At 37.9% G+C, this 57,671-nt stretch carries 53 protein-coding genes (2 of these 53 cut by a window edge); 30 read left to right on the top strand and 23 right to left on the bottom strand.

Features of this window, described 5'->3' with window-relative positions:
• The 13 genes from ppsA to dnaB form a co-directional block, all read left to right on the top strand.
• Positions 1–1,532 carry the 3' portion of a phosphoenolpyruvate synthase gene (gene ppsA, locus BLV99_RS06840; RefSeq protein WP_092689031.1) on the top strand. 847 nt of this gene lie to the left of the window's left edge, so only the last 1,532 of its 2,379 coding nucleotides appear in the window; the start codon falls outside the window, past its left edge; its stop codon occupies positions 1,530–1,532.
• Positions 1,533–1,611: 79 nt separating this feature from the next.
• Complete coding sequence (locus tag BLV99_RS06835) at positions 1,612–2,382, top strand: RDD family protein (protein ID WP_086165861.1); 771 nt, start codon at positions 1,612–1,614, stop codon at positions 2,380–2,382.
• 314 nt (positions 2,383–2,696) lie between these two features.
• The gene (cyoA, locus tag BLV99_RS06830) at positions 2,697–3,758 is read left to right on the top strand and encodes a ubiquinol oxidase subunit II (protein ID WP_092689028.1); all 1,062 of its coding nucleotides are present in this window, start codon (positions 2,697–2,699) and stop codon (positions 3,756–3,758) included.
• Between the two features lie 3 nt (positions 3,759–3,761).
• A complete protein-coding gene (cyoB, locus tag BLV99_RS06825; protein ID WP_086165859.1) occupies positions 3,762–5,750 on the top strand; it encodes a cytochrome o ubiquinol oxidase subunit I in 1,989 nt (662 codons plus the stop codon).
• A gap of 4 nt (positions 5,751–5,754) precedes the next feature.
• Positions 5,755–6,372: a cytochrome o ubiquinol oxidase subunit III gene (gene cyoC / locus BLV99_RS06820; RefSeq protein ID WP_004648832.1), complete on the top strand. Its 618-nt coding sequence runs from the start codon at positions 5,755–5,757 to the stop codon at positions 6,370–6,372.
• The gene (gene cyoD / locus BLV99_RS06815; RefSeq protein WP_004648831.1) at positions 6,372–6,698 is read left to right on the top strand and encodes a cytochrome o ubiquinol oxidase subunit IV; all 327 of its coding nucleotides are present in this window, start codon (positions 6,372–6,374) and stop codon (positions 6,696–6,698) included. The genes cyoC and cyoD overlap by 1 nt, the downstream gene beginning before the upstream one ends.
• Positions 6,699–6,708: 10 nt before the next feature.
• Entirely contained in the window at positions 6,709–7,587 is an 879-nt protein-coding gene (cyoE, locus tag BLV99_RS06810; protein ID WP_092689024.1) for a heme o synthase, read from the top strand.
• A 112-nt stretch (positions 7,588–7,699) separates the two neighbouring features.
• On the top strand, positions 7,700–9,811 hold the full coding sequence (locus tag BLV99_RS06805) for a PA5441 family protein (RefSeq protein ID WP_092689021.1): 2,112 nt from the start codon (positions 7,700–7,702) through the stop codon (positions 9,809–9,811).
• A gap of 7 nt (positions 9,812–9,818) precedes the next feature.
• Positions 9,819–10,571, top strand: coding sequence for a DUF3142 domain-containing protein (locus tag BLV99_RS06800; protein WP_092689018.1), 753 nt, complete (start codon positions 9,819–9,821; stop codon positions 10,569–10,571).
• 144 nt (positions 10,572–10,715) lie between these two features.
• Entirely contained in the window at positions 10,716–11,102 is a 387-nt protein-coding gene (gene rpsF / locus BLV99_RS06795; protein ID WP_004648827.1) for a 30S ribosomal protein S6, read from the top strand.
• Positions 11,103–11,113: 11 nt separating this feature from the next.
• Positions 11,114–11,341: a 30S ribosomal protein S18 gene (rpsR, locus tag BLV99_RS06790; RefSeq protein WP_004676982.1), complete on the top strand. Its 228-nt coding sequence runs from the start codon at positions 11,114–11,116 to the stop codon at positions 11,339–11,341.
• A 9-nt stretch (positions 11,342–11,350) separates the two neighbouring features.
• A complete protein-coding gene (rplI, locus tag BLV99_RS06785; protein ID WP_004648824.1) occupies positions 11,351–11,797 on the top strand; it encodes a 50S ribosomal protein L9 in 447 nt (148 codons plus the stop codon).
• A gap of 252 nt (positions 11,798–12,049) precedes the next feature.
• A complete protein-coding gene (gene dnaB, locus BLV99_RS06780; protein WP_086165854.1) occupies positions 12,050–13,495 on the top strand; it encodes a replicative DNA helicase in 1,446 nt (481 codons plus the stop codon).
• 86 nt (positions 13,496–13,581) lie between these two features.
• Here dnaB and BLV99_RS06775 read toward each other — a convergent pair whose 3' ends face one another.
• A complete protein-coding gene (locus BLV99_RS06775; RefSeq protein WP_092689013.1) occupies positions 13,582–13,998 on the bottom strand; it encodes a DUF4259 domain-containing protein in 417 nt (138 codons plus the stop codon).
• Positions 13,999–14,426: 428 nt separating this feature from the next.
• On the opposite strand from BLV99_RS06775, the gene alr reads away from it, so the two are divergent.
• On the top strand, positions 14,427–15,494 hold the full coding sequence (gene alr / locus BLV99_RS06770; protein ID WP_092689010.1) for an alanine racemase: 1,068 nt from the start codon (positions 14,427–14,429) through the stop codon (positions 15,492–15,494).
• Positions 15,495–15,589: 95 nt separating this feature from the next.
• On the opposite strand, the gene BLV99_RS06765 is transcribed toward alr, so the two are convergent.
• The 4 genes from BLV99_RS06765 to BLV99_RS06750 are packed head-to-tail and all read right to left on the bottom strand — an operon-like array spanning position 15,590 to position 19,310.
• Positions 15,590–16,324: a proteasome-type protease gene (locus tag BLV99_RS06765; RefSeq protein WP_086184448.1), complete on the bottom strand. Its 735-nt coding sequence runs from the start codon at positions 16,322–16,324 to the stop codon at positions 15,590–15,592.
• A gap of 26 nt (positions 16,325–16,350) precedes the next feature.
• The gene (locus tag BLV99_RS06760; RefSeq protein WP_092689006.1) at positions 16,351–17,130 is read right to left on the bottom strand and encodes a transglutaminase family protein; all 780 of its coding nucleotides are present in this window, start codon (positions 17,128–17,130) and stop codon (positions 16,351–16,353) included.
• The gene (locus BLV99_RS06755) at positions 17,127–17,729 is read right to left on the bottom strand and encodes an alpha-E domain-containing protein (protein ID WP_092689003.1); all 603 of its coding nucleotides are present in this window, start codon (positions 17,727–17,729) and stop codon (positions 17,127–17,129) included. The genes BLV99_RS06760 and BLV99_RS06755 overlap by 4 nt, the downstream gene beginning before the upstream one ends.
• A gap of 24 nt (positions 17,730–17,753) precedes the next feature.
• Positions 17,754–19,310, bottom strand: a complete 1,557-nt coding sequence (locus BLV99_RS06750) for a circularly permuted type 2 ATP-grasp protein (protein WP_092689000.1) — start codon at positions 19,308–19,310, stop codon at positions 17,754–17,756.
• A gap of 196 nt (positions 19,311–19,506) precedes the next feature.
• Between BLV99_RS06750 and BLV99_RS06745 the strand changes: the two genes are divergently transcribed.
• Positions 19,507–20,505 carry a helix-turn-helix transcriptional regulator gene (locus BLV99_RS06745; protein WP_086184452.1) on the top strand — a complete coding sequence of 333 codons (999 nt, stop codon included), beginning with the start codon at positions 19,507–19,509 and terminating at the stop codon, positions 20,503–20,505.
• 489 nt (positions 20,506–20,994) lie between these two features.
• Here BLV99_RS06745 and BLV99_RS06740 read toward each other — a convergent pair whose 3' ends face one another.
• From BLV99_RS06740 to BLV99_RS06725, 4 genes are read right to left on the bottom strand one after another with little or no spacing between them, the layout of a single operon-like run.
• The gene (locus BLV99_RS06740; RefSeq protein ID WP_092688997.1) at positions 20,995–22,038 is read right to left on the bottom strand and encodes an alpha/beta hydrolase; all 1,044 of its coding nucleotides are present in this window, start codon (positions 22,036–22,038) and stop codon (positions 20,995–20,997) included.
• Positions 22,039–23,166 carry a YdcF family protein gene (locus BLV99_RS06735; protein ID WP_092688994.1) on the bottom strand — a complete coding sequence of 376 codons (1,128 nt, stop codon included), beginning with the start codon at positions 23,164–23,166 and terminating at the stop codon, positions 22,039–22,041. It lies immediately after the preceding gene.
• A gap of 6 nt (positions 23,167–23,172) precedes the next feature.
• Positions 23,173–24,207: a UDP-N-acetylmuramate dehydrogenase gene (gene murB, locus BLV99_RS06730; RefSeq protein WP_092688991.1), complete on the bottom strand. Its 1,035-nt coding sequence runs from the start codon at positions 24,205–24,207 to the stop codon at positions 23,173–23,175.
• Positions 24,208–24,220: 13 nt separating this feature from the next.
• Positions 24,221–24,745 carry a low molecular weight protein-tyrosine-phosphatase gene (locus tag BLV99_RS06725; RefSeq protein ID WP_092688988.1) on the bottom strand — a complete coding sequence of 175 codons (525 nt, stop codon included), beginning with the start codon at positions 24,743–24,745 and terminating at the stop codon, positions 24,221–24,223.
• Positions 24,746–25,126: 381 nt separating this feature from the next.
• On the opposite strand from BLV99_RS06725, the gene BLV99_RS06720 reads away from it, so the two are divergent.
• Complete coding sequence (locus tag BLV99_RS06720; protein WP_092688984.1) at positions 25,127–26,287, top strand: iron-containing alcohol dehydrogenase; 1,161 nt, start codon at positions 25,127–25,129, stop codon at positions 26,285–26,287.
• Between the two features lie 122 nt (positions 26,288–26,409).
• A complete protein-coding gene (locus BLV99_RS06715; protein WP_092688981.1) occupies positions 26,410–26,847 on the top strand; it encodes an acyl-CoA thioesterase in 438 nt (145 codons plus the stop codon).
• Between the two features lie 2 nt (positions 26,848–26,849).
• On the opposite strand, the gene dnaX is transcribed toward BLV99_RS06715, so the two are convergent.
• From dnaX to BLV99_RS06690, 5 genes are all read right to left on the bottom strand, one after another.
• Positions 26,850–28,952 carry a DNA polymerase III subunit gamma/tau gene (gene dnaX / locus BLV99_RS06710; RefSeq protein ID WP_092688978.1) on the bottom strand — a complete coding sequence of 701 codons (2,103 nt, stop codon included), beginning with the start codon at positions 28,950–28,952 and terminating at the stop codon, positions 26,850–26,852.
• A 134-nt stretch (positions 28,953–29,086) separates the two neighbouring features.
• On the bottom strand, positions 29,087–29,548 hold the full coding sequence (locus BLV99_RS06705; RefSeq protein ID WP_092688975.1) for a copper resistance protein NlpE N-terminal domain-containing protein: 462 nt from the start codon (positions 29,546–29,548) through the stop codon (positions 29,087–29,089).
• A gap of 120 nt (positions 29,549–29,668) precedes the next feature.
• On the bottom strand, positions 29,669–30,919 hold the full coding sequence (locus tag BLV99_RS06700; RefSeq protein ID WP_092688972.1) for a serine hydrolase domain-containing protein: 1,251 nt from the start codon (positions 30,917–30,919) through the stop codon (positions 29,669–29,671).
• 98 nt (positions 30,920–31,017) lie between these two features.
• Positions 31,018–31,872, bottom strand: a complete 855-nt coding sequence (locus BLV99_RS06695; protein WP_086184462.1) for a MaoC family dehydratase — start codon at positions 31,870–31,872, stop codon at positions 31,018–31,020.
• A 164-nt stretch (positions 31,873–32,036) separates the two neighbouring features.
• On the bottom strand, positions 32,037–33,428 hold the full coding sequence (locus BLV99_RS06690) for a 3-oxoacyl-ACP reductase (protein WP_086184463.1): 1,392 nt from the start codon (positions 33,426–33,428) through the stop codon (positions 32,037–32,039).
• A 241-nt stretch (positions 33,429–33,669) separates the two neighbouring features.
• Here BLV99_RS06690 and BLV99_RS06685 point away from each other — a divergent pair, with 241 nt between their 5' ends.
• Positions 33,670–35,187: an acetyl-CoA C-acetyltransferase gene (locus tag BLV99_RS06685; protein ID WP_092688969.1), complete on the top strand. Its 1,518-nt coding sequence runs from the start codon at positions 33,670–33,672 to the stop codon at positions 35,185–35,187.
• 154 nt (positions 35,188–35,341) lie between these two features.
• Here the strand turns inward: BLV99_RS06685 and aceI are convergent, their stop codons facing one another.
• Positions 35,342–35,770, bottom strand: coding sequence for a chlorhexidine efflux PACE transporter AceI (gene aceI, locus BLV99_RS06680; protein WP_092688966.1), 429 nt, complete (start codon positions 35,768–35,770; stop codon positions 35,342–35,344).
• 104 nt (positions 35,771–35,874) lie between these two features.
• Here aceI and aceR point away from each other — a divergent pair, with 104 nt between their 5' ends.
• The 4 genes from aceR to BLV99_RS06660 all read left to right on the top strand — a co-directional run bounded on the left by aceR (position 35,875) and on the right by BLV99_RS06660 (position 39,942).
• Positions 35,875–36,765: an HTH-type transcriptional regulator AceR gene (aceR, locus tag BLV99_RS06675; protein ID WP_092688963.1), complete on the top strand. Its 891-nt coding sequence runs from the start codon at positions 35,875–35,877 to the stop codon at positions 36,763–36,765.
• 87 nt (positions 36,766–36,852) lie between these two features.
• Positions 36,853–37,842, top strand: coding sequence for a transaldolase (gene tal / locus BLV99_RS06670; RefSeq protein WP_092688960.1), 990 nt, complete (start codon positions 36,853–36,855; stop codon positions 37,840–37,842).
• A gap of 77 nt (positions 37,843–37,919) precedes the next feature.
• On the top strand, positions 37,920–38,570 hold the full coding sequence (leuE, locus tag BLV99_RS06665; protein ID WP_092689166.1) for a leucine efflux protein LeuE: 651 nt from the start codon (positions 37,920–37,922) through the stop codon (positions 38,568–38,570).
• 187 nt (positions 38,571–38,757) lie between these two features.
• Positions 38,758–39,942, top strand: a complete 1,185-nt coding sequence (locus BLV99_RS06660; protein WP_092688957.1) for a benzoate/H(+) symporter BenE family transporter — start codon at positions 38,758–38,760, stop codon at positions 39,940–39,942.
• A 171-nt stretch (positions 39,943–40,113) separates the two neighbouring features.
• On the opposite strand, the gene BLV99_RS06655 is transcribed toward BLV99_RS06660, so the two are convergent.
• From BLV99_RS06655 to BLV99_RS06645, 3 genes are all read right to left on the bottom strand, one after another.
• On the bottom strand, positions 40,114–40,668 hold the full coding sequence (locus BLV99_RS06655) for a TetR/AcrR family transcriptional regulator (protein ID WP_086184470.1): 555 nt from the start codon (positions 40,666–40,668) through the stop codon (positions 40,114–40,116).
• Positions 40,669–40,676: 8 nt separating this feature from the next.
• Positions 40,677–41,009 (bottom strand): SMR family transporter, encoded by a 333-nt coding sequence (locus BLV99_RS06650; RefSeq protein ID WP_413772562.1) that lies wholly within the window; start codon positions 41,007–41,009, stop codon positions 40,677–40,679.
• Positions 41,010–41,100: 91 nt separating this feature from the next.
• The gene (locus BLV99_RS06645) at positions 41,101–42,111 is read right to left on the bottom strand and encodes an alpha/beta hydrolase (protein ID WP_425283530.1); all 1,011 of its coding nucleotides are present in this window, start codon (positions 42,109–42,111) and stop codon (positions 41,101–41,103) included.
• Between the two features lie 268 nt (positions 42,112–42,379).
• Here BLV99_RS06645 and BLV99_RS06640 point away from each other — a divergent pair, with 268 nt between their 5' ends.
• The gene (locus BLV99_RS06640) at positions 42,380–42,820 is read left to right on the top strand and encodes a universal stress protein (protein WP_086184473.1); all 441 of its coding nucleotides are present in this window, start codon (positions 42,380–42,382) and stop codon (positions 42,818–42,820) included.
• A 135-nt stretch (positions 42,821–42,955) separates the two neighbouring features.
• The gene (locus tag BLV99_RS06635) at positions 42,956–43,399 is read left to right on the top strand and encodes a universal stress protein (protein ID WP_086165831.1); all 444 of its coding nucleotides are present in this window, start codon (positions 42,956–42,958) and stop codon (positions 43,397–43,399) included.
• Positions 43,400–43,518: 119 nt separating this feature from the next.
• Here BLV99_RS06635 and BLV99_RS06630 read toward each other — a convergent pair whose 3' ends face one another.
• Positions 43,519–45,213 (bottom strand): DUF4394 domain-containing protein, encoded by a 1,695-nt coding sequence (locus tag BLV99_RS06630; RefSeq protein WP_092688950.1) that lies wholly within the window; start codon positions 45,211–45,213, stop codon positions 43,519–43,521.
• 782 nt (positions 45,214–45,995) lie between these two features.
• Between BLV99_RS06630 and BLV99_RS06625 the strand changes: the two genes are divergently transcribed.
• On the top strand, positions 45,996–47,144 hold the full coding sequence (locus tag BLV99_RS06625) for an acetyltransferase domain-containing protein (protein ID WP_092689163.1): 1,149 nt from the start codon (positions 45,996–45,998) through the stop codon (positions 47,142–47,144).
• An 89-nt stretch (positions 47,145–47,233) separates the two neighbouring features.
• On the opposite strand, the gene pepN is transcribed toward BLV99_RS06625, so the two are convergent.
• Complete coding sequence (pepN, locus tag BLV99_RS06620) at positions 47,234–49,843, bottom strand: aminopeptidase N (RefSeq protein ID WP_092688947.1); 2,610 nt, start codon at positions 49,841–49,843, stop codon at positions 47,234–47,236.
• Between the two features lie 407 nt (positions 49,844–50,250).
• On the opposite strand from pepN, the gene BLV99_RS06615 reads away from it, so the two are divergent.
• The 3 genes from BLV99_RS06615 to thiM all read left to right on the top strand — a co-directional run bounded on the left by BLV99_RS06615 (position 50,251) and on the right by thiM (position 52,796).
• Entirely contained in the window at positions 50,251–50,514 is a 264-nt protein-coding gene (locus BLV99_RS06615) for a hypothetical protein (RefSeq protein ID WP_004648786.1), read from the top strand.
• Positions 50,515–50,744: 230 nt separating this feature from the next.
• Positions 50,745–51,914 (top strand): hypothetical protein, encoded by a 1,170-nt coding sequence (locus BLV99_RS06610; RefSeq protein ID WP_086184478.1) that lies wholly within the window; start codon positions 50,745–50,747, stop codon positions 51,912–51,914.
• 60 nt (positions 51,915–51,974) lie between these two features.
• Entirely contained in the window at positions 51,975–52,796 is an 822-nt protein-coding gene (gene thiM, locus BLV99_RS06605) for a hydroxyethylthiazole kinase (protein ID WP_092688944.1), read from the top strand.
• 59 nt (positions 52,797–52,855) lie between these two features.
• On the opposite strand, the gene BLV99_RS06600 is transcribed toward thiM, so the two are convergent.
• Both BLV99_RS06600 and BLV99_RS06595 read right to left on the bottom strand, forming a co-directional pair.
• On the bottom strand, positions 52,856–53,587 hold the full coding sequence (locus BLV99_RS06600; protein WP_092688941.1) for a hypothetical protein: 732 nt from the start codon (positions 53,585–53,587) through the stop codon (positions 52,856–52,858).
• A 255-nt stretch (positions 53,588–53,842) separates the two neighbouring features.
• Positions 53,843–55,369 carry a TerC family protein gene (locus BLV99_RS06595; RefSeq protein ID WP_092688938.1) on the bottom strand — a complete coding sequence of 509 codons (1,527 nt, stop codon included), beginning with the start codon at positions 55,367–55,369 and terminating at the stop codon, positions 53,843–53,845.
• Between the two features lie 504 nt (positions 55,370–55,873).
• Here BLV99_RS06595 and BLV99_RS06590 point away from each other — a divergent pair.
• On the top strand, positions 55,874–56,191 hold the full coding sequence (locus BLV99_RS06590) for a hypothetical protein (RefSeq protein ID WP_092688935.1): 318 nt from the start codon (positions 55,874–55,876) through the stop codon (positions 56,189–56,191).
• Between the two features lie 183 nt (positions 56,192–56,374).
• The gene (locus BLV99_RS06585) at positions 56,375–56,839 is read left to right on the top strand and encodes a MarR family winged helix-turn-helix transcriptional regulator (protein WP_004648781.1); all 465 of its coding nucleotides are present in this window, start codon (positions 56,375–56,377) and stop codon (positions 56,837–56,839) included.
• Positions 56,840–57,237: 398 nt separating this feature from the next.
• Here the strand turns inward: BLV99_RS06585 and BLV99_RS06580 are convergent, their stop codons facing one another.
• On the bottom strand, positions 57,238–57,671 hold the final stretch of the coding sequence (locus BLV99_RS06580) for a malate synthase G (protein ID WP_086184483.1). The gene runs 1,729 nt beyond the window's last position; the window shows 434 of its 2,163 coding nt (coding positions 1,730–2,163); the start codon falls outside the window, past its right edge; it ends in the stop codon at positions 57,238–57,240.

Below are 57,671 nucleotides of genomic sequence, written 5' to 3'. Positions count from 1 at the left end.
ATCGTCAACAATTCGCACTGAATGATCATGAGCTTCAAGAACTTGCTAAACAAGCATTGATCATTGAAAACCATTACGGTTCACCAATGGACATCGAATGGGCGAAAGATGGCGACGATGATCAAATTTATATCGTTCAAGCACGTCCAGAAACAGTAAAAAGCCGTGAAAATGTCGGCACAATGGAACGCTACCTGCTTAAACAAAAAGGTACTGTCGTTTGTGAAGGTCGTTCAATTGGTCAACGTATCGGTTCTGGTAAAGTCCGCATCGTAACGTCAATTAAAGAAATGGACAAAGTACAACCGGGTGACGTTCTTGTCTCTGACATGACTGACCCAGATTGGGAACCAGTCATGAAACGTGCTGCTGCCATCGTGACGAATCGTGGTGGTCGTACATGTCATGCTGCAATTATTGCACGTGAACTTGGTGTTCCAGCAATCGTTGGTTGTGGCAATGCAACTGAAGTATTGACTGACGGTCAAGAAGTGACTGTTTCTTGTGCTGAAGGTGATACAGGCTTCATTTATGAAGGCTCTTTAGATTTCGAAATTCAACGTAACTCGATTGAATCTATGCCTAAACTTCCGTTCAAAATCATGATGAACGTAGGTAACCCTGACCGTGCATTCGATTTCGCAACTATTCCAAATGAAGGTATTGGTCTTGCACGTTTAGAATTCATCATCAACCGTATGATTGGTGTGCATCCAAAAGCGTTATTGAACATTGATAGCCTTCCACGTGAAACACGTGCTGCGGTCATGGCGCGTACAGCAGGTTACTCTTCTCCAATCGAATTCTATGTCGAAAAATTGGTTGAAGGTATTTCAACTCTTGCTGCTGCTTTCGCTGACAAGCCTGTGATTGTTCGTATGTCTGACTTCAAGTCAAACGAATATGCGAACCTCATTGGCGGTAAGTTATACGAGCCAGAAGAAGAAAATCCAATGTTGGGCTTCCGTGGTGCAAGCCGTTATGTGTCTGACAATTTCCGTGACTGCTTCGAACTTGAATGCCGCGCATTGAAGAAAGCGCGTGACGAAATGGGTTTAACCAATATTCAAATCATGATTCCTTTTGTACGTACAGTTGCAGAAGCAAAACGTGTTATTGAACTATTGGCGCTTAATGGTCTTAAACGTGGTGAAAATGGCCTTAAAGTCATCATGATGTGCGAATTACCAACCAATGCATTGTTAGCTGAACAATTCCTTGAGCACTTCGATGGTTTCTCTATCGGTTCAAACGACTTGACTCAATTAACACTTGGTTTAGACCGCGACTCTGGTATCGTTTCTCACCTGTTTGATGAGCGTGATCCTGCTGTTAAAGCATTACTCTCTATGGCAATTCATGCATGCCGTAAAGCAGGCAAATACGTTGGTATTTGTGGTCAAGGCCCTTCTGATCATCCTGACCTTGCTCGATGGTTGATGGAACAAGGCATCGAATCTGTTTCATTAAATCCAGACTCAGTTTTAGACACTTGGTTCTTCTTAGCAGAAGAAAAGACTAAACAAGTTTAATAAAACGTGTTAAAAAAAGACCCACTAGTGGGTCTTTTTTTATCCATCTTTTAAGATTTAGTTTTGAGAATTCAATTTTATGCAAATTTACTTGGCACGTGATAATCAACAAGCGGGTCCATACACCTTAGAGCAACTCAATCAAATGCTCGCGAGTCAGCAAGTCATGCTCACTGACTTAGCTTGGCACCAAGGTATGCCAGAATGGAAAGCTTTAGGTGAATTAACCAAGGGTAAACTTGTATATGAACCTGTAGGTTATACTGCCCCAACCCCCTTCCTCGAAAAAACACCTTTACAAAATTCAACTATGGGTAAAGTACAATCGGGGAAAAAACCAACTCAAAACAGCGAACTTGCTTCCATTACTACCCGTATTTTAGCAAAAATTATCGACTTATTATTGTGGTTGCCGGCAGCAGCGATTCCTTCATTTTTTCTAAAACCGGATCAATTTAATCAATTGTCTGATATTCAACAAAAGATGCAATCTGCTGACACATCAACTCAAGCTGTACAATTACAACAGGAATTATTTACCCTTATTCCTATAGAAGCTTGGCAAGCCATGTTTGTATACATCATCATTATGCTAGGTATTCAAGCCTTCATGTTGGCAAAATCTGGGCAAAGTATTGGTAAAAAACTCACCAAAATTAAAATTGTCGATGCCGAAAATGGGGAAAAAGTCAGTCTGATGCGTGTCTTCACTTTGCGTAGTTTTATCTTCATTATTTTAAATATGCTCTTTATGCCGTTGATCACAATTATTGACCATGTTTTCGCATTGAGCGAAAAACGTCAAACTTTACATGACAAATTAGCTAAAACCAAAGTGATCAAACAATAAACATCAAAAACAGGGATGATTTTATCTCCCTGTTTTTCCCCAGAATATTGATATTAAAATAATAATTTTCATCTTAAAACTTTAATTCCGAGTAAAAAAATCAGTTTTTATAACAGTCATTTAAAGCCACTTTACATATAGCTTAGTTCAACAATATGAGGCATAATGCCCTACAACGTAGCGGTGTCTCATGATTGGGAAGGATTTTCTATGCTTAGAATTTCTAAGTGAAAATAAATATTTCCAATCATGCGACACTTTAATCGCTATCCCATATTAAATTAGGGAATGGGACTCTTCACCGAGGTTGTAAAATGAGACAAACGATTTTAGCTGTATTGTCTTTATCTGCGATGGCTGCACTCTTAACTGGGTGTGGCGGTGATATGGTACTTCTAAACTCAAAAGGTCCAGTTGCTGAAGGTCAAAGTAACCTGATGATGACTGCGATCTACTTAATGCTTTTGGTGGTAATTCCATCAGTTATTATGGCATTGTGGTTTGGTTGGAAATATCGCGCGTCGAATAAAGATGCAGACTATAAACCTACTTGGGCACACTCTACCGCTATTGAAATTATAGTTTGGGGTGTTCCAGTCATTATTATTGGTATTCTAGCTTGGTTAACTTGGTGGGGTTCACACAAGTATGACCCTTACCGCCCGCTCGAATCAGATAAAGCTCCGTTAACTGTTCAAGTTATTGCTGAACAATTCAAATGGATCTTTATTTATCCAGAACAAGATATTGCAACTGTTAACGAAATGCGCTTTCCAGAGAAAACCCCGTTAAGCTTACGTATTACGTCTAACTTCACAATGAACTCGTTCTTTATTCCTGCATTGTCTGGTCAGATTTATGCAATGGCGGGTATGCAAACTCACTTGCACATGTTAGCAGACACGACTGGCGTATTCCGTGGTTTCTCTTCTAACTATTCAGGTTATGGCTTCTCGCAAATGCGCTTTAAAGCTCATTCTGTAACAGATGCACAGTTTGCCAATTGGGTAGCAGCAGTTAAAGCAGGTAATGGTACTTCAGTTAATCCTGAAGCAATTCAAAAAGGTATTTTAGACCAAACTGAATTTGCAACCTTACGTGATGGTAACCGTGGTAAGCACCAAATCGAAGCATTAGTGGCAAAAGCAACGACTCCAGAAGAAAAGGCTGCTGCTGAAGCAATGAAGCCTTATCCGACTAAGCCACACCCAGTGACTTACTATTCTTCAGTTGAGCCTAAATTGTTCGAATCCGTGATTAACAGATACATGAGCAACTACCATGGTGCTGATCACTCAGCAACTGTAGGTCATGAAGCTGCTGCTTCTGAAGCTCATGCAAATGTTGAGCATGCGACTGCTTCTGTAGAGGAATAAGACATGAGCTTTTTAGGTAAGTTAGGACCAGATGCAATTCCATACGATCCAATCGTATTGGCAACTGTTGCAATGATGATCCTAGGTGGCCTTGCTGCTGTTGCAGGGATCACCTACTTTAAAAAATGGAATTACTTGTGGACTGAATGGTTCACTTCTGTAGACCATAAAAAAATTGGTATCATGTATATCTTGGTATCTGTAGTCATGTTACTTCGTGGCTTCGCAGATGCAATCATGATGCGTCTTCAACAGTTCCTCGCACGAGGTGGTGGTGAAGGCTATTTACACCCTGAACATTACGATCAGATTTTTACTGCCCATGGCGTAATTATGATCTTCTTCGTTGCAATGGGTCTTGTTGTCGGCTTAATGAACATCTCTGTACCTTTACAGATTGGTGCTCGTGACGTTGCCTTCCCATTATTGAACTCTTTAAGCTTCTGGTTATTTGCCGGCGCTGCGGGTCTCATGATGGCTTCTCTTGCACTTGGTGAATTTGCTGCGACTGGTTGGATGGCTTATCCTCCTCTTTCAGGCATCGAATATTCTCCTGGCGTAGGTGTCGACTACTACATTTGGGCACTTCAGGTTTCAGGCTTAGGTACTCTTTTAACGGGTGTTAACTTCTTTGTTACCATCATTAAAATGCGTGCACCTGGCATGACACTTATGGATATGCCGATCTTTACTTGGACTGCACTTTGTACGTCTGTATTGATCATCGCATCTTTCCCAGTGTTAACTGCAACGATTGCAATGTTAACCCTTGACCGTTACTTCGACTTCCACTTCTTTACAAATGACTTGGGTGGTAGCCCAATGTTGTATGTAAACTTGATTTGGACTTGGGGTCACCCAGAAGTATACATCTTAGTATTACCAGCATTTGGTATTTACTCTGAAGTTGTATCCACTTTCTCTCGTAAAGCATTGTTTGGTTATAAATCAATGGTTTATGCGACTATTGCGATCACAGTACTTGCGTTCGTAGTATGGGTTCACCACTTCTTTACAATGGGTGCTGGTGCCAACGTTAACGCGTTCTTCGGTATCATGACCATGGTTATTGCGATTCCGACTGGTGTGAAAATCTTCTCTTGGTTATTCACCATGTATAAGGGTCGTATTACCTTTACAACACCAATGCTATGGACACTAGGCTTCCTTGTGACTTTTGGTATTGGTGGTTTAACAGGTGTATTAATGGCAGTTCCACCAGCGGACTTCTTAGTACATAACTCGTTATTCTTAATTGCTCACTTCCATAACGTAATTATTGGTGGTGTAGTATTTGCAATGTTCGCAGGTATCATTTTCTACTGGCCAAAAATGTTTGGTTGGAAACTAAATGAAGCTTGGGGTAAAGCAGCTTTCTGGTTCTGGTTCTTCGGCTTCTACTTTGCATTCATGCCACTTTATATCCTTGGTTTCATGGGTATGACACGTCGTCTGAATACATATGACAACCCAGAATGGGATCCATACATCGCTATCGCTTTGTTTGGTGCTATCCTTATCGCGATTGGTATTGCATGTTTCTTAATGCAAATCATTGTTGGTTTCTTACAACGCAACGACAATCTCGATTTGACTGGCGATCCATGGGATGCTCGCACATTAGAGTGGGCTACTTCTTCACCTGCTCCGTTCTATAACTTTGCTCATGTGCCACAAGCTGACGGTATCGACCGCTTCTGGACTGACAAAGAAAACGGTGTTGCATACGCGCGTCCTACGTCGTATGAAGATGTACACATGCCAACTAATCGTGCTGCTGGTTTTGTTATTGCAATGTTCATTACTGTTATGGGCTTTGCTTTAATCTGGCATATCTGGTGGTTAGCTGCTGTTGGATTCATTGGTGCTATCGTTTCGTTTATCGTAAGTTCATTCACGAAAGAAGTGGATTACTATGTGCCTGCTGCTGAAGTAGAACGCATTGAAAACGAACGCTATGCGATTCTTGAAAAACACTTGAAGAAGGACTAAGACAATGGCTGAAGTACTTCATCACGACAACCATGGACATGATGATCATCACCACGATGATACCGACATCACCGTCTTTGGTTTCTGGACTTACTTGATGAGTGACTTGATCCTATTCGGGACACTCTTCATTGCGTTCGCTGTATTAAGCAGTCACATTCCAATGGGTACTCCAAGTGCAAAAGAGCTTTTTGGTGAGTCTTTAGGTTTCGTTTTAACTGAAACTTTCGCTCTCCTCATCTCTTCTGTAACATTCGGTTTTGCCGTACTTGCTGCATACAAAAAAAATGTTAGCCAAGTTTTAACTTGGTTAATCATTACATGGTTATTTGGTGCTGCCTTCATTGGTATGGAACTTTATGAGTTCAATCACTTAGTTCATGCTGGTCATGGCCCAAGCACAAGTGCGTTCTTATCTTCGTTCTTTACGCTAGTAGGTACGCATGGTATTCACGTAACTTCGGGTTTGGTATGGATGATCATTTTGATGATTCAAATCAAGAAAAATGGTTTGACTCTTCCAAACACTCGTCGTCTTGCTTGCCTAAGCTTGTTCTGGCACTTCCTTGACATCGTTTGGATCTGTGTATTCAGCGTCGTTTATTTGATGGGAGTTCTCTAATGAGTCACGATCACAACTCTGCTGGTGCATCGCACGGTAACGTGAAGCAATATACTATTGGTTTCATTTTGTCAGTTGCTCTTACTCTTATTCCTTTTGGAATGGTTATGAGCGGTGGCTTTGGACGTGGTATTTTGGTTACTGTAATTGCTATTACTGCAGTTGCTCAGGTTCTTGTACAGCTCATGTTCTTCTTGCACATGAACTCGTCTTCTGAACAACGTTGGAACGTGATTGCATTTATCTACACAGTACTGTGTATTGCGGTATTGCTGATTGGTTCTGTATGGATCATGAACTACCTTCACTACAACATGATGATCTAAACTGATTGTCATGCTGAAAAAGTATATATTCCTGACTAAACCAGGAATTCTCTTTGGTAACTTTGTTACCACTTTGGGCGGCTATTTCTTAGCCGCTCAAGGTTCTGTAGATTTCCTTTTATTGCTTATTACCCTCCTTGGTACAACTTTAGTTGTTGCCTCTGGTTGTGTGGTCAATAACGTTATTGACCAAGACATCGACCAAAAAATGCAGCGCACACTAAACCGTGCGATGGTTAAAAAAACAATCTCTCCTTCTGTTGCGTTAGCTTATGCTTTTGTATTGGGTGCGATTGGTTTTAGCATTTTATGGTTCTGGGTAAATGCGTACGCTTTTTTATTTGCAGTGATTGGTTTTGTAGTTTATGTGGTTTTTTATAGCCTCTGGACAAAACGCACAACAATTCACCAAACCGTTATTGGAAGTATTTCTGGTGCAAGCCCACCAGTGATTGGATATACCGCTGTTAGCCATGAATTTGACTTAGCTGCCTTAATTCTTTTTATTGGTTATGCACTTTGGCAAATGCCACATTCGTGGGCAATTGCAGTATATCGTTTTGATGACTACAAAAATGCAGGTGTTCCGATTCTTCCTGTAGCACGTTCTATTTTACGTACTAAAATTGAATCACTGATTTATGTTGTTTTATTTACCATCTCGATGAATGCTTTATATGTATATGGTTATACAAATTGGCTTTATCTTGTCATTCTAAATGCGTTATGTATTTACTGGTTTTATATTGGTGTACTTGGATTTAAAGCTGAAAATGACCAACTATGGGCAAAACGTTTTTTCCTATTTTCGGTTATTCTCATTACAATTGTGAGTTTATGCTTTAGTTTCACTTCGCAAGTACCCGCAACAAAAATCGTGTTTTTTTAAAAAAGATAGAGTTCTACTCTATCTTTTTTTTATTTTTTACTTCTAGAATTATTTCACTACAACAATCAAGTTGCTAATATTACAACCAAAATTATAAAGTTACTTTTTCCATATGAATTCTAAACTTAATATATTACGCCACACTATTTTTACTTCGTTATTTCCAGTATGTATTTTTTATTCAAACTTTGGCTATGCTGGTGCTGACACTTCCTGTGAACCCAGCACCGTCCTTCAAAACAACGAATATACTGCTTGTAATAATTTACCTACCCTTACGCCTGCCAACGACAACCAAAGCAATCTATTATTATTACTCAGTGATTTAAATTTAGTCAGCATTTCAACCACAACTGAAAAAAGCTCGCTTTGGGATACCAGCTATAGTGATGTTCCTTTTGAAACCAAACAACTCACCTCATCTGCCAAAAATACATCACTAAATGCGCGTAAATTTGTAGCAACAGATCTAGATCCATATCAAGAACATTGTAATTCCATGACCAAAGGTGGTTCTGATTTTATTCAACAGGTGAAAAATGATCAAACCGTACCTACAACCGAAAAAGAAATCTTAATTCGTGAACGCAACAAAATTTCTGAATGTGAAAAACAAATTAGTTTAATTAATGTTAATCCAAACTGGGCAGTGACCACTCGTCAATATGCATCCTATTTAAATGCAACAATTGCTTTTTATAATACCAACTTTTCCATAGCAACTAAAATTTACTCACTGCTAACCAATGTAAACAATTCTTGGTTAAAAGAAACAGCTCAGTACATGCTTATTCGCAGCAATCTAAATGCTGCTTTTCAAAGTGGCGTTGGGGAATATGGCGATCTTCAACGAGAGAAACTCAATCAAACCCTACTTAAAGCATTCTTTAACAGTATCACTCAATATCTAACGCTATACCCAAACGGGGAATATGCCGCCAGTGCACGTGGCCTACTACGACGTGGTTACTGGTTAAGTGGTCGACATGATTTATTGGTCAATGAACTTGCATGGCAAATTAACAACCCCAAATCGAAATTTTATAATCTTGAAATGGATAATATCGCTTATGAAATAGATCGTCATGTTTTTCAAAATACTAACTTTAAAGTTGAAAATTTAAAGAACCCTCTCTTTCTGGCCATTTATGACTTAATGCAAATGCGCAAGCCAGAAACAGCAGATGATCAAGTCATCACATGGACACAACTCAACAATCAAAAAGAAGTATTCAAAAACCAACCTGAACTGTTTCAGTATTTACAGGCCAATCATTTATTCTTTATTCAAAATAAACCGCAAGAAGCCTTAAATTTACTTCCTAAAGATAACCCCAGCTCTATAAACAACTATCTGCAACTCAGTCAAGTTTTTCTAAAAGGAAGAATTATTGAAAAATTAGAAAAGCCTCAATCTACACAACACTATTGGGAATCCTTCCTCGCAAAAGCAAAAACAGCTGATCAACGTGGGTTATTTGAATTAACACTATATCCTTATTATTTAAAACAACAAAATGTAGATGCTTTTATCGGTTCAAATGCCAAAATTAAACAAGCCTCTTTACAAAAAAGCTTTATTTCTGAATCTGCCAATGAAGATAGTCTGATGAAAATCATTCAGACCACAACAAGTACAGAGCATAAAAATTTAGCCTTATATACAGCCCTAAATAAATCTTTAGTCCATCAAAATTACCATTTATTTAATCAGGCTTATGCAGCCCTATCAAACAATGTTAGCCAGTTTAATCATACAGAAAACACTGCTGAAAAATTTCGTAGTCAGCCACCTTTAGCCAATTTCATTTGGAAAGGAACAACCATCACCCCGCAAATTAAATGTTCTGATTTAAAAACCTTGACTCAAAAACTGGCAGACACCCCTCAAGACTTAAATTTACGACTATGTTTGGGTGAATATTTTAGAAGTGAAAATGGTTATATGCTCAGCTCATTCACTTATAGCGAAAAGCAAAACCCAACTTTTCAAGGTTCGATATTCACTCGTGGACAAGTCTATAAAGATATAATTAAAACTCAGCCCAATGGTGAATTAAAAGCCTACGCACTTTATCGTGCGATCCAATGTTATGCACCCTCAGGTTTAAATGATTGCCAAGATCAAGAGGTTGAAAAATCCGTAAGAAAACAATGGTTCGATCAAATTAAACGTGATTATCCTAATACAACTTGGGCAAAATCATTAAAATTCTATTGGTAAATGTCAGATGCTACAGCGGATTCATTCGATTATTGTTATTTTACTTTGTGGCTTGAGTTTTATCACATGCCAACCGAGTCAATCTGCTTCATCTAAAACTATAGTTGATGCCAATCAATACGCTAGTTTTTGGATTTGGGGCGATATTTCTACTGCTGCTTATTTAAAGCAAGCCAAAGAACTTTATATTTTACAAGGCGAAATCCGTTTAGATCAATCGACACAAAATTCAATCTTGACGCCTCAAGGTATCTCGATTTTAAAAATACCGCACCAAAAAGTTTGGCTGGTCTATCGAAACCATCATTTAAACTGGCAAAAACCTGAATTAGAAAAAATTTTAAAGCGCATCAAACAATGGGAAAATGTCGGAAATCAAATTCAAGGCATTCAAATTGATTTCGATGCAAAGACAAAAAATTTAAAGCAATATGCCCTATTTCTTCAAACATTAAGAAAGCAATTGCCGAAACAATATCAAATCAGCATTACGGGATTACTTGACTGGACCAATGTTCAAGATGCGCAAGTTTTAAATTTGCTACGACAAAATATTAATGAACTGGTCATCCAAACGTATCAAGGCACAAGCACAATTCCAAATTATCAAAGCTACTTAAAACGAATTTCGGCCATGCATTTACCTTATAAAGTGGGGTTGGTACAAAATGGGCAATGGATTAACCCTGCCTTTATACAGCAAGATCCTCAATTTAAAGGCTATGTGGTTTTTCTATTACGCTCGAAGCCACGTATATAAATTCAGTATTTCAGAAAGCTGCTCTTGTAATTTCAGCTTAAAACCACTAAAATTCACGCTTCGCAAATTTTGCGACACAACCTCGGTTGTGACTCCTTGCCTCCGAATTTATTTAGAGGCTGTATAAACCGTAAGGAGCTGACAATGCGTCACTACGAAATCGTACTTTTGGTACATCCAGACCAAAGCGATCAAGTTGTGGGTATGGTAGAACGTTACCTAACTCACATCAAAGAAGCTGAAGGTCAAATTCACCGTTTAGAAGATTGGGGCCGCCGTCAATTGGCTTACCCGATTAACAAAATTCATAAAGCTCACTACATTTTAATGAATGTTGAATGTGGTCAAACTACGCTTAATGAATTAGAAGAATTGTTCCGTTATAACGATGCAATCCTTCGTAATGTTATTATTCGTCGTGAACATGCAATCACTGAAGAGTCATTGCTTGCTAAAAGTGCTGAAGAAAAACGTGCGCGTAAAGCACAACGTGAAGAAGCACAACAATCTCAAGATTCTGCTGAAGCATAAGGAGAACATAAATGGCACGTTTTTACCGTCGTCGCAAGTTCTGCCGCTTTACAGCTGAGAAAGTTGCTTACATCGACTACAAAGATATCGATACTTTAAAACAGTACATCACTGAAAACGGCAAAATTGTTCCTAGCCGTATTACAGGTACTAAAGCTCGTTACCAACGTCAATTAGCGCTTGCTATTAAACAAGCTCGTTACTTGGCTTTGATCCCTTACACTGACAATCATAAGTGAGGTTGAGCTGTGGATATTATCTTACTACAACGCATTAAAAACCTTGGTAAATTAGGCGATAAAGTTTCAGTTAAAGCTGGTTACGGCCGCAACTACCTTATCCCTCAAGGTCAAGCAGTAGCAGCGACTGAGTCGAATACTGCTGCTTTTGAAGCTCGTCGTGCTGAACTTGAGAAAGCTGAAGCTGATGTTTTAGCTGCTGCTCAAGCACGTGCTGACCAATTAGACGAAGTTAACATCGTAATCACTGCGAAAGCTGGTGACGAAGGTAAACTATTCGGTTCTATCGGTACTCGTGACATCGCTGACGCGTTGACAAATGCTGGTCTTGAAGTTGACCGTGCAGAAGTTCGTTTACCGAACGGTGCACTTCGTCACACTGGCGAATTCAACATCGCAATCCAATTGCATCATGATGTTGTTGCTGAAGTTCTCGTTACTATCGTATCTGAGTAATTTTCTGCAAGAAAAAGAGCATGCTTTTGCATGCTCTTTTTTTATTTCTGAAAATAGTCAAAATAGCTTATGTCGCTTTAACAACAAGTAGTTAGCACAACTTATTTTGACTGCTTTTAGATGAATGAAATTTTCGATTCGCATTTTTTTTAAGAGTGCGTATGATCTATTTATACGAAAATATTTGAAATTTTATTCTTCGTGCCATCTTTCTAAATTACTCATTTATTGCATTTAAAATTAGGGTTTTATATGTCACAGGCGAATGCCAATGCTACGCTTAACGCATCAAAAGTAGATAATAAAAGTAATGAGCCTAGCCAATTAAAAGAGTTTCGTACTCCACCGCACAACTTAGCGATTGAGCAAGCCGTACTTGCAGCACTAATGACGGTGGCTGAATCTTTTGAACAAGTTGGCGATGTACTCAGTGAAAATGATTTTTATGCGACACGACATAAATATATTTTTCGTGCGATTGAAAAACTAACTCAAGAAAACTCACCTTACGATGCCGTTTTGGTCAATGATTGGCTCATCAAACAAAACCTATTGGATGCTGTAGGTGGTGAAGAATATTTGATGCAGTTGATGGCAGATTCCCCTTCTAGTTTTTACAACTTAGAAACCTATGCCAATAAAATTAAAGAATTTTCAACTTTGCGTAGCATGATTAAAGTCAGCTCTGAAATTTTACAAAATGCCTATGACACCAAAGGTCGTAGTGTGAGTGAAATTTTAGATTTAGCAGAAACGAATATTTTCTCGATTGCTGAACAACATAATAACAATGCTAAAGCTCAAGGGCCAAAACCAATCAATGCCGTCGTTGCCGATGTTTTTGACAAATTAAATGAACTTTCACAAATGGAAGGCAGCATCACAGGTTTAACTTCAGGCTTTATGGAGCTTGATAACAAAACATCTGGCATGCAATCAGGTGATTTGATTATTGTTGCTGCACGTCCTTCTATGGGTAAAACCACGTTCGCAATGAACTTAGTAGAAAGTGTTTTATTTAACTGTGACTTACCCGCGCTGGTTTTCTCCATGGAGATGCCCGCAGATTCAATCGCCATGCGTTTAATTTCAGCTTACGGCAAGGTTCATCAAGGACACTTACGTTCTGGTAAATTAGATGGTGATGAATGGTCAAAAGTGACTGGCACCATTTTGCAATTGCAGGAAAAACACCTATATATTGATGATTCTTCAGCCCTACCACCGACAGAATTACGAGCGCGAGCGCGTCGTATTGCCAAAATGCATGGTGGTAAAATTGGCTGTATTATGGTCGACTACTTACAATTAATGAAAGTTCCAGGTATGGGGGATAACCGTGTCGGTGAGATCTCAGAAATTTCACGAAGCTTAAAAGCTCTGGCTAAAGAAATGATGTGCCCTGTCATTGCATTATCTCAGCTCAACCGTTCACTGGAAAACAGACCCAATAAACGTCCTGTGATGTCCGATCTTCGTGAATCAGGTGCAATTGAACAGGATGCCGACTTAATTATGTTTATTTACCGTGATGAGGTTTATAACAAAGAATCCAAAGAAGCAGGCACAGCGGAAATTATTATTGGTAAACAACGTAACGGCCCAATTGGTACTGTTCGCTTGGCTTTTGAAGGTCAATATACGCGCTTTAGCAACCTGTCACCTGAATTTTATTCTCAATATAATGATGAAGAATAATTTCTACATGCTCCAAAAATAAGAAAACGGACATTTATTTGTCCGTTTTTTTATTACCCGCTTAAATTAAATATAAATAAAAATATCTAAAGTTTAGCTCTTAAAAGTTCTTTTAATTCATCGATATTTGCTTTCCACTGGCTATATTCCTCTGAATCTTGCCAAAGTTCATCTAGTTCTGAATCTTCAGTAGTCAATAAACTCAATGCTTGAAGTGCTTTGGGAATCAGAAGATCATGAGGTTTAATCGTCAGTTTTGTTAACCACGCATCAACTTTTTCAGTATAAGCATCATCTTGTGTCCCCTTTCCCAAAGCTTGAGCAAGCACCTCTGCTGCTGCATGGGCCTCACAAGCAATATCCGCATCAATGTATTCTTCCGCAGATTCAATAATTTGATTAAAAGCTTTTTCAACGATTGAAAAATCCGAACTTTCCTCTAATTCATCAGCCCAATCGTTTGCAGTATCATTACCAAATGGTTCATGTGACCAAGCACCCATAATTATGTCCTTTTTTTATCAATAGAGAATTTTGTTATCGCTCTTTTTTAAAGTTTACTTAAATTTTTCTTTAAAACCAATTTAAAACAAAGGTTTATTGATATTTTCTATCCAAAAAATAACGAGTCAGTAAAATTCAATTGCTAAACTAAATTTACGACTCGTTAGACTAAAATAAAATGCTGAAAAATTATTAAGCCCCAAAAAGTTATATGCAAAGTCTGGGTTTGATCTAAATTAACTTTCAATAAAATTATTTAAACTTATGTCCATTTTCAACTGAGAGGACTACAATAATTCAGTATTTTCATGATAAATATTTTATCAATCCCACTGAAATTCTTCATTTAAATCTCTCAAAAATTCATTTAACGTCTGGGTTTTGCCCTCTCGTAATGTAATATTTGTAACCCCAAGGAGTAACGAGGGTGCGCCAAGCAACAGTTTATATTGACAGAGAAGCACTGCAATATAATTTAAACCGTGTTAAACAACTTGCACCAACTGCTCAAATTGTAAGCATGGTTAAAGCCAATGCTTATGGACATGGAGTCAAAGACTGTTTGGCAGCCTTAGGTGGAACGGATGCTTTTGGTGTCGCCTGTCTTGAAGAGGCACTTGAGATTCGAGAACTCGGCTATCAACAACCCATTACACTCATTGAAGGTGTTTTCTCTGAAGATGAAATGCAGGTTGTGATTGACAATAATCTTGAGTGTATCGTACATCATCATCAACAATTGGATTGGCTACGGGCACATAAAGATGCCTATATTGCTAAAAACTTAAAAGTTTGGGTCAAACTAAATAGTGGTATGAACCGCTTAGGTTTTAAAGTAGCTGAAATTATTGAAGTCATTAATGCACTCAAAGCAGAAGGTTTTACCTGTGTTCTTGCCATGCATTTTGCCAATGCAGATGCTGAAAATCACCCTTTAAATGAACAACAAAAAAATCAATTCTTACACGTCAAAGAAGCTTGTGCTCCAATAATGGCTTCGTGCTGTAACTCAGCCGCAATTTTCAAATGGCCTGAATTGAATTTTGACTTTGTTCGCCCCGGTATTATGCTGTATGGTGCCTCTCCATTTGCAGATCAAACGGCTAATGATTTAGATCTTAAACCCGTCATGACCTTCACCGCGGCAGTTATTGCATTAAATACCATCCAAGCAGGTGAATCTGTAGGTTATGGTTCGCACTTTGTTGCAACTGAAGAAATGCAGCTTGCGATTGTTTCAATTGGCTATGGTGATGGCTATCCACGTGCCTTTCCAAAACAAAACTATGTTTCCATTCAGGGCAAAACCACACCTGTGGTTGGTCGTGTCGCTATGGACATGATTGCCATTGATGTCACTGGCTTAAATACACCTTTAGGGACTGAAGTCGAACTTTGGGGTAAAAACCGCTTGGTTGATAATGTTGCAGAAGCTAATGGCACCATTGGCTATGAACTCTTATGCCGCTTAAGTGCTCGCCCAATCAGAAAGTAAAAAATTGAAGTTAAAAAACCCAAGTTAAACTTGGGTTTTTTATTAAGCTCAGTCGCTAAGCTAATCTCTATATTCTCACCATAAATAGCACAATATTATTCTAAATAATCATTGGTCGGGATTGGCAATTCTTGCACACCACGACGTAAAGTATCTGACCATTGTTTACTCAGCTGCCTAAAATATGGATCTTCTTCATAGATACGTTTGCCATTTGGAATATGCAATGAATCTTTTTTATAAACAATGGTATCTAATGGCATTCCAACTGAGACATTGGAACGTAAAGTAGAATCAAAAGAAATTAAACAACACCGTACTGCCTCATCTAAAGGCATTTCATAAACCAAGGCTCGATCTAATATAGGCTTACCATATTTACTTTCTCCGATTTGAAAGTACGGTGTATCTTCTGTTGCATTAATAAAGTTACCCTGAGAATAAACATTATAGAGTTGCATATCCGCACCTTTAATTTGCCCACCAAGCAATAGGCTACACGAATAATTATTGTGCTCATCAGGGTCTACCGTGATATCTGCAATCACTTTTCTCAATGTTTGACCGACCAACTCTGCAATCTCAAACATCGTATTCACACTATATAAATTCGGTTCTTGCTTAAGTTCTAAATGATTATTTAGATGACTAATGACTGCTTGAGTTGTCGCTAAATTACCAGATGTTTGTATGCTTATAAATCGCTCGCCTTCTACACCAAAAGTATAGAGCTTACGAAATACCGAAATATGATCTACACCCGCATTGGTACGCGTATCACTAACAAAAACTAATCCATCTTTCAAACGTAGCGCACAACAATACGTCATTAACAGCTCCTATGACCTTCAAATTTTCAGCAAGCGAGTACTTGAACAATAGAATTCATAGACTCAATACCACCACGCTCTCTTATACCTCGAACAGGTGCAACATCCCAATAATCACGACCTATAGCCACATAAATATGTGAATTTAGTGCAAATAATTGGTTACTTGTATCAAAACAATACCACGTATTTTCAAAAAAAACTTCTGCCCAAGCATGACTTGCAAGGTGAGAAGTATTTGGTACAAATAAATACCCTGATACATAACGTGCAGGTAAACCCAAATACTTACACATGGCGATAAAGACATGGCTATGATCTTGACACACACCTTGCCGATGTTGGAAGGCATCAATAGCAGATGTTTGTACTGAAGTCTGATCAGGCACGTAAGGAATATGCTGTAACACCGCAGCAGACAAATTAATTAAATGTTCTCGTGTTAAATACGGAACATGACGCTTGGCGAAATCTTTCATTTCAGCATTACACAAAGTATTTGCTGTCGGCTGTAAAAATAAATTTGGATTGATGGCTGTATCAATCCCAAATTGGGTATGAGGATTCATCTCGATGATCCCCTGCGCCATAATCGTCATTTGCTGATAGGGTTGTCGCTGTGAACTGGTAATCCAAATATTATTAAAGGCATCCGCTTTAACTTCTTTCTGACCTGGCACACTCACATCCCAATAATGAACCTGCTGATGTACATTGCTCATCGGGGTCATTTTAATATATTGAATGCTGTTACATGCCTGATCGCTATAGGTATAGTGAGTTTGGTGGTTAATCATCAACTTCATACATCCACCTCAAATAAATGTTGAATATGATCACTAAATTGATAAAAACTCATACTATCTGGGGTTAATTTGAGTTGCTGCCATGCATGATCCAGTCCATTCCAACCAATCTGATGTAAAAAACTGACAATCTGATCAATATTTTCGAGTGTGCTCACCTGCTCTTGTTTCAAACGAATTTGTCGGTCTAACTGTTCTATATTTTGACCCAAAGTGAAAAACAGGAAAATATCTTCAGGCTCTGCTTCTAAAACCTCATGACATTCTCCAGCAACATCACATATATATACTGCATTTTCATTGGCATTTTTAATGAGCTGATTCAGTTCAGCATAGGCTTTTGCGGAAAGTACCCCACGTAAATCTTGTACATTATCTTTTGCATATTGAAATTGTTGGTGAAAAGATGAAGGTTGCTCTGTATCCAATAATAAAGTATTCAATGAGCTCGCATCAAAAGCTGGCAAGCAAAAAGCATGTGCATATCCCAATGCATCTTGGTTATCATGAAATGGAAATTGACCACATAAATATTGAATACGGGTTAAATATCGACCTAACCAAAAAATATGTTGAGCATTGCTATTTAATAAAATCATGATTTCACCCCCATGGTTAAGTGTTTATGAATGAAGATTATCAACAACCCATGTGTCTTTAACTCCACCACCTTGTGAAGAATTCACAACTAAAGAACCGGCTTGCATCGCCACACGTGTTAAGCCACCCGGAACGATTTCAGTACGATATGGCGAACTTAAAACAAATGGGCGTAAATCAATATGACGCTCTGCCACACCATAGTCGGTCATTGTTGGACAAACAGATAACTCTAAAGTCGGCTGCGCAATATACAAATGCGGCGCAGCAATAATTTTGTCTCGAAATAGTTCAATTTGATTTTTCGAGGATTGTGGACCAATCAACATACCATAGCCCCCGGAACCTTGAGCTTCCTTCACCACCAACTCGGCTAAGTTAGATAACACATAATCTAAATCTTGAGCTTCGCGGCATTGATACGTTGGTACATTTTTTAAAATTGCGTCTTCACCCAAGTAAAAATGAATCATTTTATCCACATATGGATAGATAGATTTATCATCAGCCACACCAGTACCGGGTGCATTTGCAATCACGACATTGTGATTTAAATAAGCCGACATTAAGCCAGCAACACCTAATGAGCTATTAGGCAGAAAGCATAAAGGATCTAAATATTCATCATCAACTCGACGATAAATTACATCAACCTGCTGCCTTCCACGAATCGTTTTGACATAAACCTTATCGTTCTCTACAAAAAGGTCACGCGATGTCACTAAAGGCACATCCATTTCCCTTGCCAAGAAAGAATGTTCATAATATGCGCTGTTATAACGTCCGGGCGTAAGTACCACGATAAAAGGTCGGTCTACATAGGCATTTTCAGCCAAAATTTCTTTGAGTAATTGTGGGTATTGCTCAATGCCTAAAATATTATTTTGCTGACATAATTCCGGCATGAGCTTCTGACTGATTTTGCGACTTTCCAACATATAAGAAACGCCCGAGGGTGTTCTTAAATTGTCTTCTAAAACATAGAACTCACCATGTCGGTCACGAATAATATCAATACCGCTAATTTGACTATAAATTTTACCTTTCAAGTCGTGTGCATACATATGCGGTTGATAGGCTTCATGCGTCAGTACCTGTAATTCAGGTACAATATTGGCTTTTAAAATATCTTGTTGATGGTAAATATCATGTAAAAATAAATTTAGTGCACGAACCCGTTGTGCACAGCCAAGTGCGACTTTATTCCATTGCTTTTTCTCAATCACCCGTGGGATTAAATCATACGGAATAGTCCGTTCAATCCCCTCAGATTCACCATATACGGTAAAAGTAATCCCCTCATATAAAAAATGATCTTTAGCGGTTTGATTTAATGATTTTAATTCCTCAATGCTATGTTGTGATAACCACTGCTCTATTTTGTTACAGGTTTCACCCGACATGCTGTGATCATCAAGCAATTCGTTGAAAAAATGTGACTTAAGTTGTTGAAATAAAGTATTTTCTTTTGATGATGTTGTAAATTGAGTTGCTCCAGCCACATTAACATTTAATCCGATATCATTAGGAAAACGTTCTAGCGTCGAAATCGAATTTGTATCTTTATCTTCTTTAAGCATACAAACCTCATCATTGTTATCTATTGTAAGTAAAATTAAGCAACAAGCATGCCAATTAGCTATAAACACTTTTTCCTCTTTATTCATCCAATATAGATTGTTCTAATTGGAAAAGCTTGGAAAAATATTCAGTTTTTTTATTGTGTTCGGCAAGCAATGCAGATATAAACAAGCTACTCGATTTTTAATTTCAGTTATGTCTTCACAAGAAAAAGAAACATCCAACAGTCTGTACCGTCAATGGCAAATTTTATCTCGCCTTTCTACTGGGAAGTGGATGGGTACTCGAGAATTACAAGAAATTTTGCAACGTGAAGGTATTGATATCAGCCTACGCACCATTCAGCGTGATTTAAATCAAATCTCGCTACGTTTTCCTATTGAAAGTAGTAAAACGGTTCCTCAAGGCTGGCGTTGGCGTTCAGATGCACCTATTCAAAGTTTACCGCATATGACCAGCTCTCAAGCGGTGACGTTCATGATGGTAGAAGAACATTTAAAACACTTACTGCCACCAAGTCTAATTGAAGAGATGAATCCATGGTTTGATTTGGCACGTCGTAGCTTATCCACCCAAAACAATGTCCGCCAATGGATTAATCGTGTTCGTATTGTTCCAGCGAATCAGCCGCTTATTCCGCCTTTAGTTGATAAATTCGCTCAACAAGCCATTTATGAAGGCTTATTGCAAGACAAACAATTAGAGTGTGTTTATCAAGGACGTAGTCATTTAAGTGAAGAAAAAACCTATACTTTAAATCCTTTAGCACTGGTACAAAAAGGTGCGATTATTTATTTAATTTGTACTCGCCATGATAAAACCGATATTCAAACTTTTGCCTTGCACCGTTTTAAATCAGCCATTGTTTTAAACTCACGCGCAATGCATCCAATTCACTTTGACATTGATGCTTATATTGACTCTGGTGCATTAGGTTTTAGAGTAGATTATAACAAGGCAACCGAAAATATTGCTTTAGAATTAACCATGTCCGAAGAAGATGCGCACTATTTTGATGAAAGCCAACTCAGCAAAGACCAAACCATACAAAAACTGGAAAATGGTTTAGCACAAATTACCGCTACAGTACCCTTTACTTCACAACTGGTTTGGTGGTTAAGAAGCTTTGGCAACAAAATTCAACATATTGAACCGATTGACCTTTCTAATGCAGTACGTCAACTTACAGATTAAACCAAGTCATTGAAATAAAAAGAGTCCCAATAGCTGGGACTCCAAAAGCATTATCGTTGTATGTTTGTTTTATTGTCGTTACATTGTCGGAAAAAGCCATCAAACTTTATTTTTGCACCCCGATATAAAGTTTGATGATTGTTGGTTTTAGTTGTGCAGTTAAGCTTTAGCAAGCCAGATCTCCACTGTTATACCGAATTGATTTCATTGTCATATTAACGACCTCTTGTGACTAAACTAAAACCAATGTAATACAGCATAAAACTTTTGAGAAATCATAAGATCAGCAAATTAAAGCTGAATTTTTATTAAGCATTTATTGTGAACTTTTATCAAATCGCGGGTATAAATCAAAACGTATGTAAAACTCAAATAAGTAAAACCTTATTTCTTATTTAAAATTTTTCTGATCTAAAAGCCCATATTTTTAATCAAAAAAAGAGGCCATATTGATCTGACCTCTTTTTATATCAAGACTACGATAAAGTTTTAATAATAACCATCTGAACTTTGTGCATGTAAAAAGGCAGGAATTAAGCCAGTCAATGCTGCACGAATATCGGCACGTTCATTAATCAATTGATGAGAACCCTCTTCCAACATCAATAAGGTTTGAAGTCGAAACTTACGCCGAATAAACTCAATATTGTAACGCCAGTCAACCGTCTCATCTAACGCACCTTGCGCCAACCATACAGGAATACGACAGGCTGGACGTGCTTCCATCTCTTGCATCCATTTAGACATCGCTAAAATCCAATCCATGCCCATCATCCGTGGCTGTAAAGGATCTTTTAACCGTACAAAGCGTAGAAACTCAGGATTGTGGTTATTGCGTCTAAAATGACGTGGCACTTGACGTTTAATGCGTCGAATAATGCCCAAGCCAACTGAATTATGCCACCAAGCAGATTTCGCAGGTCGAATCAATGGAGAAAGCAATAAAACGCGTTCTACATAAGGATTTTCACGGCGCTGTGCAAAATCTAATAAATGATGCAGCCAAATTGCCCCACCTGTACTTTGTCCAATACCCAACCACGGTTTAGGCAATTGACTGGCATTTTTCACATATTGATATACCGCATGTAGAACATGTTGGTAATGATCAAAGTTTTTAATATTCGCAGGTGAACCGTCACTTAAACCATGACCGGGTAAATCATAGGTGATTACACTAAAACCCTGTTCCAGCAATTCAGCAATAATCGGCTGATAAATACCACTATGTTCTAAATAACCATGTAGTAGAAATACCGTCCCACGTATTTGATCAAAAGGCAGATTTTCTAAATGCGGTTGAAAGACTTGTACATGCAATTTAAATAAAGGCATTTGCACATAGCCTTGCCACTGCTCACAGGCTAATAAATTTAAACCATACAACTTACGATAAGCTTGAATTTCAACCGAAGGGTGATAAGGCCGATTTAGATTTAATGCTTCGAGTAATTGTGGTGTGGTTTCTCGACTCGGAACAGGTAAATCTAACTGTTTTAAAATCGTTGGATTTAAAAATGGGATATCTGACATTTAAGGCACCTCCCGACAATCACTTGAACCAAACCAAACATCACGAATCGTGGCTAACATTTCATAATTCGCACGGCGACTATGATCATAATTCTGCTGACTTGGACGCCAGTTAGTCAACTGTGTTGGCATCGGTGCTTCAACAGGTACGGTTTCAATACCATTTAATGCAAATAAACGACGTGTACGCGGCATATGATAACGATCTGTGATTAAAATCACCCTCGGTGCTCCACCTTTTTTTTGTAATAATAACGAGCTAAAACGCGAGTTTTCACAAGTATTCATGCTTCGATCTTCCAGTAATTTTGCATCCACATCATATTTCTTTAACCATCGCTGCATATAAGGTGCTTCTACACCACTTAAAACAATCGGTAATTGATATTGTTTTTCTATCGCTAAAGTCTTTTCTAAGCGTAGCCGCGTGTAATCATTGACCACAATATCTTGACCATTCTTATCTAAAGTCAGTCCTCCACCCAATACCACAATGGCATAAGGTTTTGAACTTTGCAGTTGAGGCTGTGCATTCTGTTCATGAATTAATGCAATATCTTGATAAATCGTTTCATCTACAGGTTCTTGAGCAACCACTTGCTCTGCAATTTTATGCATGCGAAGAAATTCTACATATTTTTCCATTAACGCTTTATTTTCAGTACTGTTCAAATCCAATAAATCTTTAACCACTTGTGTGGGATCTGCTTGTTCTACTTCCTCGTCCACTGTTTTTGCAAGTAACGGAATACGTGGTTTTTCCTGTTCATCCTTTTCTTGCTGTTGTGCTTCCTCAATCATTTGTTGCAAGGCTTTATACCGCGCTTGAATCACAGTCAAATCTTGAGAATTGTGGCTTTGTATCGCTTCTTCCATCAACTTTAAATAGGCTTGACGTGCAATCCACAGTTTAGAACCGGGTTCTAAATTTTCATGTTCACTTAATGCTGCCATTTGTTGGCTTTTTGCTGCAACTTGATTGACTTCGACAGGAACAAAATGGTTAAGCCCCTTCACAACCCACTGCGAATAAAATGGCGAATAAATCAAAACCATAAAACAGCCGAACAGTACAAATAACACAGAAGCTATTTGTACCAGTCGAACCATCCAATGTGCTTTCGCCATAGTTTCTTATTCCAAATGTGAACGAATTAAACCTGACTCATTAAACAATACAGGTTCAGGCTCTAATAAAATGTTAAATTTTTGATAAACATCGTGTTGTACTGCATGATAAGTTGCTTGTACATCTACCAACGTAGCCTTGTCATAATTGACCAAAACCAAGGCTTGTTTATGAAACATACCCACCATCCCGAGCTGTTTACCTTTCCAACCCGATTGATCAATCAACCATCCTGCCGCTATTTTAACCCCACCTTTCGCTTGAGGGTAATGAGGCAAATTTGAAAATGTTAGCGCTAAATGGTCATAAAGCTGTTCTGTAATAATCGGATTTTTAAAGAAACTTCCGACGTTAGGATATTCTTTGGGATCGGGTAACTTGCTTTGACGGATTTCAATCACTTGCTTTTGCAGATTCTCCGCAGTTTGTTCATCACCCACCGCTTGCTTCAAATCACCATAATTCAGCATTAAATCCGCATGCTTAAGCAATTTAAAAATCACATGCGTAATCACAAAACGGTTTGGATCATCTTTGAAAATACTATGTCGATATGAAAAATCACAATCTTTTGCAAAAATGGTGCTGAACTTTTCCAATTGACGATCATAAACTTGAACGGATTCAATAAACTCACCGACTTCAACGCCATAAGCACCAATATTTTGCACTGGAGATGCACCGACTAAACCGGGAATTAAAGCTAAATTTTGTAAGCCGTATAAATGCTGAGAAGTCGTCCATAACACAAAGTCATGCCATATTTGTCCTGCACCCACTCGAATGGTTTTACTGTGCTCATCTTCAGTAAGATATTCAATGCCCTGAATATCCATATGAATCACCAGTGCATGAATCTGTTCAGGCAATAACATATTGCTACCGCCAGACAAAATCAAAACATTTAACGCATGTTGTTTGGCATAATTGAGTGCTTCAACTAATACTTCATTACTTTGAACTTTGATGTAATGCGATGCTGTTACATCAAGACTTAAGGTATTAAAAGGCTTAAGCTGAATTTGATTTTGGATATTCATTGTTCTTAAACCTTTATTTTACATCTGTCTGTTGTTTGAACTGTTGTTTAAAAATAGTGACCCAAGCCAAACTACTCGATTCACACTGATCTAATACACGTTCAAAACCATCTTCCCCGCCATAGTAGGGATCTGGTAAGGCTTGTTTGAGATAAGTTTGATCATATTCACTCATCAATGCAATTTTTGCCCGAATCTGACTGACACCATATTCTGTCTGAACTTGCGTTAAAAGCGCTTCAATATTGAATAAATTTTCATGATCCATCGCCAAGATTAGATCAAAATCAATAAAATCTTGAGCTTTGAGTTGACGAGCCCGTAATGTAGACAAGTCATAGCCACGTTTTAAAGCATGTTGTTGACTACGCCCATCGGGTGCTTTGTTTGGATGATAATTACTGGTTCCAGCAGAATCAATGACAATATTGAGTTGTTGTTTATCACAAAAATGTCTAAGTACAACTTCTGCCGTTGGAGAACGGCAAATATTTCCTAAACAGACACATAACACCTTATATGGCGTTTGGGATGACATAAACAACCTCGATAACAGCTTTATTTTCAGGTGTCTTATGTTAAGTTATTTATAGGATGAATCCTAGGGTCTATTGGCATTTCAAAGTGGTTGCGACAACGCGTGTTTTTAGACAATACAAGGCAGGATGATGCAGCTTAGTTATTCTAAGTGAATCATTCGTAATGCAGTTGAGGCAAAAACTCGCTTGTCCTGAAAGGTTGTGGCTAAAATGATCTCAGTCTTCGTAATGAAACTTGAAAATAGTCTCGCTATGGTCTACGTTTCATAGCTTGCCTGCTCCATTTTAGCCAACAACGCAATCCATTTTTCAAATATCAATAGACCCTATAGAACGCTAAAACAATAATCTTGAATTTGATATAAAAAAGGATGCAATAGATGAGCCATTTTCAATTCCAGACCGTCTCGAATATTATTTCAGGGCTCGGCTCGATCTATCAGTTAAAACCATTATTACAACAGCAGCCCTATAAAAAGCTGTTGTTGGTCACTGATGCAGGCATGATTCAACAACAATTGCATTTACCCATTATTAAAATTTTAGAAACCATTCAACTTGATTATGTTATTTATTCGAGTGTTCAAGCAGACCCACCCGAACATATCGTCTTAAATGCAGTTCAATTCGCAAAAAATGAAAAAGTCGATATTGTCTTAGGTTTTGGCGGAGGCAGCTCATTAGATGTAGCAAAAATAATTGCCATACTTGCTCATCCACAACAGCAGCAAACATTGCCAGACTTATATGGTATTAATAATGCCAAACCACCTCGACTGCCATTATTCCTAGTGCCCACTACAGCTGGTACAGGGTCTGAAGTCACGCCCATTTCTATTGTCACCACCGGTGAAACCACAAAAATGGGAATTGTCTCTCCTGTTTTATTTGCTGATGTAGCAATATTAGATGCCACATTTACTCAAAACTTGCCTGCGCATATTACAGCAGCAACAGGAATTGACGCGATGGTACATGCCATTGAAGCCTATACCTCTAAAATCAAAAAGAATCCTTATGCCGATATGCTTGCAAAACAAGCATTAAGGTTACTCAACCATAATTTGAGTCTAGTCTTGGCAGATGGTCAGAATTTAGCAGCACGTCAAAATATGTTGGTCGGTTCCATGCTTGCAGGTCAAGCCTTTGCCAATGCACCTGTTGCCGCAGTACATGCACTGGCTTATCCACTCGGGGGACATTTCCATATTTCGCATGGTCATAGCAATGCTTTAGTCTTAACCGAAGTTTTAAAATTTAATGCACCCCATGCAAAACAATACTATGCTGAACTAATGTGCTGGTTAGACCCCAAAAGTACGGGCTGTACTGACGGTTTATGTGACTTATTTATTGACCATATGCAAAATCATTTAGATAAAAGTGGTTTGGTTTTAAAATTAAAAAATTTGAATGTTGCTGAAAATATGCTTGAACAACTTGCCAATGATGCCATGTTGCAAACGCGACTTTTACAAAACAACCCGCGGGAACTAATCCAACAAGATGCCTTACAAATTTATCAAGCAATTTACGCATAATCTATAACTTTCAGCTGATGGTCATTTAACACGCTATAAATGACCGTGCTTTTCCCCTCTTGCATTCCTTTATTTTTAACAGTACAACTGAATGTTCATTGCCTATTAAAAATAAAATGATAATGAAGCAAATCCCCAAACAACGCGCTGATTTTTTATACTTTCTACCGATACAAACACGGTGGTCAGATAATGATATCTACGGTCATGTCAATAATGTCACCTATTACAGCTACTTTGACACTGCCACCAATGCTTTACTGATTGAAAAAGCCAACTTTGATATTCGACATTCACCCATCATTGGATTGGTGGTTGATTCCACTTGTCGCTTTTTTCAAGAACTTTCTTATCCTGAAATTATTGAAGTCGGTGTGGTCATTTCCAGACTGGGAAACTCATCCGTGCAATACGATTTAGCTATTTTCAAACAATTCCATGATGTTGCGTCTGCGCAAGGTCATTTTGTCCATGTTTTTGTGGATCGACAAACACGAAAAAGCACCTCCACTCCAATTGAAATGCGAGATGCTTTATTGCAATACAGTATGAACAGATAAACCTATTTCAATTGAATATTCTGTAGTTCACCCTCAAAATTTTGCAAAATATCCTTCACCGCAGATTCCGCATGCAGTAATTCTGAAGCCCGTGCATAGGCTTTTTCTTTACGCTCATTTTGCAGACTATAGGGGGTTGTGGCTTCAACTTCTGCATATTTCACCTGAAAATGCGTGTTGGGCCATTCATTTTTTAAGGCTTGCTCTAAAGTGTGTTGTAACTGATTTAACAACTGCTCATATTTTGGTGCAATCTGAAATAGCGACTCACCATCAATTTGCCCCGTCATCACACCCTGTTGTGCCAGCTCTTGTACCGCAGGCGTTAATGTACTATTTCTAAACCAGTATTCCCACTTATCTACAGTCCACTCACCGTCAAGTTGTTGCGGTGTGAGCCTTAAAATATCTTGCGGCATCAAGTTTTCATTTTGCTTCGATACAGCTTCAATCACTGCTGTTGGCTGTTTAAGTTTTGCTTGCTCTAACGCATGAACAGGCTCATCAATCACCTCAACTTTAGAGTTTATACTAGGTTGTAGCGCTTCAATTGGCATCTGTTGTTGGCGAAAGGATAAATCTGCTTCTAAAACTACAGCAGCATCATTTTCTGCGCCCTGTTCTGTGATTATTGTTTCCACATCAGTATTTAAAGGGGCAATTTCATCAAAGAGGAAATCATCACTATTCGGTTCATCATTTGCTGCAATGCTAATATCATCATTCGATTCGTCTAAATCAAATAAGGCATCTTCCGAAGCAGGATCAAAGATCATTTGATCTGAATTTTCGGTTAAAGTTGCTTCTGTAATATTTTTTTCCACAGCATCCAGTGGCTCATCTAAGAAATCATCTGAAGATGGTTCTATATTTGGCTGAGTGACTATAGTTGGAATTTCTAAAACACTTTCTGCTGTGGGATATTCATCAACAATCTGTTGTTGCACATTCTGTACGACGGCTGGCACTGGTTGTTGTTGCTGAAGCTGTTGTGTTGCAGACACTACAACTTCATTGGGTTGTAATGGACGAAACGCCAATAAGCGCAACACGCACATTTCAAAACCTTGCTCTTGTGTGACCGCCAATTGTAAATCTGCACGACCTTTACATGACACTTGATAATACAATTGTAAATCTTGTGCCGAAATGAGCTGCGATAATTGCATGATTTTTTTATTAATTTCAGCACTATATTTCAAGCTTAAATCGGGTAAATATTGCAAGAGTGCCAATTCATGCAAAGTTGAAATTAACTGATCTAAAACCAATGATACATCTAAAGCCTGCTGTCTAAATTGCATCAACAATTCACTGACACGTTGCTTTTGATTTTGATGAATGGCTAAAATCAAATCATAAATAATGGTGCGGTCAATCAAACCCAACATGTCTTTGACATCTTGATGCTGAATCGCCCCCTGACCATACGCAATCGCTTGATCAGTTAAAGACAAGGCATCCCGAAGTGAACCTTGTGCAGATTCAGCGATTTGCCAAATCGCATCTTGTTCCGCTTGAATCTGTTCTTTGTGTAAAATATCCGTCAAATGTACTGTAATTTCATCTACAGCCAGTGGACGTAAAGTAAATTGCAGACAACGCGATATGACGGTAATTGGAAGCTTTTGCGGATCGGTGGTTGCAAAAAGGAATTTAACGTGTTCTGGCGGTTCTTCTAGCGTTTTCAATAACGCATTAAAAGAATGCGTCGAGAGCATATGCACTTCATCGATTAGATAAACCTTAAAGCGACCTTGGGTGGGTGCATAAGGCACGTTATCAAGTAATTCACGAGTATCTTCAACTTTGGTTCGTGATGCAGCATCAATTTCAATTAAATCGATAAATCGACCTTCATTGACCGCTTTACACGTTGGACATACTTCACACGGCGTTGAGGTGACACCTGTTTCACAGTTCAAGCACTTCGCTAAAATACGTGCAATGGTGGTTTTACCTACCCCACGTGTGCCAGTAAATAAATACGCATGGTGTAAACGACCACGATCTAAGGCACTGGTCAGTGCTCGTGACACATGGTTTTGTCCAACCAATTCATTAAAATTACGTGGACGATATTTACGCGCAAGTACCTGATACATGTATGCTCCTTTTTACAGGTCTAAGCATACTGTTTTTTTGCCGAAGAGTGAATGAACAATCTGCAAAAGCTTTAGATCAACAATGCCATAAGTCGATCTATCTTTTAGATTTTTACAATCACTTAAAAAGTAAGCTAAACTTTCTTTTCTAAAATAAAATCAGCTTCCGAAGCATATAGATGACCCGTATTATCTTGTAAAATTTCAAGTAGTTGCTGCTCTAAATCAACATAAATTAAATGACGAGTCTTGACCTGTATTAATTCAAGTTTGCTCTGATCCTGATTGCTAAACCGAAACCGTCCTGTCAAGATTTCGACCTCATTATGACCACTTAAACTTTCACGCTTTAAAGTATAAGTTTGGTCTTGATTGAGCACTAAATCTACAGCCATGCCAGGACATTCCTCACAACGCGAAATACAGCTCATACATGGCGTTGTTCCTTGATACTCACCAACCCACTTCGCCACCGTAATTTTATGCTGCAAAATAGAGTCAGTTTGAGTCTTATTTTCATGATCAGACTGTTTAGAATCCTGACAACCCAATAAAACAGACGATGCAATTAAGGGAATAAGAAGCGGCTTTTTCATCAAAAAACTTAAGCTAATAATTTCAGTGCAAAGAAAATATCACACTTTTCACAAAATCCACCCCTGCAAAATGTCTCATCACATTAAATACGCATCACCTTAAATATAAGTCTTAAAAAATTAGAACCAACCCTTTCGCCCTTTTAATCGCATATCTGCACAGCGTAAAGCTTCTTGGCTTAAACCCCAAAGACGATAGTCACCTGCAATCGAGGTCGTTGGGAAATTATGCGTATAAGCAAAACTTAAATGTCGTTCAGGATCACACCAAGCAGCAGAACCATTAAAGCCCATATGCCCAAAACCGTTTGATGATTTACCCAATGTTAATACACGGTGATACCCCATACGCCAATGCATGGCTAAAGGCATAATGCGGTCACGTTTTTTATATTGTATTGTACTTAACGCTGTAAATATTTCAGGTCGAATCAACTGTTGATCCCCCACTTTTCCCTCATTAGCAAGCATGGCATAAATTTTAGCTAAACTATTAGCAGTGAAAACACCATTAGCAGCAGGAATGACCGCTTTTAAACCTTCATCACTCAAGAAACTAAAATTTTTCATGCCTTTGGGAATCATCGCATCTTGAAAGTCCTTCGGATCTTGTCCTGACCATTCAATCAATTTATCTAAGGGTGAGGCTTTCTTTGGTTTCAATTTTACTGGTGATAACTGATTTGATGCTGTTTTTACTTTAGATAATGGTCGAGCAACACGGGCTAATTCAGCGGCCGTAACCCCAAAATATGCACCGTCTAATTGCAATGGTTGCACAAGATACTGTTGCATTAAATCTGACAAAGCTTTTCCAGTGGCTTTTTCAAGCACACCACCCACTTGCCAACCAAAAGTCAGTGGTTGATAGGCAGCATCTGTCGCTGCTGCAAAACGCGGTTTGGCTTGTGCGAATACATCAAGCATATGATTCCAATCCGCCATTTCAGACGCATCAGCAATCAAGTTACGAATGTCATATAAGCCACTTTGATGACTCAGCATATGCCTTAAGGTGATTTGTGCTTTACCATTTTGTGCAAACTCAGGCCAATAATGCGCAACAGGGACATCGTAAGCTAAAAAACCTTCACTAACTAAAATATGCGCCAGTGTCGAAAGTACACCTTTCCCCGTGGAATAACACATCGACAAAGTATCGGCTTGCCAGTTTTCAGTGGCTGACTTTTTCCCCGTATAAATATCAACGACTTTTTGCCCTTGAAAATATACCACCAACGCAGCCCCACCTTGTTCAGCTCGGGCATCCTGCATACGGCTAAATTGTTTGGCTAGGTCTATAAATCGCTCATCCACCTGACCTTGATAATGTTCTGTATTGGCAAAGAGATATTCTTTAATATTGTTCATCTTAGGTTCTGTCCTTAGCACTTATTTTTATTCGAATTTAGCGCATAAAAAAGCCTAAATCAAAAAGTTATTACTAGTTGATTTAGGCTCCTTCATTTTTAAAGTGCTTTAACACTTCCTGTCACATGTGGCTTTTGATTTTTGCTATTTCGAATTAAAAATTCGGTGTTTTTACCCGCTGGAGCTGTCAAAAACTCAACTGTTGAAGGCAAATACATTGGCAACTTAAACCAAACATCGGCTTCATAGCGATCTGGCAAAGTTAAACTGGCCAGTACTTTGGCTTTACTCCACATCCCATGTGCAATCGCTTGTTTAAAACCAAAAGCTTTGGCTGTAATGGCATGAATGTGAATTAAATTAAAATCACCTGAAGTCAATGCATAACGACGACCCGTATTTTCAGAAACATTCCATTCTGCATTCAATTCATAAGCGGGTGTTTTTGTTTCGACTGCCTTTGCTGCAACTTTTCCATCGGTTTTTTGACGAGCCAGATAAGTCGTTGTACCTTCCATCACCACTTCATCACCCACTTTAGCCGTGGTGATAAAATCGAATTGCACACCTTTATCATGTGGCTGTAACGCACCAAACTGACAAGACAAGCTCAGTTGCTCATTTACACCCACTTTACGCGTTTGCTTAATTTGATTCCGAATATGCACCAAACCTAAAATGGCAAATGGAAATGCTTCAGTGGTCATCATGTGCATTTGTAAGCTTTGCGATAACACCGCCAAATAAATGGCAGGAATATAACCATTATTTTTAAAGCCACACACTGCGTTGTAGGCTTTTAAATGTTGTTGATCGACCTTAAATGAATCCACCACATATTCAACTTGCGGTAGCACCTTTTCACCTTTCGGTTTTTTAAAAATTAAGCCTTGAATCACTTTTGGATAAGCTAAATAAGGCTTTGGAAGTTGGCTAAAATGGCGAGTATTCATACTGAACCTTTGAGAAGTTTTTATTTCAATATTTTTTGAAAGCTCCTTCTCCCTCAGGGAGAAGGTTGGGATGAGGGTGAAATTCCATCCGATTTATAATACAAATAATTTTACCTCTCCCTAACCCTCTCCTTTAAGGAGAGGGAAAATTCAAGGATTTTAAATTAAGCACCCAACAAGCTTTGACCACATACACGGACAACATTACCATTTAAACCTGTAGAAGCCGAAGATGCAAACAATGCAATGGTTTCAGCCACATCAACAGCTAAACCACCTTGACTCATCGAGTTCATACGACGACCTGCTTCACGAATTGCAAAAGGAATAGCAGCTGTCATTTGCGTTTCAATAAAGCCAGGAGCAACAGCATTAATGGTGATGCCATTTTTCAAGATTGGCGCTGTGAATTTAACCACACCCACAACACCTGCTTTCGATGCTGCATAATTGGTTTGACCCAAGTTACCCGCAATGCCTGAAATTGAAGATACACAAACAATGCGACCATTGGTATTAAAACCATCATTTTCCAGTAAATAATCATTTACTCGTTCAATTGCAGACAAGTTGATGTTGATGACCAAATCCCAAAGCTCAGGCTTCATATTTGCCAAAGTTTTGTCACGAGTGATCCCTGCATTATGAACGATAATGTCTAAACCACCTTGTGCAGCCGCAGCCGCTTTAATTTTCTCGCCTGCATCGTTCGCTGTAATATCAATTGCTAAAGTTGAACCACCGATCTCGCTTGCTACACGGTCAAGATCTGCCTGTTGTTGTGGCACATCCAAGCAAATTACATGTGCGCCATCACGTGCCAAAACATGGGCAATGGCTTCACCAATACCACGGCTTGCACCTGTTACCACTGCTGTTTTACCGGCAAGTGGTTTAGCCCAATCTACATCAATTACATTCGCTTTAGATACACGAATCACTTGACCAGACACATAAGCTGAACGTGGTGATAATGCGAAACGAACTGTAGACTCAAGATTTGCTTCAGCGCCAGCATCCACATAGATCAGGTTTGCAGCAATGCCTTTTTTGAATTCTTTACCCACTGATTTTACAAAGCCTTCAAGCGCACGTTGGGCAATGGCTTGTTTTACAGTTTTTGCAGTTTCAGGTGTAATACCAACCACAATCACACGACCAGATGCTTGAATTTGACGTGCAATCGGGTTGAAGAAGTTATACAGCTCATTTAACTGTTCAGAATTTTGAATACCTGAAGCATCAAAAATGATCGCTTTAAACTTCGACTCTTTATCACCTGCATTAAATGCACTTAGGTTTAAACCTGTTTTAGCCGCTGTTTGTTGCAATTCAGCATTGTTGCCTGCATAGCTATTGGCATGAATATTTGCCAAAACTTGTGCAATCGCAGCAGATAATGTACTTGAAGGTGCAGCACCGAATAAAACTGCCCCTTTTACCACAGGCGTAGCCGATTCAAAACGTTCTAAAAAAGTAGGTGCTGGCAGACCTAAATTTTTGATGACAAATTTACCAATAGGAGATTTTGCAAAGGTTTGGTATTGGTCAGTCATGTTTATTATCTCTCATACTAATTAATTTTTGATGGATTTAAAGATATCCTTTTAACTTCAATATGATGTCAGATACTCTTATTTCAATAGATCCATCAGTTTCCATAGAATCATACTTGAGTTAAACCTTAGATGTCTTGACCTGAATGCTTTGCGCAATGTCATTTTAGTCAATTCAGGGTATTCTGTATTGTGTTAATGTAAGCGCCAAGAATACTGTAAGCATGCTTGGAAAAGCCTTATGAGCAAGACAACTCAAGAAAATCCAGCAGTCGAAAATTCTGCTGCGGAAACAGTGTCAAATACATCAAAAAGAACTTCACGCACAGCTAAAAGTTCAGGCACTGCAACACAACCAGCAACGAATACGACCAAAACGACTCGCACTCGTTCTACGTCACCTCGTAGTCAAAGTACTCCTTCAACTACAAAAAAATCTGAATCTACAACTCAAACGTCTGTTCAACAGGATAAAACCATGAGTCAAAACACAGTTCGCCGCGTTGCTATTATTGGTGGTAACCGTATCCCATTCGCTCGTTCAAACGGTGCTTATTTCACTGCATCAAACTCAGATATGTTTACCGCTGCGTTAAATGGTCTTGTTGAGCGTTTTAACCTACAAGGTCAACGTTTAGGCGAAGTCGTTGCAGGTGCAGTTTTAAAACATAGCCGTGACTTTAACATGACTCGCGAATGTGTGCTTAATACTGAATTGGCTCCAGAAACACCTGCTTATGATCTTCAGCAAGCATGTGGTACTGGCTTACAAGCAGCCTTCCTTGTAGCGAATAAAATTGCACTCGGTCAAATTGAAGTCGGTGTTGCGGGTGGTGTAGATACCACTTCTGATGCACCGATCGCTTTTGGTGACGGTTTACGTAAAGCATTACTTGAATTGAACATCGCAAAAACAGCGAAAGACCGCTTAAAAGCGTTAACTAAAATTAACCTGAAAGATTTGATGGATGCGCCTAAAAATGGCGAACCACGTACAGGTCTTTCTATGGGTGACCATCAAGCGATTACTGCACTTGAATGGGGTATTGCACGCGAAGCGCAAGATGAACTTGCTGCATCTTCACACCAAAAAATGGCAGCAGCGTATGAAGAAGGTTTCTTCGATGACCTGATTACACCATTCTTAGGTTTAGAGCGTGACAATAACTTACGTGCAGATTCATCTGTAGAAAAATTAGCGAAACTTAAACCTGCTTTTGGTAAAGGTGATGCACGTACCATGACTGCGGGCAACTCAACGCCACTGACTGACGGTGCATCTTGTGTACTTTTAGCTTCAGAAGAATGGGCTAAAGCCAATGGTCATGAAGTACTAGCTTACTTAACCTTTACTGAAACTGCTGCGGTAGATTTCGTGACGAAGAAAGAAGGCTTATTGATGGCACCTGCTTATGCAGTTCCACGTATGCTTGAACGCGCGGGTATTACTTTACAAGATTTCGACTATTATGAAATCCACGAAGCATTTGCATCTCAAGTACTTTCAACCTTGAAAGCTTGGGAAGATCCAAAATTCTGTAAAGAGCGTTTAGGTTTAGATGCGCCGCTTGGTTCAATCGACCGCACTAAACTCAACGTAAAAGGTTCATCACTTGCTGCTGGTCATCCATTTGCGGCAACAGGTGGTCGTATTATCGCGACTGCGGCAAAATTATTGAATCAAAAAGGTTCAGGTCGTATCTTAGTATCGATCTGTGCTGCGGGTGGTCAAGGTGTAACCGCCATTATTGAAAAATAAGAGCGCTGCTTTTACTTTTTAAATAAAAAAACCGCTTGTATAAACAAGCGGTTTTTTTTCAATCTTTCAAATAACATTGGATAACCCAAAGCGGCTATAAATGCCCAATAAAGTCTCAACCATCAATATGACTTAACGTCATCATCAAATGTGTTTAAGCTGAATGTGCAGGTCGATACCCCATACGTGCTTCAATGTGGTCATAGCACCATTGGAAAATAAAGGTATAGACCAAAATACACATGGTTAAACTAAAATCTAGCACAATCGCTTGCCAAATAGACATTTGCAAAGCATAAGCCACCATCGGAATCGTGGTCAACATCAAACCACCTTCAAAACCTATCGCATGCAAAATACGAATTTTCACGGTTCTTTTTAGCTGGTGCTTGGCTTCAAATTTTTCAAAGAAATGGTTGAATACCATGTTCCAGATCACCGATGTCACAGCCATCACAATACCCAGAAGCCCCGTCACTTCTAACGGCATTTTAAAAATCACACTTAATGCAATTGCGATGATGACCAACAGGATGATCTCATAGCTCAGTGCATGAATAATCCTTCTCTTGGAAATCAACATTTTTAAATACTCTTTAATTTAACTTGATGTTTGGTATTTTATGTTTGTATTATTGATTAATCGAGTCAGATTCTTTCAAAATAATTGATAGGTTAAATAAACAAATGAATATCAATCAAGAACAACTGACCATTTTTAAAACCGTAATTGAAACGGGATCTTTTTCTGCTGCCGCCAGACAACTGGGGAAAGTTCCTTCAGCGGTCAGTATGTCGATTGCCAATTTAGAAATTGACCTCAATTTAACCCTGTTTCAGCGTGTTGGACGCGAACCTATTCCCACACCACAAGCCATCATTTTGTATGAAAAAACCGAACAATTACTGATCGAAATCAACCAATGGAAACAACATGCTTTTGCCTTAAGTGAAGGCTTGGAGTCATCTTTAAATATTGTGGTGGTATCCGAACTGCTGCATATCCAGTGGACAGACTACATTTCACTAATCGAAAAGCAATTTCCAGAGCTGCAAATCAATGTTTTTTCAGCACCACAAGAAGATGCGCAAAAAATGCTACTCAATCAGTCTGCTCAACTGGCACTGATGTTTGAACGCGAACAGTTGGAAAGTAGCGAACAATTTGTCGAACTAAAGCGTGAAGCTTTAGTACCTGTCGCTGCCATTCATGCCCCTTTAGCTGCACTTGAACAAGTCAGCTATGAACAAATATTACAAAGTCGTCAAATTATTGTGGCCAGTCGTGACCGTACACTTAAGCCTGAATTACTCTTTTCAAAAAAATATTGGCGTACAGACAACAATCTTTCTGCCTGCTCGATGATTATGCAAGGTTTGGGTTGGGGCGTTTTACCTTTAGAAATGTTAAATCAGAATCCGCATATTAAACAGCAGCTTAAAATTCTTAACTTTTTAGATTTCAGCCCTAAATTTGAATATTATGTCGATTTAGTCTGGAGTCGTGAAAGCCAACTTGGCTCAGCTGCTCGTTTTTTGATTAATCACATCCGAAATTCAAGAAAAAACACAAAATAGACATGCCTTATACCGCTTTTTACTTCTGATAAAAGGAGATTGTGATATAACAAATATACGGGAAATAACTTTAAGAACTAGACACCAATGACTCAATCAGCCTTAAACCAATTAAAAAACTTAACCACCATTGTTGCCGATAGTAGCGACCTTTCAGCTATTGAAAAATTCCTTCCACTGGATGCAACAACCAATCCTTCACTGATTACTGCTGCTGCAAGTCAACCTGAAAATAAAGCGCTGATTGAAGCTGCATTTGAGCAAGCCAAGTCTGAAGGTTATCGTGACGATCTTTTAGTTGAACGTACCATTGATATTCTTACGGTCAAGTTTGGCGTTGAAATTTTAAAACTGATTAAAGGTCGTGTGTCGACTGAAGTTGATGCTGCACTGTCTTATGATACCGAAGCCACGATTAGCAAAGCCAAAGAACTCCTTGCCCTATACCAGACCTACGGGATTGAGCAAAATCGTATTTTAATTAAAATTGCTTCAACTTGGGAAGGTGTTCAAGCTGCTAAAGCATTAGAAGCAGAAGGTATTCACTGTAACCTCACGTTATTATTTGGTTTACATCAAGCTCAAGCCTGTGCCGAAGCCAATATCACCCTTATTTCACCTTTTGTCGGTCGTATTTTAGATTGGTACAAAAAAGCAGAAAATGTAGATCACTACCCGATTGATAAAGATCCGGGCGTATTGTCTGTAAAGCAAATTTACCATTTCTATAAACAACACTGCATTAAAACGGAAATTATGGGTGCAAGCTTCCGTAGTATAGATCAAGTTTTAGGATTGGCTGGCTGTGACTTACTCACCGTTTCTCCAAACCTGCTCGCAGAACTTGAACAAGATCAACGCGAAGTGGCTGCGCAACTTTCAAATAACCACGCACAAGCGCATTGTCAGCGTATTGTTACACCTTTGACCAAAGAAACATTTAAAGCGCAACTTGAACATGACTTAATGTCTTTCCAACTTTTACAAAGTGGCATTGATGGCTTTATTAAAGCCCGTGAACAACTCAGCACCCTACTGCGTCAATCTTTTGGCTTAGATGCTGAAATTCAGCCTTAAAAATGTGATTTTTACAGTTAAATAAGGCCGATTTTGCTATCATGCAACATCGGCTTTTTTATCCTTTGGAGCAGCTTGTGTTCGGCATTACTGATGTGACCACCTACATTATTGGTACCATTTTAATTGTCATTTTGCCTGGCCCAAATTCTCTTTATGTGATGTCCATTGCATCTCGTTTTGGAATTAAAGCGGGCTACCAAGGTGCTTGGGGCGTTTTTACTGGTGATTTAATTCTCATTCTTTGCACAGTATTGGGTGCAGCATCGTTACTCCATGCTTTTCCTTGGTTGTTTATTCTGCTTAAAGTTGTTGGCGCACTTTATCTCTCCTATTTAGGCATTAAATTACTGATTGCCAGTATACATACATGGCAAAACCGCCCACAAAAAATAGCGACCAGCTCACAAAATGCTGCTATTGAACAAACTCGTCCTTATCGTACAGCCTTAACCATCAGCCTTTTAAATCCAAAAGCAATTTTGTTTTATCTCTCTTTCTTTGTACAGTTTGTCGATCCTGCCTATCCATATCCAGCAATCAGTTTTGCTGTTTTGTCCGTCATACTACAAATCATAAGCATGAGTTATTTAACCATTTTGATTTTTTCGGGTATTAAATTGGCATCATTTTTTAATTCTCGTTATAAAGTCGCTGCAACATGTGTGGCTGCTGTCGGTATTTTATTTTGTGCATTTGGTCTTAAGCTGGCAAGTTCGACCTTATAGTTTTACTCCCCTATTCATCTCAATTTCAGTACAGAAAATAAATGAAATATATTTAAATATTCACACTACTTTTAAACAAAAAACCTGTTAATCATAATGAAAAGGCGTATGATTAAATGACATTTATATTAGGCTCTGTTGACATTTCAGCCCCTACATTCAGTCAAAATAAGATAAGCAAGGGATCATGCAAAAACTTCTTCAAGACTTCTCTATACCCGCAGTATTTGCTGGTTTTATTACATTTCTGATTGGTATTAGTGTATCTGCTGTTCTGGTCATTCAAGCCGCACAAATATTAGGTGCAACGCCAGAACAAATTACCTCTTGGTTTTGGGCCTTAGGTTTAGGTATTGGACTTTCTGGTTTTATTTTATCATGGAAGTTTAAATACCCTGTTGCGACCTCTTGGTCAACCGCAGGTCTGGCACTCATTCTTGCCACAGGCAGTGGTTATAGCTTATATGAAGCGATTGGTGCATTTTTCATTTGTGGCTTATTAACCGCAATTTTAGGTTTTTTAGGTATTTTTCAGAAAGTTTTATCCTATATTCCACAAAGTTTAACCAGTGCCATGCTTGCTGGTGTATTACTGAAATTTGGGATCGCACTTTTTGCAAGTATGCAAAATGATTGGGGTTTCATCCTTTCACTTTTAGCGGTATATATTCTATCAAAACGGCTGTCTCCACGTTATTGCATTGTTATTACCGTAATTGCAGGGCTTGTGCTTTGTCCAATGTTTATGGAGTTTCATGTTCCAGCTTTACAATGGAGCCTTGCCAAACCGGTATGGATTACCCCTGACTTTACATGGTCAGCCATTTTAGGCTTAGCATTGCCTTTATTTGTCATTAACATGGCATCTCAATATTTACCGGGGATTGCCATGATCAAAAGTTATGGCTATCAACCACATGTCAATCATCTTATTGGGTGGACTGGGGTTGCTCAAGCCTTACTCGCTCCTTTTGGTTGTTATACCGTTAATATTGCTGCAATTAGTGCCGCTGTTAGTTTAGATGACCAAGTTCATCCTGATCCTAAAAAACGCTATATCGCAGGCATGAGTTGTGGCTTTTTCTATATTGTGATGGGTATTTTTGCTGCAACTTTAACCAGCTTATTAATGTCATTTCCGCATATTTTTATTGTGGCTTTGGCAGGAATTGCTTTATTTGGCACCATTAGTCATAACATTGCGATTGCCTTTCATGATGTCAATGAACGAGAAGCCGCTTTAATGACCTTCTTATTCTGCGCATCTGGCATACAATTCTTTGGCATTGGTTCTGCATTTTGGGGACTATTATTCGGTTTTGCAGTGTCTTTTATTTTCAAATTCAAAAGCAAATCTAAAATTAAAGCATAATCTCTTTAAGTTAGAAAAAGCACCTGTATTGGTGCTTTTTTACTAGACTTATCTCATAAATCATTTTTTGGTCAATATAAGTTAAGTCAAAATTTAAAAAAACAAACTTTAGAAAGTAGAGCTAATACCTACGCAAAGGTATAAAAATTAAATCAATAAAATGGGGCAGTGCTATGGATAACTACGGCGAATCAATTCCTGTTTCATTTCCAGCGTCTCGTCTGGATTTTCAACTTCTGTAAATGCCGTTAACCAAACACCATCAGCAGCAAAACGTAAAATTTTTAACTCTAAATCAGCATCTGTTACAGCATGTCGTTCTAAACGTGCATTTAACCAGTGAATCCAAAGATCATTGAACGTGCGATCCGTCAGCATAATCATAGAGATTGCTGACCACGAATGCTCCATACCAACGATCTTTTTCTGCAATGTCACTTCTATATAAGCGCGGGTAAAACAACCATATTCACAATCATCAGCTTGAATGAATTGATCAATCACACCATCCAAATGTTCTAAAACGGTAATCACCATCGCTTCAAGTAATTTTTGCTTACTTGGAAAATGGTGAAAAACGCCACCTTTAGACACGCCAACTAAATCGGCGACCGCTTGAATTGAAACCCCTGTCACACCTTTATCAGCAGATAATTGAATTGCATGCGCTAAAATTTTTTGCCGAATAAGTTCAGGTTCTTTTTTACGCTGATACGCATTTTCCATACTTAATACTAATGCCCAGTAGAATTTGAAAATAAATTAATCACGACAACGCCCGATACAATCAAGCCAATGCCCAGCATAGCAGGCAAATCAAGACTTTGACGGAAAACAAAATATCCAATAATCGCAGTTAAGATAATACCAACCCCAGCCCATATAGCATAAGCAATTCCTAAGGGAATAACTTTAATGACTTGAGATAACAAATAAAAAGCGATACTAAATAAAACAATGACTGCCACAGATGGACCGAGCTTAGTAAAACCTTCTGATTTTACTAAAAATGTTGAACCAGTCACCTCAGAAAGAATTGCCAGTGCAAGCAATCCATACGCCATCATTATAGGACTCATTATCTTACCTTTAAAACAAACATACCATTTGGTTGGTATCTTAAACAAAAGCTGATATTTTGCAAGTTCTGGAATGTAATCATTTCTCAGATGGCAAACTATAATGATTGATAAAAGCAATGGTTTTCTTAAAGGTTTCTTGACTGGCAGCTTTACTCATCATGAATTGATACTCATGTACTAAAAATTCTTTGGCATCTGGATAAAATACTTCTGTAACCGGTATTTTTTTGCTCATCAATACTTTCACAAACGGTTCAGATTGAGTCTTGGTTAAAAAATCTTTATTTCCACCACTGATAAAAACTGGCGGATAATTTGCTGTTAAATATTGAATTGGAGAAATGCTTTTTAAAAATTCGACATCATCTTTTTTATTACCAGTATAGCTTTGAACTAAGTTAAATACTCCCCATTCAATCAGCTTAAGTTCATCTGGTGCAGTATGAATAAACGCATCCATATCATAAATACCACAATGCAAAATTAAGCCTTTAATTTGCTCACGTTGAATAAGCGGCGTGAAATTTGATTGCTGGGCAAAAGTAGGATTACTAATGAGTGCCGCATAATGACTGACTAAATTTGCACCTGCGGAATCGCCCGCCAAATAAATTTGATTGGCATTAATACGATATTGCTGCGCATGGTCGGTTATAAACTTTAATGCCTGATTCATCTGTAACAACTGATTCGGATAAATCGCTTCAGGAGCAAATTGATATTGTACTGAAATGACGTTATAGCCTTGATCGGCCAAGAGTTTAAAATAGCCACGTGCATGTTCTTTAGAACCTGAAACCCACCCACCACCATGAATCCAAACCACCGTTGGACGAGACTCAAGTTGCATGACATTTTTTGGCTGATAAACATCTAAAGTTAACTTAGGTTCTTGCATATAGATAATATTTTTTTGCACCAAAATTTCTTCTGGTGCATATTGATCAAGCATCTTTTTTTGAACATGGGTAGACGCATTAAATACGCTGGCAATCACCTTGGTACTCGTTTGTATATTCTGACAACCACTGCTGTGTATTACCGTAATTCCACACAGTATTAAAGCTAAATATTTTGAATACACTATATGCTCCCCCAGCCATTATTTCTCCTGCTACTTTGAACAGAGAAGATTATTTTCTTAGATTTTAATGCTTGTCTAAACATTTAGAAACACTTACAGCAAAGCTGAGCTTTTAACTCAGATTTAAATGCAAAATAGGACACACTTATATCCATGATATTTATATAATTTAATGAATTTTAAAACAATTTTCAGAGACTAAATTGATCATTTTAGGACAATGTGCTATCTATAAATAATAGCGATACAATAAACTCAAAGGAACAATTTTATGTCTTATCAAAATATTTTAGTCCCTGTTGACGGTTCCGAAATTTCCTTGTCTGCCGTGAAAAAAGCAGCTCAAATTGCTCAAGCTTTTGGTAGTCAATTAACCTTAATTAGTTTAGTCACTGAAGATCCATTTACGGATGTAGATTTCTATCCATCTCCAATTATGAAAGAATATTTCATACAAGCTTATGACAATGCCGAAAAAGCATTGCAACAGGCTCAAGCTATTGCTAGCGAAAATGGTGTAACGGCTAACATTCAAATTATTAAAGGTAATGTCTCTGAAGAAGGTATTCTCGATACCGCAGAAAAATTAAAAACTGATTTGATTGTGATCGGCTCACATGGCCGAAAAGGATTTCAAAAATTTTTACTGGGTAGCTTTGCACAAGATGTTTTAAGTGGCACAAAACTTCCTGTTTTAGTGGTTAAAGAATAAAAATTGAATAAAAGAACCCTTCAAATTAATGGTGGGTTCTTTAAACTCTTTCAATATCTCTTTAATTTGTCTTCATGACTGACAATCACAATTACAAAAGCTTTTCCATTCAACGATAACCATAAGGATCATTTCATGACTTATAAACATATTTTAGTTCCAGTAGATGAATCCCCTATTTCTTATGCAGCTGTTGAACAAGCTTTAGCCTTAGCTAAAACACTCGATTGCCAAGTCACTGTTACCAGTGTGATTGCTGTAGACCCATTTGTTGGGGTAGATTTTTATAAAATTGCACCCGCAGTGACTGATTACTTTATGCAGGCTGAAAAAAATGCGCAGTTGCGCTTAGCTGATATTAAACAATCCTTCCTTCGTGACGGTATAGATGTAGATACCAAAATAATTCGTGGTGTATCACCTGCTGAAGGTGTTATTCATGTTGCGGATGAAGTTGGTGCTGATTTAATTATTATGGGTTCACATGGGCGTACTGGATTCAAAAAATTAGTTTTAGGAAGTGTGGCACAAGCAGTTTTGACACAATCCCCTATTCCCGTGCTGATTATTAAAGTTTAATAAAAGAAGCTCTAGATTGACCTCCATCAAAAGTTGCAGGGTTGATTGAGCTGCTTTTAAGCGCAGAGTTCCGTATTTCACAGAAATCTGCGCTCTATTACTATCTAAACAGTGTTTGATTATTTTAATAAAATTGCAATATCAATGAGCGGTAAAGTTGCTGCTGTTCCTATAGTCGAAGCTGCAATATTGGGTGTTCCATCCACGTTAATTGCAGGTTTTGCACGGCTATCACTCATTGTTGTATTGAGATCAATACGATATAAAACAGATGGACCTGAAGCGTTAGCAACTGTCGCTAGAGCATAACCATTGTCTCCACCAGCAATATCAAAACCATTATCTAAACCTAAATTTATACCTAATCCACCAATTCGGTTCAGTGTTCCAGTATTGGGTGGATCTTGTTTGACAACGATTTGATTGGCTTGATCGAGATCAAAAAGTTCTGTTGCTAATCCCACGACACTGGTTTTAAAACTATTAGTATATGCAGCTGCGCTGATCATTGCACCAGCAATACCTTTAATATCACCATCGCGGATCGTATCCCCCGTATCAACATTAACTCTTAGACTTTGTCCCGTATTGCTAATTACGCGTAAACGATCAGCGGCAGGATTAAAATCTACAGCAAATGCAGTCCCATCTAAACTGGTAAAGGTACTGTCTGTTGCCGCTTTAAGCGCATTCACTAAGATTGCTATACCAGTTTCAGGGTTAATCGTATATAAATTGGCTTTATTCGTTAAACCATATAGTTGACCTGATCGCTCTGTGCTATTTCTTAGCCTATGGTCAATTCCAACAAATTTTTCATCCACCAATAGACCTGTAATATTTTTTTCTGTCACACTATTGGGGTTATTTAAAGTAAAGCGAATTAATTTATTATTATTACTTAATCCAATCCCTGCTGCTGTAGCGTCTTTAGCACGTTTTAATGCAATACCACGTATTCCACCCGTTGTATAATAATTTGCTAAGTCAGTGGTGTTAAAAACAGTATTATTTGCTGTACCCACATTTGCCAAATTCAATTGATAAAATTTATAGCTGCCAGAAATTTTTAATGCTGCATAACCGATGTTATTGATTGGATCGATATCAAAGCCCCCACCGCCTTGGGTATCCAGATTATCTCCCAATGGTGCTGAATCACCTAAAGTTCCAGCATTTGCATTTTGCAAGTAAATACGATCCGATGTTTGATCAATACTATAGAGTTTAGTGGTTGCCGTTCCAGCAAAAGCATTGCTATAAGCAGCTGCGACAATAACTGGATTATTGGCTATAGGATTAATTGTACCATCTGTAATTGTTGCACCTGTATCAACATTAATTCTTAAATTTTGTCCCGTGTTGGTGATCACACGTAATCGATCAGCGGCAGGATTAAAATTTACACTAATTAGATTAGCATCCCCTACAATTTTACTAAAAGGTAGATTTCCATCCGTTGTATCTGTTGGATCAGCAATAAGTTTTCGAAGAAATGTAGCAACTCCCGTGTTGGGGTCTAATGTATATAGATTACCGAGTAACCCAACAGCATAGAGCTTCTCATCTTTAGGTCGATAATCAATCCCCACCAGCTGGTCTTCTGCTTCTAGCAATCGAATTTTAATTGAGGAAACAACATTATTTGGATTATCTCGATTAATTGAGCTAATCATACCGTCACTGGTTAAGATAATAGTATCGCCAGAAACAGCAGAAATAAAATTATTTTTCTGCTCTGAGCTGGTATTACACCCCATTAAAGAAAAACAACTGACTGAGGCAAGTGCGAAAGTGCGTATACTTTTTTTCATGTCTTTAATCCCTGCAATATGCGGATAAAATCGAGTAGAAATATCCTATTTTTAAGTCTTGTTTTAAAATAATTTAAATAAGTTATGTTTATCTTTTTAAATCTACTTAGATAAAATTATTTCAATTTTTTTACGAGATAAACTGATTAAAATTTATTACACATACAAAACTATAATTTGTACTGTTTGAAGTAAAGAAATGATTTATTGAGTTTTTTAGCAAAATAGTGGAGCTTAGGTAATTCTTCACACCGAATTCACAGCGGCTATGTTTTTTTAATTATTTAGCTTTAGACAGGTTGCACAACCCATAAAACGAGCAATTATCTACTATAATTCTACACGCATATTTATTGATATTTCATACATAATTTATGCATGAATATATTCATCATTTTTCTGTGACAATCATGACACCTCTGATATACCAGTTTCAGTTTTTTATGGTTGACTACGAAACAGTTTAAGCCCAAAACTAACCTTTCTAATCTTATAAACCGTTTATGCCCCTGACTTCACAGCATTGATCCTAGCCAAAATAATGGACACGACTTCTCTCTAAAGAGAACGTAATGTTAACTTTGAAGATGAGAAGCATTGCTCTGCAAGATGGCTAAACATTTTAACCCCCGAATTTAAACAACATGACATTAAGTCAGAATGTTCCATCCATTCGGAATGGAAAGTAAATTTTTTCTTAAATTAAGACTTACATAGAGCTAATGTATCATTAAATAATAATGATACAATATAACATTACATATCATACCTTCTTTAATCCTATGTCTAATATTTCTAAACGCTTACAAGCAATTGATGCATTAAGAGGGTTGGTTATTCTTATTATGATGGTTGATCATGTTAGGGAAACTTTTTACCTTCACTATCAAGTTCCAGACCCAATGCTGATTCCGAGTACAGAAGAATCTCTGTTCTTTAGTCGCGTTTTAGCCCATATCTGTGCTCCTGTATTTGTAGTATTGACAGGTTTATCTGCCTATCTCTATCAAGCAAAGAATAATAGTATTCGTATGACACGTGAATTTTTGATTAAACGTGGTCTTTTTTTAATTTTCCTTGAATTAATCGTTATTAATTTTGCGTGGACGGGAAAATTCCCTCCTGATGTTATTTATTTACAAGTCATCTGGGCTATTGGTTTAAGTATGCTGGCTTTGGCAGCCTTAATCGGGTTACCTAAAAAACTTTTATGGGTGATTAGTTTAGTCATTATTTTTGGTCATAACTTGCTTGATCAAATTTCATTTTCCAATGTACCTATCATTCATAGTTTATGGCTCATTCTTCATGAGCGAGGTTGGATTGAATTTGGTGATGTGATCCGCTTTAGAACGTCTTACCCTGTGTTACCGTGGATTAGTGTCATCACTCTTGGCTATTGCATCGGTACTCAAGTCTTTGATCAATCGGTAGAGCCCAATAAAAGAAATAAAATATTACTCACTTTTGGCTTATCAAGTCTTACTTTATTTTTCATCTTAAGATTTATAAATGTGTATGGTGATCAAGCGTGGTCTATCATGCCGACCTTTACCGAATCATTGATGAGTTTTTTCAATGTGACAAAGTACCCACCTTCACTCTTATTCATTTTATGGAATGTCGGTATTGGGTTAATACTCTTAGTTTTGCTACAAAAAGTGGAAACAAAAAACTGGATCAAACCATTGATCGTATTTGGTTCAGTGCCTATGTTCTTTTATATTGTTCACTTATATGTATTGAAAGGACTCTACCTAATTGCCGTCGAAGTATTTGGCAAGAATTATGGTGACTATTACGGCGTAAGTAGTGTTGGAATGCTTTGGCTAATTTCATTGTTCTTGTGTATTGGCTTATATCCTCTTATGGTTAAATTTTCAAACTTTAAACATAAGAACAAACACATTCCTTTTTTGAAATACTTCTAAATTATTTAGTGCTATTTCCCCCAAATCCATAGAGGAAATAGCACTTTTTATTTATTAAATATCAAATACTTAAATAAAGTTAAATAGATTTAAACACTCAACATACTATTTAAGGTCTCTGCTACATTTTTCGATTTCACTTGTGATTTTAACGCCTCAAGTGCAGTTTTTACATCACTACGCTGCGGCTCAGCCAAGGTATACCAACGCGAAAGCACTTGTAGTAAACGTGAACCAAGAATTGGATTTTTCTCATCAAGATATTTCGCTAAATCGATGTAATGTTGAACAGCAAAACCCCATGTATTGACAGGATTGGCATTTAAACCCCCACTAACAGAACGAATACGATTTGGTGTACCCAAATCATAGTCTGGGTGTGAAATTAAATACTGGATACTTTCCACAGTGGCTTTTGGATGTGCTGCTTGTAGCATAAACCACTGATCAAGCGATAATGCTTCATCTTTAAAACGATTATAGAAATCAGCTAAAGTATCTTTCGCTTGTGGTGCATCATTCCAGACCAAGACTTTAAGCGCACCTAAGCGCTCCGACATATTACCTGTATTTAAATATTGTACATGTGCCAAATCAAAAGCTTCGCTATCACCTTGACGTGCCAACATAGTCAGCATGATGTTTTTTAGCGCGCGTACACCCATGGCTTGTGAAAACTCTTTTTGTAAATCTGGATCTAAAGCCAAATAAGTAGCTTTACAAAATTCACCCAGTTCACGAGCCAAGGTATTTAACAATGCATTACGTTTTTCTTGAATTTCTACTGGCTTATAATCAGCATCAATACGGCTGCCTAAATACCCTTCAGAAGGGACATCAAACAAACGGGAAGCCAACAATGGATCTTTTTCAACAAGGTCTGGTATCGTATTTTTAATCGCTTGAATATACACTTCAGCGTCATGACCATTTAACAAAATACGTTCAAGTAAAGTTTGTGTTGCTTGCCATTGATTAAAACCGTTGGTTTCATATTGCACTAAAAATGCAAGTTCTTCATCTGAATAATTAAATTCAAGATTCACTGGTGCAGAGAAGTTACGCAGCAAAGACACCACAGGTTTTGCTGTCACTCCTGTAAATTCAATGGTTGCTGTATCTTGATCAAATAAATACACGCCATCTTTCACGCCATTTTCAAATAATGCAGATGAATTAAGTGCGTATTGCTCACCCGTTTCTGCATTAAACAACGCCAAAGCCACTGGAATTGGCACTGCTTTTAAGTTTGGATATTTGGCATGTGCTTTTAAACTTTGTTTAAAACTTAAAGTATAAGTTTGCGCAGCTGCATTGTACTCACCTTGGGCTTCTAATTTTGGCGTGCCCGGTTGGTTGTACCAAATCAGGAAAGCAGATAAATCTACACCCGAACCTGCTGTCAGTGCAGCAACCCAATCTTCAACCGTAACCGCTTGACCATCATGACGGCGGAAGTATTCGTCTGTACCTTGACGGAACTTTTCTTTACCCAATAAAGTCGACATCATGCGGTTAATTTCCGCACCTTTTTCATACACAGTTGCGGTATAAAAATTATTAATTTCAACAAAATGGTCTGGACGTGGTGGATGAGACAATGGACCTGAATCTTCAGGAAATTGATGTGCTTTTAATACAGCTACATCATCAATCCGTTGTACCGCAGCCGATTGTAAATCTTCAGAGAAAGACTGATCACGGAAAACCGTTAGACCTTCTTTTAAGCACAACTGGAACCAATCACGACAAGTAATACGGTTCCCTGTCCAGTTATGGAAGTATTCATGTGCAATGACCGACTGTACACGCATAATTGCTGCATCTGTGGTGAATTCCTCATCTGCCAGCACACATGAAGTATTAAAGATATTTAAACCTTTGTTTTCCATCGCACCCATATTAAAAGCACTGGTGGCCACAATCATATAATTGTCTAAGTCATACGGACGACCATAATGTTCTTCATCCCAACGCATTGAGTGCTTTAAAGCTTCCATCGCAATGTGGCATTTTGGAATATCTTTTTCTACTGCATAAATTTCTAAAGCAACATTACGACCTTCAGAAGTCACATACGAATCTTTCAATACAGCCAAATCACCCACTACACAAGCGAATAAATAGGCTGGTTTTTTGGTTGGATCTTCCCAAATGGTGTAGTGACGACCTTCACCTGTTTCACCCGCTTCCATCAAGTTGCCATTGGCTAACAGCACTGGAAATTTTTTATCCGCTTCGACACGTGTGGTAAACACTGAAAGTACATCTGGACGGTCTGGGTAGAAAGTAATTTTACGGAAACCTTCAGGTTCATTTTGAGTAACAAATAAATCGCTACCTGCTTGGTATAAGCCTTCAAGTTGCGTATTACTTTCCGGATGAATAATCACTTCTGTTTCCAGAATGACCTCATCTGGTGCATTGGCAATCATCAACTGCTCTGCATCTAATGAATAATCATTGGCAGTGAGTGGCTTACCATTCAAAGTAATCGATTTTAATTCTAGATCACGCCCAAGCAGCACTAAATCTCCTGCTGTCTGGCGCTTCATAACCAAGGTTGCATTCACATTGGTATGATCTGTATATACTTGAATATCCAAGTTGATTGAATCAACCGCAAAAGATGGTTTTTCATAGTCTTTTAAGTAAACAGTTTGGTCTGCTTCAACCACTGGGTTTGCCGCGATATTCATATAATGTCCTAATCCTGTAGTTTTAAGCCAAAACTTTTTTTGTGAGCTGCCTTGATCATACGACAACTTTCACAATCTGTCTGCGCGATTGATTTGAGTTATATATGGGCACATTGTTGTTAATTTTCAATTCATCACCTCAACATCAGTGCAATTATTCTGTTAGTTGCTTACTTAGCATGCATAACTCGAAAAAATGGCGCTGATACAGCATAACTGAAACAATATTCCACATAAAAATAACACCCCATGCTATTTCATATCGTGTTGTTACCATGCATCTCAATTCAGCGCACTTAAATTGACACTTATTTTCAAGATAACTACATTTTGAGCACGTTTCTTGCTTGTAATCATGTGTGCAAAGCGCACTATAAAATTAAGTTAGAACTAAAAGAGGTGTTCCCATGTATCTAAAAGAACATATTGTCCGTGTGGAAAATATCAAAACTATGCAAACACTCAATGCCGCAGGAATTGATCATAAAGTCATTGCGATGTTTATGAGTTGCGAAGGTATTCCGATGCAATCGCCCGATATTTGTGCAATTTTGAATAACTACGATACATTGGGCAGCAAAAGACTTCCATCTAAAAAAGTGAAGGCTTTAATCGATGCAAAGCAATTAGGCGAGGACGATGAGTCACTGCCTTGCCCCGCCTCTTATTAGTTCAAGAATTTAAAAGTTCTCATCTCACAAATTTTCCTTATCTGGAGATGGAAAGATTTATTTTTCATCTCCAGATGGAGATCTTAAAAATACTTAGGCTATTTTCAATCATACTGAACTGCTCTTGCTATAAGCATTTTTATTCATTCAACACGATTGCATCACGTCATCACAAAAGACCTGTGTATAATTGATCTCATGATTAACCAGACTTGTGATTGACTCTTTCCATGCTTCTTCAGATTCTGCAAAAACAGTTAGATGAAAGTACATCATGCCCTTTATGTCAGGCATCTATGTTCTGGATTGAAGCAGAACAATACGATCAAGCCATTAATTTTCATGAATGTAGTCACTGCCAACATCGTGTTTTTCAAGACCAACGCAATAACTGTCATTGTGACAAATGCTTAGCCAATCGAAAAAGAATGCTCACGGAAACACGACTGCAAGAGCAACGTAAAATTAAATCTAAAGATAAAAATAAAGATCAGATCGAATACAGACTGGATCAAATCAGTTTTCTCAATAAATTATTTTTACTGAGTATTTTGGACAACCAAGTTCAAGAACATACTACACATCATGAATACATTGACTGGGAAAGCATTAAATACCATTCCATTACCCCCAATTATTTATTTCAAAATTATTTGATCAAACAATTGGTTAAAGAACAAATCTTAATCGCTAAAGATTTTGCGTCTGAGGCGCATCATTATTATGTCAATGTACGCTTAGATGGCTATTCTGAACCCAGTTTATTTAGTATTACCCAACAACTGCGAAATTGGTTTTATGAAAATTTAACCATGGGGGTGCCATTTAAAAATGCAGATGAAGTCAAAAATGCACTCTATTTGGTGCTCTATCAAGAAATTATTCAGTTTGCCCAGTTTTATTGCCGCACATGGGGCGTACAAATTGCAGGAAATAATGCTTTTCAGACCTTTTGTTATCGCTTGATGGATTCGTTGGCTGTCGGGCAAATTTATTTTCTGGTGCAAACGGCACTGGAATACTTAAACCAACAAAAAGCGCTCAAAGCACGTAATGAAAACTTTATTAATACCAATTTGTTAAAGAAAACTTTACAACAATATCGTGAACGTGCTGTGACTGAAAAATGGGAAACATCCACCCTACCACGCCCATATAATATCCCTTTTAGTAAAATGAGCGAAATCCTATTTTTTCGCTTTTTAGGCTACGATGAAAATATTTTTTTCCAACCCATTCGACATTCATGGAAAAAGATTGAACCTCGTTTAAGTTTTTATTCACAAAAACGCTGTATGTATTGTGGTTCAAATGAGCTTACTGTGGATTACGATGCAGAAAATTATGTGACCTTATGCTGTCGTACCTGTAAGCATCAAGACCATTATTTCACCCAATAAATGGTGATAAATATGTCTAGTTTCTCTAATCACACCCTGTTCAACTTAAGGAATAATCCAATGGATCAAACTTCAACATTAATCGAGCATATTGTTGAAGCATGGACACAGCTGCAAACTCAGCAGCCGCTCGTGCAATGTATTACCAATAGTGTTGCAGCCAACTATGCAGCCAATGTTTTACTCGCTGCTGGCTCTTCTCCTGCCATGATTGATAATCCATTTGAAGCCGAAAGTTTTACCACCATTGCCGCAGCACTCAGCATTAATTTGGGTACGCCAACCAACGAACAAATGCAAGCCATGCACATTTCCGCACAAACGGCGCAGCGCACCCACACACCTTGGGTACTCGACCCTGTGGGCTATGGCACTATTCTAAAATGGCGCTCAGATATGGTGGATGAATTACTACACTATAACCCGACTGTCATTCGTGGTAATGCTTCAGAAATTAGTACACTTGCAGGCAATCAAGTTGAATCTAAAGGTGTCGATAGCACTTTAAACAGTGCAGATGTGTATAGCCAAGCTAAACTATTGTTAGAACATGCCGAATGTATTGCTATTTCAGGTGAATCCGATTTTATTTTAACCAAAGAGTTCGATGCAGTCATTCAAGTCAATGGTGGGAGTTATTTACAACCTAAAGTCACAGCAACAGGCTGTGCATTGGGTGCTTTAATTGCCGCTTATTGTGCTGTAGCAACACCGACCATTGCCACCCTAGCTGCGCACACGCATTTTGCCATTGCAGGGAAATTAGCATTTGAACAAACCCAAATGTTGGGGCATTTTAATGTGGCATTCATGGATTATATCCACTATTTAAATCCAGATTTAATTCAACAATATGCAGATATCAAAATTCTTAAACTCTAGTAGATGCTTTGATTTTAATGAAATCACTTGACCTCTACTTGTGAAAAGGTCAAGTGATCCTAATGCACATGTCGATTAAAAGATAAATTAAACATCATCTCAAAAATCGTTTTTAAATCTAATTTACAGACACACATCAAGCCCATACCATCAAAATAATCAGGGACATGTTGCATGAAAAAATTAATATGCGTAGTCGCTTTATTTCTCAAACACCGCAATTGATCTAAGCTTATTTTAGGCCGCACAATTGGGTGAACAAAAATATCTTCTCGACGTTTTTGCACTTCATGTTTACGTTGCTGAAAAATATTTAAAACCTGTAAATAGTCTTGAGGAATCTGTCTTCCTGCACGTGGAAAGAAACGCTGTGATCGTGAAGCAAAAAGTGTATACACTTTAGGCTGTATTACTGTAGTTACAAACCATAATGGGATAGTCAAATTACGGATTTGATGATTAAGTACCACACGAATAGCACTATTGAGTGTTCGATTTCCGCGTCGGTAATCAGGTAAAATACCTGCTCGAGAACTCAAAACAAAAATTGGTTTTCCATCTAAAAAAAGTTTAATAATTGGTAGAACATTTTGTCCAATTAATTTTCCTTCATGATAATAATGAATAACTTGGACTGAAACTGCATCTACATCATGCACAAAATTATAAATTTCTTTTACCGTAGAATTGGGGAAAATATGCTGATCAAATGCCCATATTTTTTTAAAAAATTGTTTTTTTTGTCCAGATGAAAGCTTTGAAAAATCTGTAACCGTTTCTGTAATTAACATGAGAGCGACTCATCCTTTATTCTTATATAATAAGTATTACTCATTTTACTTATTTTAATATCACAAAAAATAGGGATTTTCATGTCACATGAATCCAATTACCCTCCCCGTCATCTGATCAAATTTACAACTTAAAAGAAAAACGAGACAGGATAAAAAACCCAACAGCACGCGTCCATTGGGTTTTTCAAATTACTTCAAATAATTACGACTGCGAAGATATCAAATACCGTTACAGTTATGCTCTATATGCTTCTAGCGATGCGTAATTAAAACAGATTTAATTCGGTTCTCATCTAATTCAGTCACCTCAAAGTGAACGCCGTGATACTCCAATTGAGTACCCAACACCACCTCACCATGGGTTTTATCTAAAATTAAACCCGCAACACTGATATAACCAGCATCTTCATCAACCAAATCAATCATGCCCAACTCTAATTCAAGTTGATAGACATCCAACATGCCAGAAGCTTTCCATGTATGCTCATCAATTTTGACTAAATCGAGTTGTTCATCTGCATCAGGAAACTCACCCGCAATAGCTTCAAAAACATCCAGTGGAGAAATTAAACCTTGTACGTTACCAAACTCGTCACTGACCAAAACCAATGAACCTTTTGATGTACGCAAGGTATTAATGGCATCAATCACTTTCATTTTTTCAAAAATATAAATCGGGCGATGACGTTTGATAAGAGCTTTAAGTTGTTCCTCATCATCCAGAACATCAAGCAATTCTTTTGCACGCACCACACTCAAAACTTTATCTAAACTGCCGCGACAAACTGGAAATAAGCTATGTGGTACGGATAAAACTTGTTCACGAATCCGCTCAGGGGCATCATCAATATTCACCCACGAAATTTGGCTACGTGGTGTCATGATCGAGGCTACTGATCTTTCGGCTAAGGTTAATACCCCGCCAATCATATAACGCTCTTCATCAGCAAATGCTTCTTGCGCTTCAGCGTGTTGAGCACTATCTGTAAGCGTTTCCATTTTTCCGCCCATCAATTTTAAGATGGTATCTGCGGTACGATGACGCAATGGAATTTTTGATTCATGCTTGGTAGCATTACGTTGGGTAAACTGATTGAAAGCTTCAATCACAATTGCAACGCCAATACCTGAATAGATATAGCCTTTTGGAATATGGAAACCAAAACCTTCGGCTATCAAACTAATACCAATTAAGAGTAAGAAGCTTAAACATAGAATAATGACGGTCGGATGACGATTTACAAAATCAGTTAATGGTTTCGAAGCAAGCAACATCACTGCCATGGCAACAATCATTGCAGCCATCATCACATAGATATTGTCGACCATACCAATTGCAGTAATGACCGAATCTAAAGAGAATACGGCATCCAGCACTACAATTTGTGCTACAACTGCGGTAAAACTTGCATAAACAACATTCGTTGTAACTTTAACTTCAGATTGCCCTTCCATTCTTTCGTGCAATTCGCTTACTGCTTTATAAAGCAGAAATAAACCACCAAATAAGAGAATGAGATCTCGACCTGAGAAAGTCCAGTCAAAGACGGTAATAAACGGTTTAGTCAAGGTGACTAACCAAGAGATAGCAAACAATAAACCCAAGCGCATCACTAACGCAAGAGAAAGACCGACTATACGGGCTTTGTCACGTTGTTCAGGCGGAAGCTTGTCAGCCAAAATGGCAATAAAGACGAGGTTATCAATACCTAAAACAATTTCTAAAACAATAAGGGTAAGTAACCCAATCCAAATTCCCGGATCTAATAAAAACTCCATTAGTTTATATCTCCGATTTTATGAATTTGGCAAAAACGAAACGTAGACCTGCACGGCGACGGATCCATATATGTAACCTGTTCAACAATAGATAAATTTATTATGCACAATCTATAAAATTTGTAATTAGATTTTTATGTTTTTAACCACTAAATATTTAAATTGTATAAATTTCAGACTTCACAGCATCTATTCATCCAATAGTTTGTTTGTTTTCAAAAAACAAACTACTCAGTCATATTTGAAAAATATAATGAAAAATAAAAAAGCCTCGGCATAAGCTCTTGTTTATGAAAATTATATTAATATTTATTTAATAAATATATCAATTTATTCAACTTATGACAAAAATATCAGAAACTTTTTGTTAAAAAGACCAATTCCTAAATCTGTTTTTTTCACTAGAATGAAACATAGCCAAGATTAATTAATGAAATAATCTATTCGCGCAACTTAGATGTGTACATTTCTAATCCAAGCAAAAAACTTACAGGATTATTCGCTATGACAAATAAAAAAGCATTAAGCTTCAAAAAAACATCGAAAACGATTGCGAATACAAGCTATGAAGGTACATATTTTAATCTAGATTCATCCTTTGATCAGCATCAGGTTAAGGCCATAGTCACACATAATACCCAAAAGTCTGAAATGTGCTTACCTATCGTTTTACAACATGGCAGCCCTACGGCAATGTTGTCTTCAAATTCTTATCAAAATTATGAAATTCAAGAAGAAGTACTTAACTTTGCCCAGAGTATTGTGGTATTTCATCAAGATAAAGACAGCTACACCATGTCTCTGCTCAACGAGCATGCTTAATTTTTAATTGTTTGTAATAAGAGAACTTATTTATATAGGTTTCCTTATTACATTATAAAAAACTTAATATATAGATTGATTAGCTCTAAAAAAATTTAGTATATTCTGCGCAGCAAATTAACTTTATAATAAAATGCGTGCGTTAACGAATTACAATTACAAAGCTTACAGGGGAGTCCATTCATGACTAAAAAATACAGTAAATTTTTACCTTTGGCGGAAGATTTTACCTTAGAAAATTTTCCATACTATTGGGTTACTCAAGTACATGCTCAATATGTACAAAACGTAGACCATGCCTTGAAAAAATATGGTTTAGATAATTCACGCCGTCGTATCTTGCTTGCCTTAAAGTCAAAGCCTCATGCCAGCGTTTCAGATTTATCTGAAATGGTTGTCTCTAAGATGTCAACAACAACAAAAATTGTTTATCGCCTAAAGGATGAAGGCCTAGCTGAAACATATTCATGTGAAGACGATGCTCGAATTACTCGGGTTGTGTTAACGGACAAAGGTCTAGAAATGACTCACAAAATTAATGATCTAACCAATGTTGTTTTAGAACAATCTTTTGAAGGTTTAACCCCCTTACAAATTGAAAAAATGATGGAAAGCCTTAAGCATATTTTTAAAAACTTAGCGCATTAAAAATGCAGCTTCATTTAATTAAAAGAATTCAGTTAAGGATGAATTCTTTTAATTTCTGCTTTAGGTCGATGTAAACATTCAAACGCTACCTTTGGGAATATTTCCATAAGCAATTGAATATAAAAATTTTCAACCTAACCTGTATCCTCCAAACACGCATGAGAAAGAATGATCAGTGGGCATCACATGAAGCAGACTTATAAGTTTTTCATTCTGGAATGACCAATTGCCCCTATCGTGATCATAATTACTGATCAGACAATTTCACTGGTATTTTTAAAGTTTTATATAAAGCAATAATATCAAATATTCGACTATCTTTAGATCTGGCTTCTTATTCTTATACGCGGCAATAAAAAAGCCTCCAACATGGAGGCTTTTTTATTTACAGTGGAAACTTAGTCCCCTGTATACCCTTTTAATTTTAAGCGTGCAGCATGCAACAACGGCTCTGTATAACCAGAAGGCTGTTCGCCACCTTTAAAGATCAAATCAGACGCTGCTTGGAATGCAATACCATCAAAGTTTGGCCCCATAGCAGTATATTCTGGATCATTTGCATTTTGCTGATCCACAATAGTAGCCATACGTTTCATCACTTCTTCAACTTGCGCACGTGTCACAATACTGTGACGCAACCAGTTAGCAACGTGTTGAGATGAAATACGTAAAGTTGCACGGTCTTCCATCAAACCTACGTTGTTGATGTCTAAAACTTTAGAACAACCTACACCCAAATCAACCCAACGAACCACATAACCCAAGATACCTTGACAGTTATTTTCTAGTTCTTTGGTTTTTTCTTCTTCAGACCAGTTGGTGTCTTTCGCTA

The organism is Acinetobacter kyonggiensis (assembly GCF_900107285.1).
In the GTDB taxonomy this organism is placed as follows: Bacteria; Pseudomonadota; Gammaproteobacteria; order Pseudomonadales; family Moraxellaceae; genus Acinetobacter; species Acinetobacter kyonggiensis.
This window is presented reverse-complemented; position numbering and strand designations above follow the sequence as displayed.

Excerpts from the sequence above, each read along its gene's own strand:
- BLV99_RS06660 (WP_092688957.1), top strand. The coding sequence starts at position 38,758 with ATGCAAAAACTTCTTCAAGACTTCTCTATACCCGCAGTATTTGCTGGT.
- BLV99_RS06740 (WP_092688997.1), bottom strand. The coding sequence starts at position 22,038 with ATGTCAGATATCCCATTTTTAAATCCAACGATTTTAAAACAGTTAGAT.
- thiM (WP_092688944.1), top strand. The coding sequence starts at position 51,975 with ATGGATCAAACTTCAACATTAATCGAGCATATTGTTGAAGCATGGACA.
- BLV99_RS06715 (WP_092688981.1), top strand. The coding sequence starts at position 26,410 with ATGAAGCAAATCCCCAAACAACGCGCTGATTTTTTATACTTTCTACCG.
- BLV99_RS06585 (WP_004648781.1), top strand. The coding sequence starts at position 56,375 with ATGACTAAAAAATACAGTAAATTTTTACCTTTGGCGGAAGATTTTACC.
- rpsR (WP_004676982.1), top strand. The coding sequence starts at position 11,114 with ATGGCACGTTTTTACCGTCGTCGCAAGTTCTGCCGCTTTACAGCTGAG.
- BLV99_RS06695 (WP_086184462.1), bottom strand. The coding sequence starts at position 31,872 with ATGAATACTCGCCATTTTAGCCAACTTCCAAAGCCTTATTTAGCTTAT.
- cyoA (WP_092689028.1), top strand. The coding sequence starts at position 2,697 with ATGAGACAAACGATTTTAGCTGTATTGTCTTTATCTGCGATGGCTGCA.
- BLV99_RS06725 (WP_092688988.1), bottom strand. The coding sequence starts at position 24,745 with ATGTCATCCCAAACGCCATATAAGGTGTTATGTGTCTGTTTAGGAAAT.
- BLV99_RS06705 (WP_092688975.1), bottom strand. The coding sequence starts at position 29,548 with ATGAAAAAGCCGCTTCTTATTCCCTTAATTGCATCGTCTGTTTTATTG.
- aceI (WP_092688966.1), bottom strand. The coding sequence starts at position 35,770 with ATGTTGATTTCCAAGAGAAGGATTATTCATGCACTGAGCTATGAGATC.
- BLV99_RS06635 (WP_086165831.1), top strand. The coding sequence starts at position 42,956 with ATGACTTATAAACATATTTTAGTTCCAGTAGATGAATCCCCTATTTCT.
- BLV99_RS06630 (WP_092688950.1), bottom strand. The coding sequence starts at position 45,213 with ATGAAAAAAAGTATACGCACTTTCGCACTTGCCTCAGTCAGTTGTTTT.
- BLV99_RS06690 (WP_086184463.1), bottom strand. The coding sequence starts at position 33,428 with ATGACTGACCAATACCAAACCTTTGCAAAATCTCCTATTGGTAAATTT.
- tal (WP_092688960.1), top strand. The coding sequence starts at position 36,853 with ATGACTCAATCAGCCTTAAACCAATTAAAAAACTTAACCACCATTGTT.
- BLV99_RS06640 (WP_086184473.1), top strand. The coding sequence starts at position 42,380 with ATGTCTTATCAAAATATTTTAGTCCCTGTTGACGGTTCCGAAATTTCC.
- BLV99_RS06720 (WP_092688984.1), top strand. The coding sequence starts at position 25,127 with ATGAGCCATTTTCAATTCCAGACCGTCTCGAATATTATTTCAGGGCTC.
- BLV99_RS06625 (WP_092689163.1), top strand. The coding sequence starts at position 45,996 with ATGTCTAATATTTCTAAACGCTTACAAGCAATTGATGCATTAAGAGGG.
- BLV99_RS06610 (WP_086184478.1), top strand. The coding sequence starts at position 50,745 with ATGCTTCTTCAGATTCTGCAAAAACAGTTAGATGAAAGTACATCATGC.
- BLV99_RS06835 (WP_086165861.1), top strand. The coding sequence starts at position 1,612 with ATGCAAATTTACTTGGCACGTGATAATCAACAAGCGGGTCCATACACC.
- BLV99_RS06615 (WP_004648786.1), top strand. The coding sequence starts at position 50,251 with ATGTATCTAAAAGAACATATTGTCCGTGTGGAAAATATCAAAACTATG.
- BLV99_RS06590 (WP_092688935.1), top strand. The coding sequence starts at position 55,874 with ATGACAAATAAAAAAGCATTAAGCTTCAAAAAAACATCGAAAACGATT.
- BLV99_RS06685 (WP_092688969.1), top strand. The coding sequence starts at position 33,670 with ATGAGCAAGACAACTCAAGAAAATCCAGCAGTCGAAAATTCTGCTGCG.
- BLV99_RS06805 (WP_092689021.1), top strand. The coding sequence starts at position 7,700 with ATGAATTCTAAACTTAATATATTACGCCACACTATTTTTACTTCGTTA.
- BLV99_RS06765 (WP_086184448.1), bottom strand. The coding sequence starts at position 16,324 with ATGACGTATTGTTGTGCGCTACGTTTGAAAGATGGATTAGTTTTTGTT.
- rpsF (WP_004648827.1), top strand. The coding sequence starts at position 10,716 with ATGCGTCACTACGAAATCGTACTTTTGGTACATCCAGACCAAAGCGAT.
- pepN (WP_092688947.1), bottom strand. The coding sequence starts at position 49,843 with ATGAATATCGCGGCAAACCCAGTGGTTGAAGCAGACCAAACTGTTTAC.
- BLV99_RS06750 (WP_092689000.1), bottom strand. The coding sequence starts at position 19,310 with ATGCTTAAAGAAGATAAAGATACAAATTCGATTTCGACGCTAGAACGT.
- cyoB (WP_086165859.1), top strand. The coding sequence starts at position 3,762 with ATGAGCTTTTTAGGTAAGTTAGGACCAGATGCAATTCCATACGATCCA.
- BLV99_RS06735 (WP_092688994.1), bottom strand. The coding sequence starts at position 23,166 with ATGGCGAAAGCACATTGGATGGTTCGACTGGTACAAATAGCTTCTGTG.
- dnaB (WP_086165854.1), top strand. The coding sequence starts at position 12,050 with ATGTCACAGGCGAATGCCAATGCTACGCTTAACGCATCAAAAGTAGAT.
- dnaX (WP_092688978.1), bottom strand. The coding sequence starts at position 28,952 with ATGTATCAGGTACTTGCGCGTAAATATCGTCCACGTAATTTTAATGAA.
- murB (WP_092688991.1), bottom strand. The coding sequence starts at position 24,207 with ATGAATATCCAAAATCAAATTCAGCTTAAGCCTTTTAATACCTTAAGT.
- cyoD (WP_004648831.1), top strand. The coding sequence starts at position 6,372 with ATGAGTCACGATCACAACTCTGCTGGTGCATCGCACGGTAACGTGAAG.
- BLV99_RS06760 (WP_092689006.1), bottom strand. The coding sequence starts at position 17,130 with ATGAAGTTGATGATTAACCACCAAACTCACTATACCTATAGCGATCAG.
- BLV99_RS06775 (WP_092689013.1), bottom strand. The coding sequence starts at position 13,998 with ATGGGTGCTTGGTCACATGAACCATTTGGTAATGATACTGCAAACGAT.
- BLV99_RS06700 (WP_092688972.1), bottom strand. The coding sequence starts at position 30,919 with ATGAACAATATTAAAGAATATCTCTTTGCCAATACAGAACATTATCAA.
- BLV99_RS06745 (WP_086184452.1), top strand. The coding sequence starts at position 19,507 with ATGTCTTCACAAGAAAAAGAAACATCCAACAGTCTGTACCGTCAATGG.
- BLV99_RS06650 (WP_413772562.1), bottom strand. The coding sequence starts at position 41,009 with ATGATGGCGTATGGATTGCTTGCACTGGCAATTCTTTCTGAGGTGACT.
- BLV99_RS06755 (WP_092689003.1), bottom strand. The coding sequence starts at position 17,729 with ATGATTTTATTAAATAGCAATGCTCAACATATTTTTTGGTTAGGTCGA.
- cyoE (WP_092689024.1), top strand. The coding sequence starts at position 6,709 with ATGCTGAAAAAGTATATATTCCTGACTAAACCAGGAATTCTCTTTGGT.
- BLV99_RS06800 (WP_092689018.1), top strand. The coding sequence starts at position 9,819 with ATGCTACAGCGGATTCATTCGATTATTGTTATTTTACTTTGTGGCTTG.
- aceR (WP_092688963.1), top strand. The coding sequence starts at position 35,875 with ATGAATATCAATCAAGAACAACTGACCATTTTTAAAACCGTAATTGAA.
- cyoC (WP_004648832.1), top strand. The coding sequence starts at position 5,755 with ATGGCTGAAGTACTTCATCACGACAACCATGGACATGATGATCATCAC.
- BLV99_RS06600 (WP_092688941.1), bottom strand. The coding sequence starts at position 53,587 with ATGTTAATTACAGAAACGGTTACAGATTTTTCAAAGCTTTCATCTGGA.
- BLV99_RS06595 (WP_092688938.1), bottom strand. The coding sequence starts at position 55,369 with ATGGAGTTTTTATTAGATCCGGGAATTTGGATTGGGTTACTTACCCTT.
- BLV99_RS06655 (WP_086184470.1), bottom strand. The coding sequence starts at position 40,668 with ATGGAAAATGCGTATCAGCGTAAAAAAGAACCTGAACTTATTCGGCAA.